At 39.3% G+C, this 56123-nt stretch carries 72 protein-coding genes, 1 rRNA gene, 1 pseudogene and 2 other annotated features (1 of these 76 running past the window's edge); of the genes and pseudogenes, 70 read left to right on the top strand and 4 right to left on the bottom strand.

What is annotated here, in order from left to right:
* The 64 genes from clpC to rpsI all read left to right on the top strand — a co-directional run.
* A protein-coding gene (clpC, locus tag BLV40_RS23765) for an ATP-dependent protease ATP-binding subunit ClpC (RefSeq protein WP_026593144.1) crosses the window boundary here: on the top strand, positions 1–415 show its end. Its footprint begins 2021 nt before the window's first position; the window shows 415 of its 2436 coding nt (coding positions 2022–2436); its start codon lies beyond the left edge, outside the window; its stop codon occupies positions 413–415.
* Between the two features lie 95 nt (positions 416–510).
* Positions 511–1887 (top strand): DNA repair protein RadA, encoded by a 1377-nt coding sequence (gene radA, locus BLV40_RS23760; protein ID WP_026593145.1) that lies wholly within the window; start codon positions 511–513, stop codon positions 1885–1887.
* A gap of 3 nt (positions 1888–1890) precedes the next feature.
* Complete coding sequence (disA, locus tag BLV40_RS23755; RefSeq protein WP_026593146.1) at positions 1891–2967, top strand: DNA integrity scanning diadenylate cyclase DisA; 1077 nt, start codon at positions 1891–1893, stop codon at positions 2965–2967.
* A gap of 160 nt (positions 2968–3127) precedes the next feature.
* Positions 3128–4246 carry a PIN/TRAM domain-containing protein gene (locus tag BLV40_RS23750; protein ID WP_090694445.1) on the top strand — a complete coding sequence of 373 codons (1119 nt, stop codon included), beginning with the start codon at positions 3128–3130 and terminating at the stop codon, positions 4244–4246.
* Positions 4247–4262: 16 nt separating this feature from the next.
* Positions 4263–4946 carry a 2-C-methyl-D-erythritol 4-phosphate cytidylyltransferase gene (gene ispD / locus BLV40_RS23745; protein WP_090694441.1) on the top strand — a complete coding sequence of 228 codons (684 nt, stop codon included), beginning with the start codon at positions 4263–4265 and terminating at the stop codon, positions 4944–4946.
* A gap of 106 nt (positions 4947–5052) precedes the next feature.
* Positions 5053–5529, top strand: coding sequence for a 2-C-methyl-D-erythritol 2,4-cyclodiphosphate synthase (gene ispF / locus BLV40_RS23740; protein ID WP_026593149.1), 477 nt, complete (start codon positions 5053–5055; stop codon positions 5527–5529).
* Between the two features lie 89 nt (positions 5530–5618).
* Complete coding sequence (gene gltX / locus BLV40_RS23735; RefSeq protein ID WP_026593150.1) at positions 5619–7076, top strand: glutamate--tRNA ligase; 1458 nt, start codon at positions 5619–5621, stop codon at positions 7074–7076.
* A gap of 48 nt (positions 7077–7124) precedes the next feature.
* Positions 7125–7361, top strand: a binding site (T-box leader).
* Between the two features lie 147 nt (positions 7362–7508).
* Positions 7509–8174: a serine O-acetyltransferase gene (gene cysE, locus BLV40_RS23730; RefSeq protein ID WP_026593151.1), complete on the top strand. Its 666-nt coding sequence runs from the start codon at positions 7509–7511 to the stop codon at positions 8172–8174.
* Complete coding sequence (gene cysS, locus BLV40_RS23725) at positions 8155–9552, top strand: cysteine--tRNA ligase (RefSeq protein WP_026593152.1); 1398 nt, start codon at positions 8155–8157, stop codon at positions 9550–9552. The genes cysE and cysS overlap by 20 nt, the downstream gene beginning before the upstream one ends.
* Before the next feature lie 2 nt (positions 9553–9554).
* Entirely contained in the window at positions 9555–9962 is a 408-nt protein-coding gene (locus tag BLV40_RS23720) for a Mini-ribonuclease 3 (RefSeq protein ID WP_026593153.1), read from the top strand.
* Entirely contained in the window at positions 9959–10702 is a 744-nt protein-coding gene (rlmB, locus tag BLV40_RS23715; RefSeq protein ID WP_026593154.1) for a 23S rRNA (guanosine(2251)-2'-O)-methyltransferase RlmB, read from the top strand. Before BLV40_RS23720 ends, rlmB begins: the two co-directional genes overlap by 4 nt.
* 2 nt (positions 10703–10704) lie before the next feature.
* On the top strand, positions 10705–11217 hold the full coding sequence (locus tag BLV40_RS23710; RefSeq protein ID WP_026593155.1) for an NYN domain-containing protein: 513 nt from the start codon (positions 10705–10707) through the stop codon (positions 11215–11217).
* 67 nt (positions 11218–11284) lie between these two features.
* Positions 11285–11944 (top strand): RNA polymerase factor sigma-70, encoded by a 660-nt coding sequence (locus tag BLV40_RS23705; RefSeq protein WP_003194323.1) that lies wholly within the window; start codon positions 11285–11287, stop codon positions 11942–11944.
* A 129-nt stretch (positions 11945–12073) separates the two neighbouring features.
* Positions 12074–12220, top strand: a complete 147-nt coding sequence (rpmG, locus tag BLV40_RS23700) for a 50S ribosomal protein L33 (RefSeq protein WP_002055487.1) — start codon at positions 12074–12076, stop codon at positions 12218–12220.
* A 32-nt stretch (positions 12221–12252) separates the two neighbouring features.
* Positions 12253–12432 carry a preprotein translocase subunit SecE gene (gene secE, locus BLV40_RS23695; protein WP_026593156.1) on the top strand — a complete coding sequence of 60 codons (180 nt, stop codon included), beginning with the start codon at positions 12253–12255 and terminating at the stop codon, positions 12430–12432.
* A 120-nt stretch (positions 12433–12552) separates the two neighbouring features.
* Positions 12553–13086 (top strand): transcription termination/antitermination protein NusG, encoded by a 534-nt coding sequence (gene nusG, locus BLV40_RS23690; protein WP_000415795.1) that lies wholly within the window; start codon positions 12553–12555, stop codon positions 13084–13086.
* Between the two features lie 167 nt (positions 13087–13253).
* A complete protein-coding gene (gene rplK / locus BLV40_RS23685; RefSeq protein WP_001085872.1) occupies positions 13254–13679 on the top strand; it encodes a 50S ribosomal protein L11 in 426 nt (141 codons plus the stop codon).
* A gap of 182 nt (positions 13680–13861) precedes the next feature.
* A complete protein-coding gene (rplA, locus tag BLV40_RS23680) occupies positions 13862–14554 on the top strand; it encodes a 50S ribosomal protein L1 (protein ID WP_026593157.1) in 693 nt (230 codons plus the stop codon).
* 49 nt (positions 14555–14603) lie between these two features.
* Positions 14604–14747 (top strand) — a sequence feature (ribosomal protein L10 leader region).
* Between the two features lie 39 nt (positions 14748–14786).
* The gene (gene rplJ, locus BLV40_RS23675) at positions 14787–15287 is read left to right on the top strand and encodes a 50S ribosomal protein L10 (RefSeq protein ID WP_026593158.1); all 501 of its coding nucleotides are present in this window, start codon (positions 14787–14789) and stop codon (positions 15285–15287) included.
* Between the two features lie 67 nt (positions 15288–15354).
* Entirely contained in the window at positions 15355–15714 is a 360-nt protein-coding gene (gene rplL, locus BLV40_RS23670) for a 50S ribosomal protein L7/L12 (RefSeq protein WP_006093113.1), read from the top strand.
* 75 nt (positions 15715–15789) lie between these two features.
* On the top strand, positions 15790–16389 hold the full coding sequence (locus BLV40_RS23665; RefSeq protein ID WP_090694438.1) for a class I SAM-dependent methyltransferase: 600 nt from the start codon (positions 15790–15792) through the stop codon (positions 16387–16389).
* A gap of 290 nt (positions 16390–16679) precedes the next feature.
* Entirely contained in the window at positions 16680–20213 is a 3534-nt protein-coding gene (gene rpoB / locus BLV40_RS23660; protein ID WP_026593160.1) for a DNA-directed RNA polymerase subunit beta, read from the top strand.
* 37 nt (positions 20214–20250) lie between these two features.
* Positions 20251–23862, top strand: coding sequence for a DNA-directed RNA polymerase subunit beta' (gene rpoC, locus BLV40_RS23655; protein ID WP_026593161.1), 3612 nt, complete (start codon positions 20251–20253; stop codon positions 23860–23862).
* 113 nt (positions 23863–23975) lie between these two features.
* Complete coding sequence (locus tag BLV40_RS23650) at positions 23976–24224, top strand: ribosomal L7Ae/L30e/S12e/Gadd45 family protein (RefSeq protein ID WP_026593162.1); 249 nt, start codon at positions 23976–23978, stop codon at positions 24222–24224.
* A gap of 115 nt (positions 24225–24339) precedes the next feature.
* Positions 24340–24762: a 30S ribosomal protein S12 gene (gene rpsL / locus BLV40_RS23645; RefSeq protein WP_001142341.1), complete on the top strand. Its 423-nt coding sequence runs from the start codon at positions 24340–24342 to the stop codon at positions 24760–24762.
* 29 nt (positions 24763–24791) lie between these two features.
* Positions 24792–25262, top strand: coding sequence for a 30S ribosomal protein S7 (rpsG, locus tag BLV40_RS23640; RefSeq protein WP_001137493.1), 471 nt, complete (start codon positions 24792–24794; stop codon positions 25260–25262).
* A 207-nt stretch (positions 25263–25469) separates the two neighbouring features.
* Positions 25470–27548 carry an elongation factor G gene (gene fusA, locus BLV40_RS23635; RefSeq protein ID WP_026593163.1) on the top strand — a complete coding sequence of 693 codons (2079 nt, stop codon included), beginning with the start codon at positions 25470–25472 and terminating at the stop codon, positions 27546–27548.
* A 117-nt stretch (positions 27549–27665) separates the two neighbouring features.
* Positions 27666–28856: an elongation factor Tu gene (tuf, locus tag BLV40_RS23630; RefSeq protein ID WP_026593164.1), complete on the top strand. Its 1191-nt coding sequence runs from the start codon at positions 27666–27668 to the stop codon at positions 28854–28856.
* A gap of 399 nt (positions 28857–29255) precedes the next feature.
* Positions 29256–29564: a 30S ribosomal protein S10 gene (gene rpsJ, locus BLV40_RS23620; protein ID WP_001040596.1), complete on the top strand. Its 309-nt coding sequence runs from the start codon at positions 29256–29258 to the stop codon at positions 29562–29564.
* Between the two features lie 34 nt (positions 29565–29598).
* On the top strand, positions 29599–30231 hold the full coding sequence (gene rplC, locus BLV40_RS23615) for a 50S ribosomal protein L3 (RefSeq protein WP_026593165.1): 633 nt from the start codon (positions 29599–29601) through the stop codon (positions 30229–30231).
* A 25-nt stretch (positions 30232–30256) separates the two neighbouring features.
* A complete protein-coding gene (gene rplD / locus BLV40_RS23610) occupies positions 30257–30880 on the top strand; it encodes a 50S ribosomal protein L4 (RefSeq protein WP_026593166.1) in 624 nt (207 codons plus the stop codon).
* Positions 30880–31170: a 50S ribosomal protein L23 gene (rplW, locus tag BLV40_RS23605; RefSeq protein WP_026593167.1), complete on the top strand. Its 291-nt coding sequence runs from the start codon at positions 30880–30882 to the stop codon at positions 31168–31170. Before rplD ends, rplW begins: the two co-directional genes overlap by 1 nt.
* Positions 31171–31198: 28 nt before the next feature.
* Positions 31199–32029 carry a 50S ribosomal protein L2 gene (gene rplB, locus BLV40_RS23600; RefSeq protein WP_026593168.1) on the top strand — a complete coding sequence of 277 codons (831 nt, stop codon included), beginning with the start codon at positions 31199–31201 and terminating at the stop codon, positions 32027–32029.
* 60 nt (positions 32030–32089) lie between these two features.
* The gene (gene rpsS / locus BLV40_RS23595; RefSeq protein ID WP_017150130.1) at positions 32090–32368 is read left to right on the top strand and encodes a 30S ribosomal protein S19; all 279 of its coding nucleotides are present in this window, start codon (positions 32090–32092) and stop codon (positions 32366–32368) included.
* 17 nt (positions 32369–32385) lie between these two features.
* The gene (gene rplV, locus BLV40_RS23590; RefSeq protein ID WP_011983250.1) at positions 32386–32727 is read left to right on the top strand and encodes a 50S ribosomal protein L22; all 342 of its coding nucleotides are present in this window, start codon (positions 32386–32388) and stop codon (positions 32725–32727) included.
* 3 nt (positions 32728–32730) lie between these two features.
* Positions 32731–33390, top strand: coding sequence for a 30S ribosomal protein S3 (gene rpsC / locus BLV40_RS23585; protein ID WP_017150132.1), 660 nt, complete (start codon positions 32731–32733; stop codon positions 33388–33390).
* Between the two features lies 1 nt (position 33391).
* Positions 33392–33826 (top strand): 50S ribosomal protein L16, encoded by a 435-nt coding sequence (gene rplP, locus BLV40_RS23580; protein WP_026593169.1) that lies wholly within the window; start codon positions 33392–33394, stop codon positions 33824–33826.
* Positions 33816–34016, top strand: a complete 201-nt coding sequence (gene rpmC / locus BLV40_RS23575) for a 50S ribosomal protein L29 (protein WP_000855718.1) — start codon at positions 33816–33818, stop codon at positions 34014–34016. The genes rplP and rpmC overlap by 11 nt, the downstream gene beginning before the upstream one ends.
* A 20-nt stretch (positions 34017–34036) precedes the next feature.
* Entirely contained in the window at positions 34037–34300 is a 264-nt protein-coding gene (gene rpsQ, locus BLV40_RS23570; RefSeq protein ID WP_011983253.1) for a 30S ribosomal protein S17, read from the top strand.
* Positions 34301–34343: 43 nt separating this feature from the next.
* The gene (gene rplN, locus BLV40_RS23565) at positions 34344–34712 is read left to right on the top strand and encodes a 50S ribosomal protein L14 (RefSeq protein ID WP_011983254.1); all 369 of its coding nucleotides are present in this window, start codon (positions 34344–34346) and stop codon (positions 34710–34712) included.
* 38 nt (positions 34713–34750) lie between these two features.
* Complete coding sequence (gene rplX, locus BLV40_RS23560) at positions 34751–35062, top strand: 50S ribosomal protein L24 (protein WP_026593170.1); 312 nt, start codon at positions 34751–34753, stop codon at positions 35060–35062.
* 26 nt (positions 35063–35088) lie between these two features.
* Positions 35089–35628: a 50S ribosomal protein L5 gene (rplE, locus tag BLV40_RS23555; protein ID WP_017150134.1), complete on the top strand. Its 540-nt coding sequence runs from the start codon at positions 35089–35091 to the stop codon at positions 35626–35628.
* A gap of 33 nt (positions 35629–35661) precedes the next feature.
* The gene (gene rpsN / locus BLV40_RS23550) at positions 35662–35847 is read left to right on the top strand and encodes a 30S ribosomal protein S14 (protein ID WP_001085700.1); all 186 of its coding nucleotides are present in this window, start codon (positions 35662–35664) and stop codon (positions 35845–35847) included.
* A 29-nt stretch (positions 35848–35876) separates the two neighbouring features.
* Entirely contained in the window at positions 35877–36275 is a 399-nt protein-coding gene (rpsH, locus tag BLV40_RS23545; protein ID WP_000245511.1) for a 30S ribosomal protein S8, read from the top strand.
* Positions 36276–36306: 31 nt separating this feature from the next.
* A complete protein-coding gene (rplF, locus tag BLV40_RS23540; protein WP_026593171.1) occupies positions 36307–36846 on the top strand; it encodes a 50S ribosomal protein L6 in 540 nt (179 codons plus the stop codon).
* A 31-nt stretch (positions 36847–36877) separates the two neighbouring features.
* Positions 36878–37240 (top strand): 50S ribosomal protein L18, encoded by a 363-nt coding sequence (rplR, locus tag BLV40_RS23535; RefSeq protein ID WP_017150136.1) that lies wholly within the window; start codon positions 36878–36880, stop codon positions 37238–37240.
* A gap of 21 nt (positions 37241–37261) precedes the next feature.
* Positions 37262–37762, top strand: a complete 501-nt coding sequence (rpsE, locus tag BLV40_RS23530; protein ID WP_017150137.1) for a 30S ribosomal protein S5 — start codon at positions 37262–37264, stop codon at positions 37760–37762.
* Positions 37763–37778: 16 nt separating this feature from the next.
* Positions 37779–37961, top strand: a complete 183-nt coding sequence (gene rpmD, locus BLV40_RS23525; RefSeq protein WP_001085234.1) for a 50S ribosomal protein L30 — start codon at positions 37779–37781, stop codon at positions 37959–37961.
* Between the two features lie 33 nt (positions 37962–37994).
* Positions 37995–38435, top strand: a complete 441-nt coding sequence (gene rplO / locus BLV40_RS23520; RefSeq protein WP_017150138.1) for a 50S ribosomal protein L15 — start codon at positions 37995–37997, stop codon at positions 38433–38435.
* Positions 38435–39736, top strand: a complete 1302-nt coding sequence (gene secY / locus BLV40_RS23515; RefSeq protein WP_026593172.1) for a preprotein translocase subunit SecY — start codon at positions 38435–38437, stop codon at positions 39734–39736. The genes rplO and secY overlap by 1 nt, the downstream gene beginning before the upstream one ends.
* Positions 39737–39788: 52 nt before the next feature.
* Entirely contained in the window at positions 39789–40439 is a 651-nt protein-coding gene (locus BLV40_RS23510) for an adenylate kinase (protein WP_026593173.1), read from the top strand.
* Entirely contained in the window at positions 40439–41185 is a 747-nt protein-coding gene (map, locus tag BLV40_RS23505) for a type I methionyl aminopeptidase (protein ID WP_026593174.1), read from the top strand. The genes BLV40_RS23510 and map overlap by 1 nt, the downstream gene beginning before the upstream one ends.
* Positions 41186–41253: 68 nt before the next feature.
* Complete coding sequence (gene infA, locus BLV40_RS23500; RefSeq protein WP_001029884.1) at positions 41254–41472, top strand: translation initiation factor IF-1; 219 nt, start codon at positions 41254–41256, stop codon at positions 41470–41472.
* A 35-nt stretch (positions 41473–41507) separates the two neighbouring features.
* Positions 41508–41621 (top strand): 50S ribosomal protein L36, encoded by a 114-nt coding sequence (gene rpmJ / locus BLV40_RS23495; protein ID WP_000868344.1) that lies wholly within the window; start codon positions 41508–41510, stop codon positions 41619–41621.
* Positions 41622–41642: 21 nt separating this feature from the next.
* The gene (rpsM, locus tag BLV40_RS23490; protein WP_000090789.1) at positions 41643–42008 is read left to right on the top strand and encodes a 30S ribosomal protein S13; all 366 of its coding nucleotides are present in this window, start codon (positions 41643–41645) and stop codon (positions 42006–42008) included.
* Between the two features lie 24 nt (positions 42009–42032).
* Complete coding sequence (gene rpsK / locus BLV40_RS23485; protein WP_000101801.1) at positions 42033–42422, top strand: 30S ribosomal protein S11; 390 nt, start codon at positions 42033–42035, stop codon at positions 42420–42422.
* Positions 42423–42602: 180 nt separating this feature from the next.
* Positions 42603–43547 (top strand): DNA-directed RNA polymerase subunit alpha, encoded by a 945-nt coding sequence (locus tag BLV40_RS23480; RefSeq protein ID WP_042981378.1) that lies wholly within the window; start codon positions 42603–42605, stop codon positions 43545–43547.
* 35 nt (positions 43548–43582) lie between these two features.
* A complete protein-coding gene (gene rplQ, locus BLV40_RS23475; protein ID WP_000331491.1) occupies positions 43583–43945 on the top strand; it encodes a 50S ribosomal protein L17 in 363 nt (120 codons plus the stop codon).
* A gap of 111 nt (positions 43946–44056) precedes the next feature.
* Entirely contained in the window at positions 44057–44899 is an 843-nt protein-coding gene (locus BLV40_RS23470; RefSeq protein WP_090694434.1) for an energy-coupling factor ABC transporter ATP-binding protein, read from the top strand.
* Entirely contained in the window at positions 44875–45756 is an 882-nt protein-coding gene (locus BLV40_RS23465; RefSeq protein ID WP_026593401.1) for an energy-coupling factor ABC transporter ATP-binding protein, read from the top strand. Before BLV40_RS23470 ends, BLV40_RS23465 begins: the two co-directional genes overlap by 25 nt.
* A complete protein-coding gene (locus tag BLV40_RS23460) occupies positions 45744–46538 on the top strand; it encodes an energy-coupling factor transporter transmembrane component T family protein (RefSeq protein WP_090694430.1) in 795 nt (264 codons plus the stop codon). The genes BLV40_RS23465 and BLV40_RS23460 overlap by 13 nt, the downstream gene beginning before the upstream one ends.
* 14 nt (positions 46539–46552) lie before the next feature.
* Entirely contained in the window at positions 46553–47296 is a 744-nt protein-coding gene (truA, locus tag BLV40_RS23455) for a tRNA pseudouridine(38-40) synthase TruA (RefSeq protein WP_090694449.1), read from the top strand.
* Positions 47297–47448: 152 nt separating this feature from the next.
* Positions 47449–47886: a 50S ribosomal protein L13 gene (rplM, locus tag BLV40_RS23450; protein ID WP_001260793.1), complete on the top strand. Its 438-nt coding sequence runs from the start codon at positions 47449–47451 to the stop codon at positions 47884–47886.
* 21 nt (positions 47887–47907) lie between these two features.
* Complete coding sequence (rpsI, locus tag BLV40_RS23445; protein ID WP_000079986.1) at positions 47908–48300, top strand: 30S ribosomal protein S9; 393 nt, start codon at positions 47908–47910, stop codon at positions 48298–48300.
* 110 nt (positions 48301–48410) lie between these two features.
* On the opposite strand, the pseudogene BLV40_RS29475 reads toward rpsI, so the two are convergent.
* Both BLV40_RS29475 and BLV40_RS23435 read right to left on the bottom strand, forming a co-directional pair.
* Positions 48411–48551 (bottom strand): annotated as a pseudogene (locus BLV40_RS29475) (site-specific integrase); the annotation flags it as partial.
* 27 nt (positions 48552–48578) lie between these two features.
* Positions 48579–49946, bottom strand: coding sequence for a hypothetical protein (locus BLV40_RS23435; RefSeq protein WP_211482137.1), 1368 nt, complete (start codon positions 49944–49946; stop codon positions 48579–48581).
* A gap of 555 nt (positions 49947–50501) precedes the next feature.
* Between BLV40_RS23435 and BLV40_RS23430 the strand changes: the two genes are divergently transcribed.
* The 3 genes from BLV40_RS23430 to BLV40_RS23420 all read left to right on the top strand — a co-directional run bounded on the left by BLV40_RS23430 (position 50502) and on the right by BLV40_RS23420 (position 52930).
* Positions 50502–50930: a DUF2521 family protein gene (locus tag BLV40_RS23430; RefSeq protein ID WP_090694426.1), complete on the top strand. Its 429-nt coding sequence runs from the start codon at positions 50502–50504 to the stop codon at positions 50928–50930.
* A gap of 69 nt (positions 50931–50999) precedes the next feature.
* Entirely contained in the window at positions 51000–51713 is a 714-nt protein-coding gene (gene cwlD / locus BLV40_RS23425; protein WP_090694422.1) for an N-acetylmuramoyl-L-alanine amidase CwlD, read from the top strand.
* A 149-nt stretch (positions 51714–51862) separates the two neighbouring features.
* A complete protein-coding gene (locus BLV40_RS23420) occupies positions 51863–52930 on the top strand; it encodes an Mrp/NBP35 family ATP-binding protein (RefSeq protein ID WP_090694419.1) in 1068 nt (355 codons plus the stop codon).
* A 69-nt stretch (positions 52931–52999) separates the two neighbouring features.
* Here the strand turns inward: BLV40_RS23420 and gerD are convergent, their stop codons facing one another.
* A complete protein-coding gene (gene gerD, locus BLV40_RS23415) occupies positions 53000–53617 on the bottom strand; it encodes a spore germination lipoprotein GerD (RefSeq protein ID WP_026593394.1) in 618 nt (205 codons plus the stop codon).
* 138 nt (positions 53618–53755) lie between these two features.
* On the opposite strand from gerD, the gene BLV40_RS23410 reads away from it, so the two are divergent.
* On the top strand, positions 53756–54370 hold the full coding sequence (locus BLV40_RS23410; protein WP_026593393.1) for a KinB-signaling pathway activation protein: 615 nt from the start codon (positions 53756–53758) through the stop codon (positions 54368–54370).
* 146 nt (positions 54371–54516) lie between these two features.
* On the opposite strand, the gene pdaB is transcribed toward BLV40_RS23410, so the two are convergent.
* The gene (gene pdaB / locus BLV40_RS23405; protein ID WP_026593392.1) at positions 54517–55281 is read right to left on the bottom strand and encodes a polysaccharide deacetylase family sporulation protein PdaB; all 765 of its coding nucleotides are present in this window, start codon (positions 55279–55281) and stop codon (positions 54517–54519) included.
* A 156-nt stretch (positions 55282–55437) separates the two neighbouring features.
* Here pdaB and BLV40_RS23400 point away from each other — a divergent pair, with 156 nt between their 5' ends.
* Both BLV40_RS23400 and BLV40_RS23395 read left to right on the top strand, forming a co-directional pair.
* Positions 55438–55656 (top strand): hypothetical protein, encoded by a 219-nt coding sequence (locus tag BLV40_RS23400; RefSeq protein ID WP_090694416.1) that lies wholly within the window; start codon positions 55438–55440, stop codon positions 55654–55656.
* A gap of 224 nt (positions 55657–55880) precedes the next feature.
* A 16S ribosomal RNA gene (locus tag BLV40_RS23395) occupies positions 55881–56123 on the top strand; the annotation flags it as partial.

Here is a 56123-nt window from a genome sequence, read left to right as displayed (position 1 = left end):
TAACGTACAAGATGAGAGCCGTGATTATTCGGATATGAAGGGTAAAGTAATGGATGAATTGAAAAAAGCATTTCGTCCAGAATTCTTAAACCGTATCGATGAAATCATTGTGTTCCATATGCTTGAGAAAAAACATATTCAGGAAATTGTAACGCTCATGGTGAATCAATTAGTGAGCCGTTTAAAAGAACAAGAAATTGAATTAGAGTTAACAAGCGCAGCGATTGAAGCGATTGCTGATCAAGGATTTGATCGTGAGTATGGTGCTCGGCCACTACGCCGAGCAATTCAAAAACATGTGGAAGATCGATTATCAGAAGAGCTTCTAAAAGGAGCAATTGAGAAAGGTCAAAAAGTTGTCTTCGATGCTGAAGGAGAATCATTTGTCATTCGTAGTGCAGAAAAGGTAAAATAAGTATAGACAAACGAAGAGGGCTAAATAATAGCCCTCTTTCTTGTACAAGAAGGATATATGTTTACATATGAAAGTGAAGTGAAGTAAAAAACAAGATGGCTAAAAAGAAAACGAAATTTATATGTCAAGAATGTGGTTATCAGTCACCGAAATATATGGGGAAGTGTCCTGGATGTGGGCAATGGAATACGCTTGTTGAAGAGATGGAACAAGTTGTATCCTCCCGTCGTATCAACTATGCAAATGCGATTCAAACGGAAGTAACGAAGCCAAGGCGTCTTACAGAGGTAGAAACAAAGTCAGAGGCACGCATTGAAACGAAATTTCAAGAATTTAATCGTGTGCTCGGTGGAGGAATTGTTGATGGTTCTCTCGTACTTATTGGAGGAGACCCTGGAATTGGGAAATCAACTCTATTACTACAAATATCATCGCAATTAGCAGATTCTGCGTATGATGTATTGTATATATCTGGTGAAGAATCAGCAAAACAAATTAAACTTCGTGCAGACCGTCTACATGTAAATGGAAATAACTTATTTGTTGTTTCAGAAACAGATTTACAGAGAATTGCAGCACATATCGACGAAATGAATCCTTCCTTTGTTGTCATTGATTCCATTCAAACTATTTATTTACCAGAAGTAACTTCAGCGCCAGGAAGTGTTTCACAAGTACGTGAATGTACAGCAGAACTGATGAAACTTGCAAAAACGAAAGGAATCCCGATTTTTATCGTAGGGCATGTGACCAAAGAAGGCGCGATTGCAGGACCACGTATGTTAGAACATATGGTGGATGCGGTTCTTTATTTTGAAGGAGACCGTCATCACACATATCGTATATTGCGGGCGGTTAAAAATCGTTTTGGTTCTACAAATGAGATGGGTATATTTGAAATGAAGGAATTAGGTCTTGCAGAAGTATTAAATCCTTCAGAAATTTTTCTAGAAGAAAGACCAGTTGGAGTTGCTGGTTCTACAGTTGTTGCTTCCATGGAAGGGACAAGGCCAGTTTTAGTAGAAATACAAGCATTAATTTCTCCTACTAGTTTTGGAAATCCAAGAAGAATGGCTACAGGGATTGATCATAATCGTGTATCGCTTATTATGGCGGTACTAGAAAAAAGAGCAGGTTTATTATTACAAAACCAAGATGCGTATTTAAAGGTTGCTGGAGGGTTGAGATTGGATGAACCAGCGATTGATTTGGCGGTCGCTTTAAGTATTGCATCGAGTTTTCGAGATAAGTCAACTGCACCAACCGATGCGGTAATAGGAGAAGTTGGATTAACTGGCGAAATAAGAAGGGTATCGAGAATTGAACAACGAGTACAAGAAGCGGCTAAACTAGGGTTTCAACGTGCCATTATCCCACGAAAAAATTTAGGGGGGTGGACAATTCCGGATGGGATTGAAGTAGTTGGTGTTTCTAATTTAGGAGAGGCGCTTCGTTTGACATTAGGAGGCTAGGCTATGGAAGAAAACAAGCAACGTGTCAAAAAAAGTATGATTAATATTTTACAGCTTGTTGCACCAGGGACACCTTTGCGAGAAGGTATTGATAATGTACTTCGCGCGCAAACAGGTGGTTTAATTGTCCTTGGATATAATGATCAGATTAAAAGCATTGTTGATGGAGGATTTCACATTAATTGTGCATTCTCTCCCGCTAGTTTATACGAATTAGCAAAAATGGATGGAGCTCTTATTTTAAATGAGACAGGAAGTAAAATTTTGATTGCAAATGCACAACTGGTTCCCGAGTCATCTATTGATTCTATTGAAACAGGGATGCGCCATCGTACAGCAGAGCGCGTAGCGAAGCAAACAGGAAGTCTTGTAGTTGCTATTTCACAAAGACGTAACGTAATTACGCTATATCAGGGAAGTTTACGTTATACATTAAAAGATATAGGTGTTATTTTAACAAAGGCAAATCAGGCTATTCAAACTTTAGAAAAATATAAGGCAGTATGGAATGATGGTATTACGAACTTGGGTATTCTAGAATTTGAGGAAGTTGTTACAATGTCTGAAGTAGTCCATGTCCTACATAGCGTTGAGATGGTACTCCGTATTAAGAATGAAATTCTAAGTTATATTCATGAATTAGGAACAGAAGGCAGACTTATTCGTTTGCAGCTTACGGAGCTATTGGCAGATTTAGAAGCAGAAGCAGCACTATTAATTAAAGACTATTATCAAGAAAAGACGCAGGATCACTATCAAATTTTAAAAAAATTACAGGAACTTGCAAACGCGCAGCTTTTAGAAGATAGTGATTTAGTGAAATTACTTGGTTACCCGGGGCAAATGAGTTTAGAGGAAAGTGTTACACCGAGAGGATATAGGATTACAAGTAAAATTTCTAGGGTACCACCTCTTATTATTGAAAACTTGATCAATCGATTTAAAACATTGCAAGGTGTTTGTCGTGCGAGTATTAATGAGTTAGATGATGTAGAAGGAATTGGAGAAGTTCGGGCGAAAAAAATACGAGAAGGTTTAAAACGAATACAAGAGCATTTGTATATGAGTAGACACAATTAAGAATATTACATTGATTCCATAATATAACGACACTAACACATTTTTGGTATATGATATGTTATATTGGTAAATAAAACAATTTATGAAAAGACACGTCCGCTTTTGCATTCGGCGTTTTGATTAGCAAAACAATGGTTAATAATGAGTAGGAGGTGGTTGGATGTTAAGACGGATCGTACAGCTCTTCTTTTTAGTAATTGGAGGGGCGCTCGGGATTTATTTAATCCCGAAAGTTATTAATGTATTGGACATTGGTGCAGTACCTTTGCTTGAAGGTTCATATGTTCGTGCAATTATTGGTGCAATTATTTTATTTTTAACAACATTTTGGCTCGTAGATTATATTGTTCAGCTTATTAAACATATTGAAGAAGCCCTTGTAAAGGCGCCTGTAACAGATGTTTTATTTGGTACGCTTGGATTAATTTCGGGTCTTATTGTTGCATATTTAATTTTGATACCAATTCGGGAATTTACAATCCCGGTCATTAGCACTGTATTACAAATCTTCTTTACACTTTTACTTGGTTACTTAGGATTCCAAGTAGGATTTAAAAAGAGAAATGAATTGTTAGGGTTATTTACATTACCACAGCGCGGTGGTAAGAAGAAAAATAACAATAGTGGGAATGAAGAGGCTGAAGCAGAAACAGGAGTCGAAGAATCTTCTTCTCATTGGAAAATTCTTGATACAAGTGTAATTATCGATGGACGTATTGCGGATATTTGTCAAACAAAGTTTCTAGAAGGAACAATTGTGATTCCTCAATTTGTATTAGAAGAGTTACAACATATTGCCGATTCTTCTGATGCATTAAAGCGTAATCGAGGACGTAGAGGATTAGATATCTTAAATCGTATTCAAAAAGAGATGCCAATTCCAGTAGAGATTTATGAAGGTGATTTCGAAGACATTCAAGAAGTGGATAGCAAACTTGTGAAGTTAGCGAAGATAACTGGTGGTACTGTTGTCACAAATGATTTTAATTTAAATAAAGTTTCTGAACTACAAGGAGTAACCGTTCTGAACATTAATGATTTAGCAAATGCAATCAAACCGGTTGTACTTCCAGGTGAAGAACTAAGCGTTTATGTTGTTAAAGATGGAAAAGAACAAAATCAAGGTGTTGCTTATTTAGATGATGGTACAATGATTGTAGTAGAAGATGGACGAGAATATGTTGGTTCACAACTTGATGTACTCGTTACGAGTGTACTACAAACATCTGCTGGTCGAATGATTTTTGCAAAGCGTAAGTTATTAGAAAAAGCATTATAAGTAGAGGATTATTAGCATGTATACATTAATTATTCCGGCTGCGGGCCAAGGAAAGCGAATGGGTGCTGGTAAAAATAAATTATTTTTGCTTATTAATGAAGTGCCTATTATTGTGCATACATTACGTGCCTTTGAAAAAGATGAGGCATGTAAAAATATTATTATGGCAATTAATAAAGAAGAACGCCCTTATTTTGAAGAGCTAATGCAGAAATATCCGATTCAGAAACGCGTACAGTTTATTCAAGGCGGGGCTGAAAGACAAGATAGTGTGTATAATGCACTTCAATATGTAGAAGAAGTCAAATATGTTCTTGTTCATGATGGAGCACGTCCGTTTGTAACAGAACAAATGATTCATGATGTATTGACTGAGGCAAAAGAGAAAGGTGCTTCCATTTGTGCAGTGCCTGTTAAGGATACAGTAAAGAGAGTAGAACAAGATAGCGTTGTTGAAACGGTTGACCGTTCTCAGCTTAGAGCAGTTCAAACACCACAAGGATTTGCTGTTCCACTTTTACTAGAAGCGCATCAAAGTGCAAAGCAAGGATGTTTTCTTGGTACCGACGATGCAAGTCTTGTAGAACGCATAGGAAAAGAAGTAGGCGTAGTAGAGGGGAGTTATTACAATATTAAAGTGACAACTCCAGAAGATTTATTAATTGCTGAAAGTTTCTTGCGTGTTCAGAAGGAACGATAGTGATGGTATAATATTAAGAAAAGCTCGGTAGCTACCGGGCTTTTCTTAATAGATTCATCGACATATGGTCATGAATTTCAGTAGTTTAGTTTGAGGAGGATGTAAAATGTTTCGAATTGGACAAGGCTTTGATGTACACGAATTTGCAGAAGGTAGACCGTTAATTATCGGTGGAATTACGATTCCTCATGAAAAAGGATTATTAGGTCACTCAGATGCAGATGTACTTTTACATACAATTGCTGATGCATGTTTAGGAGCAATTGCTGCAGGTGATATTGGGAAACATTTCCCAGATACAGATCCTGCTTTTAAAGATGCAGATTCAGCTGTGTTATTGCAAAAGGTTTGGGAGTTTGTGCGTGAGCAAGGGTATGAATTAGGTAATTTAGATTGTACAATTATCGCTCAGAAGCCAAAAATGGCACCATATATTGAAAGTATGCGGAAGCGTATTAGTGAATTGTTAGAAACTTCTATAGACAATGTTAATGTGAAGGCGACAACAACTGAAAAATTAGGATTCACAGGAAGAGAAGAAGGGATTGCTTCTCAAGCAGTTGTACTATTACAGAAAAAATAGTTGTTTTTAATTCGTAAGATGGATAATCATATTTTTTTGGTGTACAATTATAGAATGTGTTGACATTAGGAATGGAAGGTGTACCAATTATGGAAAAGCAAGTGAGAGTGCGCTATGCGCCAAGTCCAACAGGACACTTACATATCGGAAATGCGCGTACGGCATTATTTAATTATTTATTTGCTCGTCATCAAGATGGCAAGTTTATCATTCGTATTGAGGATACTGATGTAAAACGTAATGTTGCTGGCGGTGAAGAAAGCCAATTAAAATACTTGAAATGGCTCGGTATGGACTGGGATGAAGGTGTTGATGTTGGTGGTGAATATGGACCATATCGTCAAACAGAACGTTTAGATATTTATAAAAAGTTATATGAAGATTTACTAGAGCGTGGTTTGGCTTATAAATGCTATATGACAGAAGAAGAATTGGAAGCAGAGCGTGAAGGACAAATTGCTCGTGGTGAAACACCTCGTTATGCAGGTAATCACCGTGATTTAACAGAAGAACAAATTAAACAATTTGAAGCAGAAGGTCGTATTCCAAGTATTCGTTTCCGTGTACCAGCTGACCGCGACTACACATTTAAGGATATCGTAAAAGATGAAGTTGCTTTCCACTCAAATGACTTTGGTGATTTCGTTATCGTGAAAAAAGATGGAATTCCAACTTATAATTTTGCGGTAGCAGTAGACGATCATTTAATGGAGATTACACACGTACTTCGTGGTGATGACCATATTTCTAACACACCAAAGCAAATGATGATCTATGAAGCTTTCGGTTGGGATGTCCCTCAGTTCGGTCATATGACTTTAATTGTAAATGAAAGTCGTAAAAAGTTAAGTAAACGCGATGAATCTATTATTCAATTTATTGAGCAATATAAAGAGCTGGGATATCTTCCAGAAGCAATCTTTAACTTTATCGCATTGTTAGGTTGGTCACCGGTTGGTGAAGAGGAAATCTTCTCTAAAGATGAATTTATTGAAATGTTTGATGCAGCTCGTTTATCAAAATCACCTGCATTATTTGATTCTCAGAAACTAAAATGGATGAACAACCAGTACATGAAAAAGCAAGATTTAGATACTGTTGTTGCATTAAGTTTACCTCATTTAGTAAAAGCTGGTCGCGTAAGTGAAAACTTAAGTGAGCAAGAGCAAGCTTGGATTCGTGATGTAATTGCTTTATATCATGAGCAAATGAGTTTTGGTGCTGAAATTGTAGAGCTGTCTGAGATGTTCTTTAAAGATCATGTAGATTATGAGGAAGAAGGACAAGAAGTGTTGAAAGGCGAACAAGTACCTGAAGTACTTCGTGCTTTCGCTGCGGAATTAGAAGCTTTAGATGAAATGGAGCCAGCGGCGATTAAGAAGGCTATTAAAGCGGTCCAAAAAGAAACAGGACATAAAGGTAAAAACTTATTTATGCCAATTCGTGTTGCGACTACTGGTCAAACACATGGTCCAGAACTTCCAAATGCAATTGCACTTCTTGGGAAAGAAAAAGTTTTAAACCGTATTCTTAAAGTAATTGGTTAACATTTGACGAATTTAGAAATATAATAAGAATACATTAAAACCTAATATGGAAAAGCGACGAGAAGGAGAAGTAGACAATCAGGCTTTTTACAGAGAGAACCACCTTTTGGCTGGAAGTGGTTTATAAGCGGATTTTTGAAATGCCCCTTCGAGTCTTCTGCTGAACAACGAATAGTTTCGGGAAACGTAAGTAAGCAGGAGCGGTATAAACCGTTATCATGGATGAGTTTGAGGTTATATTTTAGCTTAAACAGAGTGGAACCGCGCTTATAAGGCGTCTCTGTCAATTTGACAGAGGCGTCTTTTTTATACCATGTAAATAGGTATGGTATAAGTTGTTGTAGAGATGGATAAAGACTAGATAACAAGTAAGGGAATTCGTGGTAAATCGGTTCACTCGGAAAAGTAGCCCATAAAGGGGAGGGGACATCGATGTTTAAGAGGCTTCGAGAAGATATTGAAGTCGTTTTTGAACAAGATCCAGCGGCACGAAGTTATTTCGAAGTCATTTTAACTTACTCTGGATTACATGCAGTTTGGGCACACCGAATTGCACATGCTTTTTATAAGCGGAATTTTTTCTTCCTTGCACGTTGGATTTCACAAGTTAGTCGTTTTTTTACTGGGATTGAGATTCATCCAGGAGCCACAATTGGTCGCCGCTTTTTCATTGATCACGGTATGGGAGTTGTCATTGGGGAGACATGTGAAATTGGAGACAATGTAACAATTTATCAAGGAGTTACATTAGGGGGTACAGGGAAAGAAAAAGGAAAAAGGCATCCAACAATTCAAGATAATGTACTGATTGCAACTGGTGCAAAAGTACTCGGATCTATTACAGTTGGAGAGAATTCTAAAATTGGTGCAGGGTCTGTTGTGTTGAAAGAAGTTCCTGCACATTCGACAGTTGTAGGTATACCTGGTCGTGTCGTAATTCAGAATGGAGTAAAGATAGGCCAGGAATTAAATCATTCAGATCTTCCGGATCCGATTTTCGATAAATTGAAAGTAATGGAAGCTGAACTCGAGAAATTAAAAAAGCAACTTGAAGTGAAAGTGGAAAGGAAGGATGAAAATGACTATTCACATTTATAATACGTTAACGCGTGAGAAAGAAGAGTTTGTTCCTTTAGAAGAAAATAAAGTGAAGATGTATGTATGCGGACCGACAGTATACAACTATATTCATATTGGAAATGCAAGACCACCTATGGTATTTGATACAGTGCGCCGCTACTTAGAGTACAAAGGGTATGATGTACAATATGTTTCTAACTTTACAGATGTAGATGATAAATTAATTAAAGCAGCAAATGAACTAGGAGAGGACGTTCCAACAATTGCAGATCGCTTTGTTGAAGCGTACTTTGAAGATGTAACTGCATTAGGTTGCAAACACGCTACGGTTCATCCTCGTGTAACAGAAAATATGGATATCATTATTGAATTTATTGAGGAACTTGTGAAAAAAGGATATGCATATGAATCTGAAGGCGATGTTTATTACAAAACGAAAGAATTTGAAGGTTACGGCAAATTGTCTCATCAACCAATTGCAGATTTACGTCATGGTGCACGTATTGAAGTTGGAGAAAAGAAACAAGATCCACTTGACTTTGCATTATGGAAAGCTGCGAAAGAAGGAGAAATCTTCTGGGAGAGCCCTTGGGGGAAAGGTCGTCCGGGATGGCACATTGAATGCTCTGCGATGGCAAGAAAATATTTAGGTGATACAATCGATATTCATGCTGGTGGTCAAGATTTAGCGTTCCCACACCATGAAAATGAGATTGCACAATCAGAAGCGTTGACGGGAAAAACATTTGCACGTTACTGGATGCATAATGGATATATTAATATTAACAATGAAAAAATGTCTAAATCATTAGGGAACTTCATTTTAGTTCATGACATTATTAAGCAATACGACCCGCAGTTAATTCGTTTCTTTATGCTATCTGTACATTATCGTCATCCAATCAACTTTAGTGAAGAGTTATTACACAGTACAAATAATGGATTAGAGCGAATTAAAACAGCATATGGTAACTTAAAGCACCGTATGGAAAGTAGCACAGATTTAACAGACCATAATGAAAAATGGTTAGTTGAAATAGAGAAATTCCAGTTAACGTTTGAAGAAGCAATGAACGATGATTTTAATACAGCAAATGCAATAACTGAATTGTATAATTTAGCAAATCATGCAAATCAATATCTATTGGAAGAACATACATCAAAAGCTGTAATTGAGGCGTATGTAAAACAGTTCGAAACGTTATTTGGTATTTTAGGATTAGAGTTAACAAAAGAAGAATTGCTTGATGAAGAGATTGAAGCATTAATTCAAAAACGTATTGAGGCTCGTCAAAACCGCGATTTTGCACTGTCTGATCAAATTCGTGATGATTTAAAAGAGCGTAATATTATTTTAGAAGATACCGCTCAAGGTACAAGATGGAAAAGAGGATAAACATGATTGATGCAAAGCAATTAAACAGCTTAGCGTTAGCATATATGGGTGATGCGGTATATGAACAATATATCCGCTATCACCTCCTTCAAAAAGGAACGGTTCGTCCTAACCAATTACATCGTTTAGGGACAAGCTTTGTTTCGGCGAAAGCACAAGCGAAAGTTGTTTATCATTTACTAGAAACAGCATTTTTGACAGATGAAGAAGAAGCGGTCTTAAGAAGAGGACGTAATGCAAATTCGGGTTCTGTTCCTAAAAATACAGATGTGCAAACATATCGCTATAGCACTGCTTTTGAGGCATTGCTTGGATACCATTACTTATTGAACAATAGCGAAAGATTAGAAGAACTTGTATATAAAGCAATTGATGTTTTAGAAGCGAAGGAAGGGGGCGCATCAATATGAGTAGTGAATATATTATCGGACGTAACCCTGTAATTGAAGCGTTACGATCAGGAAGAGATATTAATAAGATTTGGATTGCAGAAGGTGCAGCTAAAGGACAAGTGCAAATTGTATTAGCATTAGCGAAAGAAAATAAAATTATTTTGCAACATGCACCAAAGAAAAAGTTAGACCAACTTGTTGAAGGGAATCATCAGGGAGTAATTGCACAAGTAGCGGCATATCAATATGCAGAATTAGAGGATTTATTTGAAGCAGCTGCTAAGCGTAATGAAGATCCGTTCTTCTTAATCCTAGATGAAATTGAAGATCCGCATAATTTAGGTTCTATTATGCGTACGGCAGATGCAACAGGTGCTCACGGCATTATTATTCCGAAAAGAAGAGCTGTTGGGCTTACAGCATCAGTTGCGAAAGCTTCAACAGGAGCAATTGAATATATTCCTGTTGCTCGCGTGACAAACTTATCTCGAACAATTGATGATTTAAAAGAGCGCGGTCTTTGGATTGCGGGTACAGATGCAAGAGGGAAAACGGATTATCGTAATTTAGATGGTAATATGCCGATTGGATTGGTAATTGGTAGTGAAGGAAAAGGGATGAGCCGTATTATTGGTGAGAAATGTGATTTCTTAATCAACTTGCCGATGGTTGGTAAAGTTACATCCTTAAATGCTTCAGTAGCTGCTAGTCTGTTAATGTACGAGGTATATCGCAAACGTCACCAGATTGGTGAGTAAAAATGAACGAGATTTTAATCGTCGATGGATACAACATTATTGGGGCTTGGGGAGATTTAAAACAATTACGGGATGTAGATTTGCAAGCATCAAGAGACGCGCTTATCGATAAGATGGCAGACTATCAGGGGTATACAGGAACAAGAGTGATGATCGTATTTGATGCTTATACGGTTCAAGGTATTGAGAAGAAGATGAAGCAATCACGTGTTGAAGTCATTTTCACAAGAAAAAATCAAACCGCGGATGAAAAAATCGAACAGCTTGCGATTGAACTTCGCAATATTAATACACAAATTTATGTTGCGACTTCTGATTATACAGAGCAGTGGGTTATTTTTGGACAAGGTGCACTGCGGAAATCAGCGCGTGAGCTGGAGTTAGAAGTAAAGATGATGGAACAACAAGTGCGCCATCAAACGCAAAAGGTAAAAGAGAAACAACCAGCTATGCGAACGATATTTAGTAAGGATATTACAGAAAAGTTAGAAAAATTAAGGCGAGGAGAGCGTTGAAGCATTGACGCTCTTCAAACGCTTACTGTATAATATTTCTAAATAAATAGCGGTCGGAGGGATCAGAGTGGAAACAGGCTTCGTAAGTACCAACAACGTTACGTTTCGCGATTTAGAGGATGAGGCAATAGTTGAGTTAGTTCGAAAAGGTAATATTGATGCTCTTGAGTATTTAATTCACAAGTACAAGAACTTTGTTCGTGCAAAATCAAGATCTTATTTTTTAGTAGGTGCCGATCGGGAAGATATTGTTCAAGAAGGTATGATCGGTTTATTTAAAGCTATTCGTGATTACAAAGAGGACAAGCTATCTTCTTTTAAAGCATTTGCTGAATTATGTATTACTCGTCAAATTATTACTGCTATTAAGACAGCAACGAGACAAAAGCATATTCCTTTAAATTCGTATGTTTCTTTGGATAAACCGATTTACGATGAGGAATCTGATCGTACGCTATTAGATGTTATTTCAGAAGCAAAGGTGACTGATCCTGAAGAGATGATTATTAGTCAGGAAGAATATACCGACATAGAACTAAAAATATCTGAATTATTAAGCGATTTAGAAAGAAAAGTTCTTTCTTTATACCTAGATGGTCGTTCTTATCAGGAAATTTCAGAGCAGTTAAATAGGCATGTAAAGTCTATTGATAATGCTCTACAGCGCGTGAAAAGAAAGCTTGAACGATATATGGAGATGAGAGAAAATACAACTCTAAATTCGTAGTGTATGTTGCAGGAGTAAAATCATTCTCCTGCTTTCTTTTTGTGAGGTAGTAAGCGGCATGTCATTGACATTGTCTTTTATTGTATGATACATTTTTAGGGACATAATGTTACAAGGTTGGTGTAACAAATGAGGAAAAAAGTTGTACTCTCATGTGAAGAGTGTAAGAACCGAAACTACTCTACAATGAAAGATACGAGCTCAGTAGAGCGGCTTGAGATAAAGAAATTTTGTAAAACATGCAATATGCATACAGTTCATAAGGAAACAAAATAAATAATCGAAATAATAAACTGGAGGTCCCGTAAATGCGTTTGACGAACTTTTTCGGCGATGTAGGTCGCGAAATGAAAAAAGTAAGTTGGCCTAAGAAAGATGAATTACTCCGTTCAACAGCTACTGTTATTGCGACAGTTGTCTTTTTTGCAGTTTTCTTCGCAGTAGTTGACATGGGTATTTCTTCTTTAATTCGGTTAATTCTTGAATAAGAAGCACTTATCCATGATATAATGTTATTTATACGAACTGTGTAAAAGCCCGATGAACGGGTTTTTTCATTTGCGCAAAAAAATGTACGTCAGGGAGGGAAGGACGCTCGTCCTAAATGAATGGAAAAAAGTTGGTATGTTGTCCATACTTATTCTGGATATGAAAATAAAGTAAAAGCAAACCTAGAAAAACGTGTAGAATCAATGGGAATGCAGGATAAAATTTTCCGTGTTGTTGTTCCGGAAGAAGTAGAAGTAGAAATGAAAAACGGAAAAGAAAAATTAACAAAACGAAAAGTATTCCCGGGTTATGTATTAGTTGAACTAATTATGACTGATGATTCTTGGTATGTTGTTCGTAATACGCCAGGTGTAACAGGTTTTGTTGGATCTTCTGGATCAGGTTCAAAACCATCTCCTTTGTTAGAAGAGGAAGTTGTTACCATTATGAAGCATATGGGAATGGACAATGAAGTGGTTGATTTCGACTTTGAACTTCATGAAACAGTACGGGTTAATGAAGGACCATTCGCGAATTATACAGGTGCAATCGAAGAGATTGATATGGAAAAACAAAAAGTAAGAGTGCTTGTAGATATGTTTGGTCGTGAAACACCGGTCGAGCTCGATTTCCATCAAATTGAAAAATTATAAAATGAAACTTGAAATGAACTGTAAAAAGTGATAATATCTTTTAAGTCAGTACGTCTTCGGTAACGGAGACGTTTTTTGAAAAGATTTTATCGTTACAGATAAAATAGAAGTGGGAGGGCAAATCACTGCCCAATTGACCACATCACGGACTTAAGGAGGTGTGTCTCGTGGCTAAAAAGGTAATTAAAATGGTAAAACTTCAAATTCCTGCAGGTAAAGCTAACCCAGCTCCACCAGTTGGTCCAGCATTAGGACAAGCGGGTGTTAACATCATGGGCTTCTGTAAAGAGTTCAACGCTCGTACAGCAGATCAAGCTGGTCTTATCATTCCTGTTGAAATTACGGTATTCGAAGACCGTTCATTCACTTTCATTACTAAAACTCCTCCTGCTGCTGTTCTTCTTAAGAAAGTAGCTGGTATTGAGTCTGGTTCTGGTGAACCAAACCGTAATAAAGTGGCAACTGTTAAGCGTGATAAAGTACGCGAAATCGCTGAAACTAAAATGCCTGACTTAAACGCTGCTAGCGTAGAAGCTGCAATGCGTATGGTTGAAGGTACTGCACGCAGTATGGGTATCGTTATCGAAGACTAATTCGATTTGTTTTTTTGTAAAAAAGGTTGCGGGTCTGGAATTCCAATTCGCAACCTTTATTATCGTAAATGAGTATCGTTTTTAAATAAATGGATGGGCGCACATCCTCAGGGGATTCCCGAAACGAAGGCGTAAACGTGGGAGGTTATTCCGCTAAAACCACATTCAAGGAGGAAATAAACATGGCTAAAAGAGGTAAAAAGTACGTAGAAGCTGCAAAGCTTGTTGATCGTGCAACTGCTTACTCTGCAACAGAAGCAGTAGAATTAGTAAAGAAAACAAACACAGCTAAATTTGATGCAACTGTAGAAGCTGCATTCCGTTTAGGTGTTGACCCTAAGAAAGCTGACCAACAAATCCGTGGCGCAGTTGTTCTTCCACACGGTACTGGTAAAGTACAACGTGTATTAGTATTCGCTAAAGGCGAAAAAGCAAAAGAAGCTGAAGCTGCTGGCGCTGACTTCGTAGGCGATACTGATTACATCGGTAAAATCCAACAAGGTTGGTTCGATTTCGATGTAGTAGTAGCAACTCCTGACATGATGGGTGAAGTTGGTAAACTTGGTCGCGTATTAGGACCTAAAGGTTTAATGCCAAACCCTAAAACTGGAACAGTTACTTTCGATGTAACTAAAGCTGTTAACGAAATCAAAGCTGGTAAAGTTGAATACCGCGTTGATAAAGCTGGTAACATCCACGTTCCAATCGGTAAAGTATCTTTCGAAGATGCTAAATTAGTAGAAAACTTCAAAACAATTGCTGATACGCTAGTAAAAGCTAAACCAGCTGCTGCAAAAGGTACTTACATGAAGAATGCAACTGTTGCTTCTACAATGGGACCTGGCGTACGTGTAGACGTTTCTACAATCGCGTAAAAATTGGAAGTTGACTTCATAAAGAAGTTTTAATATAATCATTTATGTTGTGAATTTAAATAGTGTACCGTAGACAGTAGGTGCCAATTTGGCTTAATTTCCTACCTAGGTGTTAATATACGAAACGGAATTTTTTTCTGTGACTATATGCCTCCATGTCTACAACTGGGCATGGAGGTTTTTAGTGCACTTTCGGTACATCTTCTATATAATCTACAGGAGGTGTAATAACATGAGCAAAGCAATCGAAACTAAACAACAAGTTGTAACTGAAATCGCTGATAAACTTCGCGAAAGTAAATCTACAATCGTTGTTGACTACCGTGGTTTAACAGTAGCTGAAGCAACTGAATTACGTAAAAACTTACGTGAAGCTGGCGTTGAGTTCAAAGTTTACAAAAACTCTTTAACTCGTCGTGCTGCAGAATCTGTTGAAATGGCTGAGTTAAACGAATTCTTAACAGGACCAAACGCAATCGCGTTCAGTAACGAGGATGTAGTTGCTCCTGCAAAAGTATTAAACGACTTCGCTAAAGATCATGAAGCTTTAGAAATTAAAGCGGGCGTAATCGAAGGTAAACTTGTATCACTTGATGAGGTTAAAGCTATCGCTACTCTTCCATCACGTGAAGGCTTACTTTCTATGCTTCTTAGCGTTCTTCAAGCTCCAATCCGTAACCTTGCACTTGCTACTAAAGCAGTTGCAGATCAAAAGGAAGAGCAAGGCGCTTAATTTTTTAAAAGATAATTACGTGTTATCGATAAAACAATACAAACCTATTTAAGGGAGGATATTTACAATGACTAAAGAACAAATCATTGAAGCAGTTAAATCTATGACTGTATTAGAACTTAACGACTTAGTAAAAGCTATCGAGGAAGAATTCGGCGTAACTGCTGCTGCTCCTGTAGCTGTTGTTGGTGGCGCTGGTGAAGCTGCTGCTGAGAAAACTGAATTTGACGTAGTACTTGAAAGTGCTGGAGCTCAAAAAATCAAAGTTATCAAAGTTGTTCGTGAAATCACTGGTCTTGGCTTAAAAGAAGCTAAAGAATTAGTTGACAACACTCCAAAAGCAATCAAAGAAGGCGCTTCTAAAGAAGAAGCTGAAGAAATGAAAGCTAAACTTGAAGAAGTTGGCGCTGCTGTAGAAGTTAAGTAATTAACTTTTGAAGCTTAAAAAAAGCTCGCTCTTATGCGGGCTTTTTTTTTAACTGTAAAGAAAAGAGGTGGCCATATGGCAGACCATTATTTTTCTAACGACCCTTCGAGCAAAAGTGATCGTAAACGATGGGAATATACATTGCGAGGATCTCGATTTGTTTTTTTATCTGACCATGGGGTGTTTTCGAAAAACGAGGTAGACTTTGGTTCTCGTCTTTTAATTGAAGCGTTTCAAATGCCAGATGTTCAAGGTGATGTGTTGGATGTTGGGTGTGGATACGGTCCAATCGGTTTATCATTAGCGAAAGAGTGGCAAGGTCGTAACGTTCATATGGTGGATGTGAATGAAAGGGCGCTTGGGCTTGCGGAAGAAAACGCCGCTAATAACAAAATTGAAAATGTTCATATTTTCCAAAGTAGCGTCTATGAAAATGTGAACGGACAGTATGCTGCTATTCTATCTAATCCTCCGATTCGTGCTGGTAAGCATATCGTGCATGAAATTTTAGAAAAAGCTGTGGATCATCTAGTGCCAGGTGGGGAGCTTTGGATTGTTATTCAAAAGAAACAAGGAGCACCATCTGCGCTAAAAAAACTAGAAGAATCATTTTCTGAAGTTGAGGTTGTAGAAAAGAAAAAAGGATATTATATCATAAAATCAAAAAAACGTTGACGGTTATTTTTGGCTATGTTAACATTATACAATGCCAATATATGATTTTCTGCGTTGAGAAAAATGTATATTTTTGTTTCTCTTGGAAAAGATAGTAAAATCAGCAGATTATGAAACAGAATGATGGTTTTCTTATAGAAGCCATTTTTCTTTTTTGAGCAGGTAGAAAGACTCAACGTATCTATCTTTGAGAGAAAAAGCTACGCTAATGGCGTTAGCTGTATTTATTTGTGATTTTGCACAAATTTTTTTGTGCATTTATAATACTCATGATTTGAGGGGTGAAGCAGTTGACAGGTCAACTAGTTCAATACGGACGCCACCGCCAACGAAGAAGTTATGCCCGTATTAGTGAAGTATTAGAGTTACCAAATCTTATCGAAATTCAAACCTCTTCTTATCAGTGGTTTCTTGATGAGGGTTTGCGAGAAATGTTCCAAGACATTTCTCCGATTGAAGACTTTACGGGAAATCTATCGCTTGAATTTATCGACTACAGCTTAGGTGAACCTAAATACTCTGTAGAAGAGTGTAAAGAGCGTGATGTGACGTATGCAGCACCACTTCGTGTGAAAGTTCGTCTAATCAATAAGGAAACTGGTGAAGTAAAAGAACAGGATGTGTTCATGGGAGATTTCCCACTCATGACAGAGACAGGAACATTCGTAATTAACGGTGCAGAACGTGTTATCGTTTCCCAGTTAGTTCGCTCTCCAAGCGTATACTATAGTGGCAAAGTGGATAAAAACGGAAAACGTGGTTTTACTGCTACTGTAATTCCAAACCGCGGAGCTTGGTTAGAGTATGAAACAGATGCTAAGGATGTTGTATATGTACGTATTGACCGTACGCGTAAACTTCCTGTAACTGTTTTGTTACGCGCATTAGGGTTTGGCTCTGATCAAGAAATCACCGAGCTTTTAGGTGATAACGAATACTTAAGCAATACGCTAGAAAAAGACAACACAGATAGCACAGAAAAAGCATTGCTTGAAATTTATGAGCGTCTACGTCCAGGTGAACCACCGACAGTAGAAAATGCGAAAAGCTTGCTTGTTTCTCGCTTCTTTGATCCAAAGCGCTACGATTTAGCAAATGTAGGCCGCTACAAGATCAACAAAAAGTTACACATTAAAAATAGATTGTTTAACCAACGTTTAGCTGAAACATTAGTGGATCCAGAAACTGGTGAAATTTTAGCGGCTGAAGGAACAATCTTAGATCGTCGTACATTAGATCGCATTTTACCTTACTTAGAGAAAAACATTGGATTCAAAACAGCGAAACCAATGGGTGGAGTGGTAGAAGGCGATGTTGAGCTGCAATCTATTAAGATTTATGCTCCAGAGTCAGATGGTGAACGTTCTATCAACGTAATTGGGAATGCAAATATCACTCGTGACGTAAAACATATCACACCAGGTGATATCCTTGCTTCTATTAGCTACTTCTTTAACCTACTATACAAAGTAGGAGATACAGATGATATTGACCATTTAGGAAATCGTCGTCTGCGTTCTGTAGGGGAGTTATTACAAAACCAATTCCGTATCGGTCTTTCTCGTATGGAACGTGTTGTTCGTGAGAGAATGTCGATTCAAGATACAAATGCAATTACACCGCAGGCGTTAATTAACATTCGTCCAGTTATTGCATCTATTAAAGAGTTCTTCGGAAGTTCTCAGTTATCTCAGTTCATGGACCAAACAAACCCATTAGCAGAGTTAACGCACAAACGAAGACTATCAGCATTAGGACCTGGTGGTTTAACACGTGAGCGTGCAGGCTTTGAAGTACGTGACGTTCACTACTCTCACTATGGTCGTATGTGTCCAATTGAAACACCAGAGGGACCAAACATCGGTTTGATCAACTCATTATCTTCATTCGCGAAAGTAAATGAGTTTGGTTTCATTGAAACTCCATACCGTCGTGTTGATCCGGAAACTGGTCGTGTAACGGGTCATGTTGATTACTTAACAGCAGACGAAGAAGATAACTATGTTGTAGCCCAAGCGAATATGAAATTATCTGAAGAAGGGGAATTCCTTGATGAAGATATCGTAGCTCGTTTCCGTGGTGAAAACATTGTCACAAATAGAGAACGCATCGACTACATGGATGTATCTCCAAAACAAGTAGTGTCGGCAGCGACAGCTTGTATTCCGTTCTTAGAAAACGATGACTCCAACCGTGCACTTATGGGTGCGAACATGCAACGTCAGGCGGTTCCGTTAATGAATCCGGAATCTCCGATTGTAGGTACAGGTATGGAGTACGTATCAGCAAAAGACTCAGGTGCTGCAGTAATCTGTAAACACCCAGGTGTTGTTGAACGCGTAGAAGCACGTGAAGTTTGGGTACGCCGTTATGTAGAAGTTGACGGTCAAAAAGTAAAAGGCGACTTAGATCGCTACAAAATGTTGAAATTCATTCGTTCTAACCAAGGAACTTGCTATAACCAACGTCCAATCGTAAGTGTTGGCGATCAAGTTGTAAAAGGTGAAATCCTTGCGGATGGTCCTTCTATGGAAAAAGGTGAACTAGCACTTGGACGTAACGTGCTTGTTGGCTTCATGACATGGGACGGTTATAACTACGAGGATGCGATCATTATGAGTGAGCGCCTTGTAAAAGACGATGTGTACACTTCGATCCATATTGAAGAATATGAATCAGAAGCTCGTGATACGAAGCTTGGACCAGAAGAAATTACACGTGATATCCCGAACGTTGGGGAAGATGCGCTTCGCAACCTTGACGAACGTGGTATTATTCGCATCGGTGCTGAAGTAAAAGACGGAGATCTACTTGTTGGTAAAGTAACACCAAAAGGTGTAACAGAATTAACAGCAGAGGAACGTTTATTACATGCAATCTTCGGTGAGAAAGCACGTGAAGTACGTGATACATCACTTCGTGTACCACACGGTGGTGGCGGTATTATCTTAGACGTAAAAGTATTTAACCGTGAAGATGGCGATGAATTGCCACCAGGTGTAAACCAACTTGTACGTGCATATATCGTTCAAAAACGTAAGATTTCTGAAGGTGACAAGATGGCCGGCCGTCACGGTAACAAAGGTGTTATCTCCCGTATTTTACCGGAAGAAGATATGCCATATTTACCAGACGGTACACCAATCGATATCATGTTGAACCCATTAGGGGTACCATCTCGTATGAATATCGGTCAGGTATTAGAGCTTCATCTTGGTATGGCAGCAAGATACCTTGGTATCCACGTTGCAACACCAGTATTCGATGGTGCTCGTGAGGAAGATGTATGGGGTACAATCGAAGAAGCTGGTATGGCAAATGACGCGAAAACAATCCTGTATGACGGACGTACTGGTGAACCATTCGACAACCGCGTATCTGTTGGTGTCATGTATATGATCAAACTTGCGCACATGGTTGACGATAAACTTCATGCTCGTTCTACTGGACCATACTCACTTGTAACGCAGCAACCTCTTGGAGGTAAAGCTCAGTTCGGTGGACAGCGTTTCGGTGAGATGGAGGTTTGGGCACTTGAAGCTTACGGTGCTGCTTATACTCTTCAAGAAATCTTAACAGTGAAGTCTGATGATGTTGTCGGCCGCGTTAAGACATATGAAGCAATTGTTAAAGGTGAAAATGTTCCAGAACCAGGCGTTCCAGAATCATTCAAAGTATTGATTAAAGAACTGCAAAGTTTAGGTATGGACGTTAAAATGATGTCTAGCGACGATACAGAAATTGAAATGCGTGATACGGAAGATGATGATGATCATCAATCAGCAGACAAATTGAATATTGAAGTTGAGACAACTAAGGAATAATTGGGATAACCTGTAGACTAAAAGGGAGGTAGGCCCCTTGATAGATGTAAATAACTTTGAATATATGAAGATTGGACTTGCTTCACCTGACAAGATTCGTTCTTGGTCATACGGTGAAGTTAAGAAACCAGAAACAATTAACTATCGTACGTTAAAGCCAGAAAAAGACGGCTTGTTCTGTGAGCGTATTTTCGGACCACAAAAGGACTGGGAATGTCATTGCGGAAAATATAAGCGTGTACGTTATAAAGGTGTAGTTTGTGATCGATGTGGCGTTGAAGTAACGCGTGCGAAAGTACGTCGTGAACGTATGGGTCATATTGAATTGGCTGCTCCTGTATCTCATATTTGGTATTTCAAAGGTATCCCGAGCCGCATGGGACTTGTCTTAGACATGTCCCCTCGCGCGCTTGAAGAAGTAATTTATTTCGCTTCTTATGTTGTAACAGAAAGTGGAGATACACCACTTGATAAGAAGCAATTGCTTTCTGAAAAAGAATACCGTGCATATCGTGATCGATATGGCAGCACATTCCAAGCTGCTATGGGTGCAGAAGCGATTAAGAAGCTATTACAAGACATCGATTTGGATAAAGAAGTAGACTTCTTAAAAGAAGAATTAAAAACAGCACAAGGACAACGTCGTACTCGTGCTATTAAACGTCTAGAAGTATTAGAAGCATTCCGTAACTCTGGCAATGAACCTTCTTGGATGATCTTAGATGTTCTGCCGGTTATCCCACCAGAACTACGCCCAATGGTACAGTTAGATGGTGGACGTTTTGCAACTTCTGACTTAAATGACTTATACCGTCGTGTAATTAACCGTAACAACCGTTTAAAACGTCTATTGGACTTAGGTGCACCAAGCATCATCGTTCAAAACGAAAAACGTATGTTACAAGAAGCTGTAGACGCATTAATCGATAATGGTCGTCGTGGCCGTCCAGTTACTGGTCCGGGTAACCGTCCATTAAAATCACTATCTCACATGCTAAAAGGTAAACAAGGACGTTTCCGTCAAAACTTATTAGGTAAACGCGTTGATTACTCTGGTCGTTCCGTTATCGTTGTAGGACCGAACTTAAAAATGTATCAATGTGGATTACCGAAAGAGATGGCACTTGAATTGTTCAAACCTTTCGTTATGAAAGATTTAGTGGAAAAAGGATTAGCACACAACATTAAGAGTGCTAAACGTAAAATCGAGCGTGTACAACCTGAAGTTTGGGACGTTTTAGAATCTGTGATCAAAGAGCATCCAGTACTTCTAAACCGCGCACCAACACTTCACCGTCTTGGTATCCAGGCGTTTGAACCTACACTAGTAGAAGGTCGCGCAATCCGTCTTCACCCACTTGTATGTACTGCATACAACGCGGACTTTGACGGTGACCAAATGGCGGTTCACGTTCCGTTATCATCAGAAGCACAAGCGGAAGCTCGTCTTCTTATGTTAGCGGCACAAAACATCTTGAATCCAAAAGACGGAAAACCAGTTGTTACTCCATCTCAGGATATGGTATTAGGTAACTACTACTTAACACTTGAGCGTGAGGGTGCAATCGGTGAAGGTATGGTCTTCAAAGATGCAAACGAAGCAATACTTGCATACCAAAATGGATATGTACATCTGCACACACGTGTTGCGGTTGCTGCAAGTTCAGTAAATAACGTAACATTTACTGAAGAGCAAAAAGGTAAGCTTCTATTAACAACAGTTGGTAAATTAATATTTAACGAAATCTTACCAGAGTCGTTCCCTTATATTAATGAACCAACAAACTCAAACCTTGAAAAAGAAACTCCAGCGGAGTATTTCGTTGAAAAAGGTGCGAACATTAAAGAGATTATTGCTAGTCGCGAAGAAGTGGCGCCATTTAGTAAGAAAATCCTTGGTAATATTATTGCGGAAGTGTTCAAACGTTTCCACATTACGGAAACATCTCGTATGCTTGACCGTATGAAAAACTTAGGATTTAAATACTCTACAAAAGCTGGTATTACAGTTGGGGTATCAGACATTCTTGTATTAGGCGAAAAAGATGAAATTCTCCACGAAGCACAAGCAAAAGTAGATAAAGTAATTAAACAATTCCGTCGCGGTTTAATCACGGAAGAAGAACGTTACGATCGCGTTATCTCTATTTGGAGTAATGCGAAAGATGTTATCCAAGGAAAGCTGATGAAATCCTTGAATAAACGCAACCCAATCTTCATGATGAGTGATTCCGGTGCCCGTGGTAACGCATCGAACTTTACTCAGCTTGCTGGTATGCGTGGTCTGATGGCCAATCCATCTGGTCGTATCATTGAGCTTCCGATCAAATCAAGTTTCCGTGAAGGTTTAACAGTACTTGAGTACTTCATCTCTACGCATGGTGCGCGTAAAGGTCTTGCCGATACAGCACTTAAAACTGCCGATTCTGGTTACTTAACACGTCGTCTTGTAGACGTTGCACAAGATGTAATCGTTCGTGAAGATGATTGTGGAACAGATCGTGGTTTATTAATCGGTGCGATTAAAGAGGGTAATGAAGTTATTGAGTCACTATATGATCGTCTTGTTGGACGTTTTGCAAGAAAAACTGTAAAACATCCTGAAACAGGTGAAGTATTAGTTGGTGAAAACCAATTAATTACTGAAGATATCGCTCATATCGTTGAAAATTCGGGTGTTGAAACTGTAAACATTCGTTCAGCGTTTACGTGTAATACTCGCCACGGTGTATGTAAGAAGTGTTACGGTCGTAACTTAGCAACTGGTACAGACGTAGAAGTAGGAGAGGCGGTAGGTATTATCGCAGCTCAATCTATCGGTGAGCCAGGTACACAGTTAACGATGCGTACGTTCCATACAGGTGGGGTTGCCGGAGATGATATCACACAAGGTTTACCTCGTATCCAAGAGATCTTCGAAGCTCGTAATCCGAAAGGTCAGGCAGTTATCAGTGAAATCGACGGTGTTATCGCGGCGATTAACGATGTTAAAGATCGTCAAGAGGTAGTTGTACAGGGTGAGGTTGAAGCTCGCACATATGCAATTCCTTATGGTGCTCGTCTAAAAGTAGTCCTAGGACAACAAATTGGTCACGGAAAAGAGTTAACAGAAGGTTCTATTGATCCGAAAGAATTACTAAAAGTAACGGACATTACAGCAGTTCAAGAATACTTGTTACGTGAAGTTCAAAAAGTATACCGTATGCAAGGGGTAGAAATTGGTGACAAGCACGTAGAGGTAATGGTTCGCCAAATGCTTCGTAAAGTCCGTGTCATCGATGCGGGTGAAACAGATGTATTACCAGGAACATTACTGGATATCCACCAGTTTACTGATGCGAATGCAAAAGTGTTGTTAGAAGGTAAACAGCCAGCTACAGCACGACCAGTACTTCTTGGTATTACAAAAGCATCACTTGAAACAGATTCATTCTTATCTGCAGCGTCGTTCCAAGAAACAACTCGCGTTCTAACAGATGCAGCAATTAAAGGCAAACGCGATGAACTTCTAGGATTGAAAGAGAATGTTATTATCGGTAAACTTGTTCCAGCTGGAACTGGTATGAATCGTTATCGTAAAGTGGATCTTGTTAAAACAACACAAGAAGACATGAATGTAGAAAACGATGAAGTTTACGTGGAACAGTAAAATTTTCCGTCGTAAATTTTGTATAAAAACAGATAATCCTAGTTGACATTGTATGAGTCAAAATGTTACTATAAGCAAGGTTGCTCCTGAACGATGCTTTGGAGGATATGTATATGTCTTATCAAAAAGTATCAAATGCGGAAAATGTAATCGTTGGTCATAAACGAACATTGGAAGCAATTAAAAATGGTACAGTTAAAGAAGTTGTTATTGCAGAAGATGCTGACATGCGTTTAACCCATGTTATCGCTCGTACTGCACTGCAACATAACGTGCCCATAACCAAAGTTGAATCGGTTCGTAAGCTTGGTAAAGCTTCGGGGATTCAAGTGGGAGCTTCAGCAATAGGAATAATAAGTTAAAACTGTTTTTGTGAGGAGAGAGCATTTGCTCTCCCTTGCAAAAACTTTGTTTTCAACTAATAATGAACCACCTGGATATGTGGTCATACAAACATGCGAAGGGAGGATAAATCAAATGCCTACTATTAACCAATTAGTGAGAAATGGTCGTACTGATAAAGTATGGAAATCTAAATCACCTGCGTTAAACAAAGGTTTCAACTCTTTAAAGAAAAAATCAACTGATATCTCTGCACCTCAAAAACGTGGTGTATGTACTCGTGTTGGTACAATGACTCCAAAGAAACCGAACTCAGCGTTACGTAAATACGCTCGTGTACGTTTAACAAACGGTATCGAGGTTACTGCTTACATCCCAGGTATCGGTCATAACCTACAAGAGCATAGCGTAGTATTAATTCGCGGTGGTCGTGTAAAGGATTTACCGGGGGTACGTTACCACATCGTTCGTGGTGCGCTTGACACAGCTGGTGTTGACAAACGTATGCAAGGACGTTCTAAATATGGTACTAAGAGACCAAAACCTGCTAAAAAATAATAAATTTACAATGAAAGGAGGAACTCAATATGCCTCGTAAAGGACCTGTTGCGAAACGTGATGTGTTACCAGATCCAATGTACAATTCTAAACTAGTAACACGCCTAATCAACAAAATGATGGTTGACGGTAAAAAAGGTAAATCTCAAACAATTCTTTATAATGCGTTCGATATCGTTAGTGAACGTACTGGTAAAGAGCCAATGGAAGTATTCGAGCAAGCTCTTAAGAACATTATGCCTGTTCTTGAAGTACGCGCTCGTCGTGTTGGTGGTGCTAACTACCAAGTTCCAGTTGAGGTTCGTCCAGAACGCCGTACAACTTTAGGTCTTCGTTGGTTAGTAAACTACGCTCGTCTTCGTGGTGAAAAAACTATGGAAGAGCGTCTTGCTAACGAAATCTTAGATGCAGCTAACAACGCTGGTGCATCTGTTAAGAAACGTGAAGACACTCATAAAATGGCAGAAGCTAACAAAGCATTTGCTCATTACCGTTGGTAGGATTCAACGTAAAATAAATGTAAGCATAGACCGCTTTATTTGTCGCTTATGGAAGTGTGGAGAGGGAGAATGCCTCTCCCTTTCAATGGCGCTCGTTTTACATAATGAGAGCACTGGACATACTGACATGTGTAACAAAATAAAGTGGCTTTTTTTGCTACTTAAAATAAAAAATCCAATCCATATATGGAAGGAGCAAGACACCAAATGGGAAGAGAGTTCTCTTTAGAAAACACTCGTAATATTGGTATCATGGCTCACATCGATGCTGGTAAAACAACAGCAACTGAACGTATCCTGTACTACACAGGTCGTATTCATAAAATCGGTGAAACTCACGAAGGTGCATCTCAGATGGACTGGATGGAGCAAGAGCAAGAGCGTGGTATCACAATTACTTCTGCTGCAACTACAGCTCAATGGAAAGGTCACCGTGTAAACATCATTGACACTCCAGGACACGTAGACTTCACAGTAGAAGTAGAACGTTCTTTACGCGTACTTGATGGCGCAGTAGCAGTACTTGATGCACAATCTGGTGTAGAACCACAAACAGAAACTGTTTGGCGTCAGGCTACTACTTACGGCGTACCTCGTATCGTATTCGTTAACAAAATGGATAAAATCGGTGCTGATTTCTTATACTCTGTAGGAACAATCCATGATCGTTTACAAGCAAACGCACATCCAATTCAGTTACCAATCGGTGCTGAAGACGAGTTCAATGGTATCATTGACCTTGTTGAAGAGTGTGCTTACATGTACGGTAACGATTTAGGAACAGACATTCAACGTGTTGAAATTCCTGAAGAGCACAAAGAATTAGCTGAAGAATACCGCGGAAGACTTATTGAAGCGGTAGCTGAGCTTGATGAAGAAATGATGATGAAGTACCTAGAAGGTGAAGAAATCACTGTAGAAGAGCTTAAAGCTGGTATCCGTAAGGCTACAACTTCTGTAGAATTCTTCCCAGTAATCTGTGGTTCTGCATTCAAAAACAAAGGTGTTCAAATTCTGTTAGACGCAGTTATTGACTACTTACCATCTCCATTAGATGTACCTGCTATTAAAGGTATTCTTCCGGATACAGATGAAGAAGTAGAACGTAAGTCTAGCGATGAAGAACCATTCGCAGCTCTAGCATTCAAAATCATGACTGACCCTTATGTTGGTAAGTTAACGTTCTTCCGTGTGTACTCTGGTGTGTTAAACTCTGGATCATACGTGAAAAACTCAACTAAAGGTAAGCGTGAGCGTGTAGGTCGTATCCTACAAATGCACGCTAACAGCCGTGAAGAGATCTCAACAGTTTACGCTGGTGACATCGCTGCTGCTGTAGGTTTAAAAGATACTACTACTGGTGATACTCTTTGTGACGAGAAGAGCCTTGTTATCCTTGAGTCTATGGAATTCCCAGAGCCAGTTATCTCTGTAGCTATCGAACCAAAATCTAAAGCTGACCAAGATAAAATGGGTACAGCATTAGCTAAGCTTTCTGAAGAAGATCCAACATTCCGTGCTCACACTGACCAAGAAACTGGCCAAACAATCATCGCTGGTATGGGTGAACTTCACCTTGATATCATCGTTGACCGTATGCGCCGTGAATTCAAAGTTGAAGCAAACGTTGGTGCTCCTCAGGTAGCATACCGTGAAACTTTCCGCGCTGCTGCGAAAGTTGAAGGTAAGTTCGCTCGTCAATCTGGTGGTCGTGGACAATTCGGTCACGTTTGGATTGAGTTTGAACCTAACGAAGAAGGTAAAGGATTCGAATTCGAAAACAAGATCGTCGGTGGTGTTGTTCCACGTGAATACATCCCAGCTGTAGGAGCAGGTCTTGAAGATGCACTTAAAAATGGTGTACTTGCTGGATATCCACTAGTAGACATTAAAGCTGCATTAGTTGACGGATCTTACCATGATGTTGACTCCTCTGAGATGGCGTTCAAAATCGCTGCATCTATGGCACTTAAAGCTGCGGTTTCTAAATGTAGCCCAGTAATTCTTGAGCCAATGATGAAAGTTGAAGTTGTAATTCCTGAAGAGTACATGGGAGACATCATGGGTGACGTAACATCTCGTCGTGGACGTGTAGAAGGTATGGAAGCTCGCGGTAACGCACAAGTTGTTCGCGCTATGGTTCCACTTTCTGAAATGTTCGGTTATGCAACGTCATTACGTTCTAACACTCAAGGACGTGGAACATTCTCAATGGTATTTGACCATTATGAAGAAGTGCCAAAGTCTGTTTCAGAAGAAATTATCAAAAAAAATAAAGGTGAATAATTGATTTTTATCGATTGTTCAAGTATAACTACTTATGTAAGCTTAGAAAGTGGGACGTAAGTTTCACTTTCTAGTCTAAATATAAAATAACCTATATAAACTAAGGAGGAATTTAGAATGGCTAAAGCTAAATTCGAACGTTCTAAACCCCATGTTAACATCGGTACAATCGGCCACGTTGACCATGGTAAAACTACATTAACTGCTGCGATCACTACAGTTCTTGCAAAAGCTGGTGGTGCTGAAGCACGCGGATACGATCAAATCGATGCTGCTCCAGAAGAAAGAGAGCGCGGTATCACAATCTCAACTGCACACGTTGAGTACGAAACTGAAACTCGTCACTATGCACACGTTGACTGCCCAGGTCACGCTGACTATGTTAAAAACATGATCACTGGTGCTGCTCAAATGGACGGCGGTATCTTAGTAGTATCTGCTGCTGATGGTCCAATGCCACAAACTCGTGAGCACATCCTTCTTTCTCGTCAAGTAGGTGTACCTTACATCGTTGTATTCTTAAACAAATGCGACATGGTAGACGACGAAGAATTATTAGAATTAGTAGAAATGGAAGTTCGCGATCTATTATCTGAATACGACTTCCCAGGCGATGATATCCCTGTAGTTAAAGGTTCTGCTCTTAAAGCTCTTGAAGGAGAAGCTGAGTGGGAAGCTAAAATCGTTGAGTTAATGGCTGAAGTTGATGCTTACATCCCAACTCCAGAACGTGACACTGACAAACCATTCTTAATGCCTATCGAGGACGTATTCTCTATCACAGGTCGTGGTACAGTTGCTACTGGTCGTGTAGAGCGTGGAGTAGTTAAAGTTGGTGACGTGGTAGAAATCATCGGTCTTGCTGAAGAGAACGCTTCTACAACTGTAACTGGTGTTGAAATGTTCCGTAAGCTTCTTGACCAAGCTCAAGCTGGTGACAACATCGGTGCTCTACTTCGTGGGGTTGCTCGTGAAGAAATCCAACGTGGACAAGTTCTTGCTAAAACTGGCTCTGTAAAAGCTCACGCTAAATTCAAAGCTGAAGTTTACGTTTTATCTAAAGAAGAAGGTGGACGTCACACTCCATTCTTCGCTAACTACCGTCCACAATTCTACTTCCGTACAACTGACGTAACTGGAATCATCCAATTACCAGAAGGTACTGAAATGGTAATGCCTGGCGACAACATCGAAATGACTGTTGAACTTATCGCTCCAATCGCAGTTGAAGAGGGAACTAAGTTCTCTATCCGTGAAGGCGGACGTACTGTAGGTGCTGGTGTAGTTGCTACAATCATCGCTGAGTAATCTTTAAATAGATTCGAAAAAACCCGAGGGATTCTCCCTTGGGTTTTTTTATATTATTTATAATAGAAGAAAGAGTGTTTTCTAGTTTTTGACGAGTTTCTTCTATAGTATATAAATTAGAAAATAAAGAATCCAAAAACTGTAAAAGTATTTACCGCAGATGAAAACTTGAAATTCTTTAAAGTGCCATGTATAATAGCAAAAGTAGAGAAAAGCAGATGCAAACAAAAATATGCTTGCATCTAGACGAATAACATTGTATAATAGACAATGTTGGTCTTTGACTGCGATGAAGTGGAAGGTTGCTGACACACCCGGCCGCTTTGCCATGGCATGGTGTGAGGAAATTTCCATGGAGAAGGTCTATTTTAGAAATAGGCGAACGAAGGAGGGAAAATAATGGCAAAAGAAAAAATTCGTATCCGTTTAAAAGCTTACGATCACCGTATTCTTGATCAGTCAGCTGAGAAAATTGTAGAAACAGCTAAGCGTTCTGGGGCAACAGTTTCTGGTCCGATCCCATTACCAACTGAAAAAACTGTTTACACAATTCTTCGTGCTGTTCATAAGTACAAAGATTCTCGTGAGCAATTCGAAATGCGCACGCACAAACGTCTAATTGACATCGTGAGCCCTACTCCACAAACAGTAGACTCATTAATGCGTTTAGACTTACCATCTGGTGTAGATATCGAAATCAAACTATAATTTATATAACTTAAAAATGTAGGAGGTGTAACTCATGACCAAAGGAATCTTAGGAAGAAAGATCGGTATGACTCAAGTATTTGCTGAAAACGGTGAGCTAATTCCTGTAACAGTAATCGCTGCGACTCCAAACGTTGTTCTTCAAAAGAAAACAACTGAAACTGATGGCTATAACGCAATTCAGTTAGGATTCGACGACAAACGTGAAAAATTAGCTAACAAACCTGAACAAGGTCACGTTGCTAAAGCATCTACTGCTCCTAAGCGCTTCATTCGCGAAATCCGCGATGCAGACGTGGACGGATTAGAGGTTGGTCAAGAGGTAAAAGTTGAAGTTTTCACTACAGGTGAAATCGTAGACGTAACAGGAATTTCTAAAGGTAAAGGTTTCCAAGGTGCTATTAAACGCCACGGACAATCTCGCGGACCAATGTCTCACGGTTCTCGTTATCACCGTCGTCCAGGTTCAATGGGCCCAGTTGCTCCGAACCGTGTATTCAAAGGCAAAAAACTTGCTGGACGTATGGGCGGAGACCAAGTTACGGTTCAAAACTTAGAAATCGTTCAAGTTGACGTTGAACGCAACTTATTATTAGTTAAAGGTAACGTTCCAGGTGCTAAGAAATCTCTTGTAGTTGTTCAAGGCGCTGTGAAGGCTAGTAAATAATTCACAATAGGAAGGAGGAATTCCAATGCCAAAAGTTACTGTATATAACCAAACTGGTTCACAGGTTGGTGAAATCGAATTAGCAGAAGCTATTTTCGGTATCGAACCAAATGAAGCTGTACTTTTCGAAGCTGTAATGATGCAACGTGCATCTTTACGTCAAGGTACACACAAAGTAAAAACTCGCTCTGAAGTACGTGGTGGTGGTCGTAAACCATGGCGTCAAAAAGGAACTGGACGTGCTCGTCAAGGTTCTATCCGCTCTCCTCAATGGCGCGGTGGTGGTACGGTATTCGGACCTACACCAAGAAGCTATGCTTACAAACTTCCTAAGAAAGTTCGTCGCTTAGCAATCAAATCTGCATTAGCTACTAAAGTAGTTGAGAACAACATTGTAGTTCTTGAAGACCTAGTGTTAAATGCACCGAAAACAAAAGACATGGTAGCAGTACTTAAAGGATTAGCTGTAGAGAAGAAAGCTCTTATCGTAACTGCTGATGCAAACGAAGCTGTAGAGTTATCTGCTCGCAACATTCCTGGAGTAACAGTAATCACTGCTGATGGCGTAAACGTTTTAGACGTGCTTCATCATGATAAGCTAATCATGACAAAAGCGGCAGTGGAAAAAGTAGAGGAGGTGCTTGCATAATGAGAGATCCTCGTGATATCATTAAGCGCCCAGTTATCACTGAACGTTCTATGGAAATGATGGCTGAAAAAAAATACACGTTCGATGTGGACGTTAAATCTAATAAAACAGAAGTTAAAGATGCTGTAGAAGCGATCTTTGGTGTTAAAGTAGAAAAAGTGAACATCATGAACTACAAGCCGAAAGCAAAACGCGTTGGTCGTCACGCTGGTTTTACTAGCCGTCGTCGTAAAGCAATCGTTAAGCTAACTGCTGACAGCAAAGAAATCGAAATCTTCCAAGGTGTTTAATTCTTACTAAAGAAGGAGGGAAATTGAGATGGCAATTAAAAAGTATAATCCAACTACTAACGGTCGTCGTAACATGACTACGAATGATTTCGCTGAAATCACGACTGACAGACCGGAAAAGTCTTTACTTGCTCCTTTAAGCAAAAAGGCTGGTCGTAATAACCAAGGTAAAATTACTGTACGTCACCAAGGTGGCGGACATAAGCGTCAATACCGTATCATCGACTTTAAGCGTAACAAAGATGGAATTCCAGGACGCGTTGCTACGATCGAATACGATCCAAACCGCTCTGCGAATATCGCATTAATTAACTACGTTGACGGTGAAAAACGTTACATTCTTGCTCCTAAAAACTTAGAAGTAGGTATGGAAATTATGTCTGGCGCTGATGCTGACATTAAAATCGGTAACGCATTACCATTAATCAACATTCCAGTAGGTACTGTTGTTCATAACATCGAGCTTAAACCAGGCCGTGGTGGACAATTAGTTCGTTCTGCTGGTACATCTGCACAAGTACTTGGTAAAGAAGGTAAATACGTTCTTGTACGTTTAACTTCTGGTGAAGTACGCCTAGTATTATCTGCTTGTCGTGCTACTGTAGGTCAAGTAGGTAACGAATCACATGAACTTATCAAAATCGGTAAAGCAGGTCGCTCTCGCTGGTTAGGTAAGCGCCCAACTGTTCGTGGTTCTGTAATGAACCCAGTTGATCACCCACACGGTGGTGGTGAAGGTCGCTCTCCAATCGGACGTAAGTCTCCAATGTCTCCATGGGGTAAACCAACTCTTGGATTCAAGACTCGTAAGAAAAATAAAGCGTCTGATAAATTCATCGTTCGTCGTCGTAAAAAATAATGGGGTTGTAGTACGGTTCACTTTTGGAACCGTACGGCAATCACGAAGGGAGGCACCACAATGGCTCGTAGCTTAAAAAAAGGACCATTTGTTGATGATCACTTAATGAATAAAGTTGCAAAGTTAAACGAAACTGAGCAAAAGCAAGTTGTTAAAACTTGGTCTCGTCGTTCAACAATCTTCCCTCAGTTCATTGGTCACACAATCGCTGTATATGACGGTCGCAAACACGTACCTGTATACATCACTGAGGACATGGTTGGCCACAAGTTAGGTGAATTCGCACCAACTCGTACGTACAAAGGTCATGATGCTGACGATAAGAAAACTAGAAGATAATGAGAGGAGGCACTTCAATGCAAGCTAAAGCAGTAGCGAGAACAGTTCGTATTGCTCCTCGTAAAGTTCGTTTAGTAGTAGACTTAATCCGAGGCAAGCAAGTGGGTGAAGCGATCGCTATCCTTAACCACACACCAAAAACTGCTTCTCCAGTTGTAGAGAAAGTTTTAAAATCTGCAATCGCAAACGCAGAGCATAACTACGAAATGGATGTAAACAACTTAGTTGTTGAAAAAGTTTTCGTTGACGAAGGTCCAACGTTAAAACGTTTCCGTCCACGTGCAATGGGTCGTGCAAGCCAAATTAACAAACGCACAAGCCACATCACAGTTGTGGTATCAGAAAAGAAGGAGGGATAATCGATGGGTCAAAAGGTTAATCCAGTCGGTCTTCGTGTCGGTGTTATTCGTGATTGGGAATCTCGCTGGTTCGCTGAGAAAGATTACGCTACACTTCTTCATGAAGACATCAAAATTCGTGAATACATCGCAGCTCGCTTAAAAGATTCTTCTGTTTCTAAAGTAGAAATCGAGCGTGCAGCAAATCGTGTAAATGTTACAATTCACACTGCAAAACCTGGTATGGTAATTGGTAAAGGTGGTACTGAAGTTGAAGCACTTCGTAAAGCTCTTAACCAATTAACAGGCAAGCGTGTACACATCAACATCTTAGAAGTTAAGAGAGCTGATCTTGACGCTAAATTAGTAGCGGAAAATATCGCTCGTCAATTAGAAAACCGTGTATCTTTCCGTCGTGCACAAAAGCAAGTTATTCAACGTGCTATGCGCGCAGGTGCTAAAGGTATTAAAACACAGGTTTCTGGTCGTCTTGGCGGAGCAGATATCGCTCGTGCAGAATCTTACAGTGAAGGAACTGTTCCACTTCATACACTTCGCGCTGATATTGACTATGCAACAGCTGAAGCTGATACAACATACGGTAAATTAGGCGTAAAAGTATGGATCTACCGTGGAGAAGTCCTTCCTACAAAAAAGAAAGCTTCTGAGGAAGGAGGAAAATAATATGTTAATGCCAAAACGCGTAAAATATCGTAGAGAGCATCGTGGTAAAATGCGTGGTCGTGCTAAAGGTGGTACGGAAATCGCATTTGGTGAGTTCGGTCTTCAAGCACAAGATGCTTCATGGATCACTAACCGTCAAATCGAAGCTGCTCGTCGTGCAATGACTCGTTACATGAAACGTGGCGGTAAAGTTTGGATTAAAATTTTCCCTTCTAAACCTTACACTGCAAAACCTCTTGAAGTACGTATGGGTTCCGGTAAAGGGGCACCAGAAGGCTGGGTAGCAGTAGTAAAACCTGGGAAAATTATGTTTGAAATCGCGGGTGTATCTGAAGAGGTAGCACGCGAAGCATTACGTCTTGCAGCTCACAAATTACCAGTGAAATGTAAATTCGTAAAACGTGAAGAAAATGGTGGTGAATCTAATGAAAACTAATGATATTCGTGAATTAACCACTGCCGAAATCGAAACAAAAGTTAAAGCGTTAAAGGAAGAGTTGTTTAACCTTCGCTTCCAACTTGCTACAGGACAATTAGAGAATCCAACACGCATCCGTGAAGTGCGTAAAGCGATCGCTCGTATGAAAACTGTAGTTCGTGAAAGAGAGATCGGAATTAATCGATAAATTGAGGGGAGGTTTGCAAAGTGAGCGAACGTAACCAACGCAAAGTTTATACTGGTCGTGTTGTATCTGACAAAATGGACAAAACGATTACAGTTTTAGTTGAAACTTACAAAACTCATTCCTTGTACGGAAAGCGCGTTAAGTATTCTAAGAAGTACAAAGCCCATGATGAGCAAAACCAAGCAAAAGTTGGCGATATCGTTAAAATCATGGAAACTCGCCCGCTTTCTGCTACTAAGCGTTTCCGTTTAGTTGAAATCGTTGAAGAAGCGGTTATTATCTAAATAGACGAATCGGAATTTTAAGTCCGAAGGGAGGTTTCATAACATGATCCAACAAGAATCTCGTTTGAAAGTTGCTGACAACTCTGGTGCACGTGAACTTTTAACAATTAAGGTATTAGGCGGCTCTGGTCGTAAATATGCTAACATCGGTGATATTATCGTTGCTACGGTAAAACAAGCAACACCAGGTGGCGTTGTTAAAAAAGGTGACGTTGTTAAAGCAGTAGTAGTACGTACGAAGAGCGGTGCTCGTCGTCCAGATGGTTCTTACATCCGTTTTGATGAAAACGCAGCTGTTATCATTAAAGATGACAAGAGCCCACGCGGTACTCGTATCTTCGGACCAGTAGCTCGTGAACTACGTGATAGCAACTTCATGAAGATCGTTTCTTTAGCTCCAGAAGTTCTATAATTTGAGGTATTGCCTTGCTAAGGAGGTGCAGAATTAAGATGCATGTAAAAAAAGGTGATAAAGTACAGGTAATCACTGGTAAAGACAAAGGAAAACAAGGTGTTATCCTTGTTGCTTTCCCAAAGCAAAACCGTGTTATTGTTGAGGGTGTTAACATCGTTAAGAAGCACTCTAAGCCATCTCAATTAAATCCACAAGGTGGAATCATCACGAAAGAAGCACCTATTCACGTGTCTAATGTTATGCCATTAGATCCGAAAACAGGTGAACCTACTCGTGTAGGTTACAAAGTGGAAGATGGTAAAAAAGTTCGTATTGCAAAAAAATCTGGTGAATTATTAGATAAATAATTTTCTTAAGAAAGGAGGTCACTTCATTGAATCGCCTTAAAGAGAAGTTCCAAAAGGAAATTACTCCTGCTCTAATGAGCAAGTTTAACTATAAATCTGTAATGCAAGTACCGAAGATCGAAAAGATCGTTATCAACACTGGTGTTGGTGATGCGGTAGCAAACTCTAAAGCATTAGACAATGCTGTAGAAGAATTAACTCAAATCGCAGGTCAAAAGCCTGTAATCACTCGTGCTAAGAAATCTATCGCTGGTTTCCGTCTACGTGAAGGTATGCCAATCGGAGCGAAAGTTACTTTACGCGGTGAGCAAATGTATGAGTTCTTCGACAAATTAGTATCTGTTTCTTTACCACGTGTACGTGATTTCCGTGGTGTATCTAAGAAATCTTTCGATGGTCGTGGTAACTATACATTAGGTGTTAAAGAGCAACTTATTTTCCCTGAGATCGATTATGATAAAGTAAGCAAAGTCCGCGGTATGGACATCGTAATCGTTACTACAGCGAACACTGACGAAGAAGCTCGTGAACTTTTAACACAATTCGGTATGCCATTCCAAAAATAATGGAAGCCAACGCTAAGTAGAGGAGGCGAAAACGTGGCTAAAAAATCTATGATTGCGAAACAAAAGCGTACTCCTAAGTTTAAAGTACAAGAGTATACACGTTGCGAGCGCTGCGGTCGTCCGCATTCTGTATACCGCAAATTTAAACTTTGCCGTATTTGTTTCCGTGAACTTGCATATAAAGGTCAAATTCCTGGTGTTAAAAAAGCTAGTTGGTAAAACCCACAAATGGGAAGGAGGTAAAACACATGGTGATGACAGATCCAATTGCAGATATGCTTACTCGCATCCGTAATGCGAACATGGTACGTCATGAGAAATTAGAGGTTCCTGCTTCTAAAATCAAAAAAGAGATCGCTGAACTTTTAAAACGTGAAGGTTTCATTCGTGATGTAGAATACATCGAGGATAACAAACAAGGTATCCTTCGTATTTTCCTGAAATATGGTGCAAACAATGAACGTGTAATCACTGGATTAAAACGTATCAGTAAGCCTGGCTTACGCGTTTACGCTAAAGCTGACGAAGTACCACGTGTACTTAACGGATTAGGTATCGCTCTTGTTTCTACATCTAAGGGAGTAATGACGGACAAAGACGCTCGTCAGTTACAAACAGGTGGAGAAGTAGTAGCATACGTTTGGTAATTAATATTGAAACGAACGGAGGTGTGACAACATGTCTCGTATTGGTAAAAAGATTCTTGAAATCCCTGCAGGTGTTACTATCACAGTAACAGAAAACAATACTGTAACAGTAAAAGGACCTAAAGGTGAATTAACTCGTACATTCAATGCTGATATGTCTATCAAAATTGAAGAAAACATCCTAACAGTAGAGCGTCCATCTGAACAGAAGGAACACCGTGCATTACATGGTACAACTCGTGCTTTACTAGGAAACATGGTTGAAGGTGTAACTACAGGTTTCACTCGTGGACTTGAATTAATCGGGGTTGGTTACCGTGCTCAAAAACAAGGTAACAAACTTGTATTAAGCGTAGGTTACTCTCATCCAGTTGAAATGACTCCTGAAGCGGGTCTTGAAGTTGAAGTTCCTGCTCCAACTAAGATCGTGATTAAAGGTATCGACAAGCAACGTGTTGGCGAATTCGCTGCTAACGTTCGTGCTGTACGTGCTCCAGAACCTTACAAAGGTAAAGGAATTCGTTACGAAGGCGAAGTTGTTCGTCGTAAAGAAGGTAAAACTGCTAAGTAAGCCCGTTAGGTGAAAGAAAGGAGTGACAAGAATGATCACTAAAGCTGATAAAAATGCGACTCGTAAGAAAAGACATGCACGTGTACGTGCTAAACTTACTGGTACTGCAGAACGTCCACGTTTAAACGTATTCCGTTCTAATCAACACATTTACGCTCAAGTTATTGATGATGTGAATGGTGTAACATTAGTAAGTGCATCTACTCTTGATAAAGACCTTGCTCTTAACGGTACAGGCAACACTGAAGCTGCTACGAAAGTTGGCGAATTAGTTGCTAAGCGTGCTGTAGAGAAGGGTGTTAAAGAAGTAGTATTTGATCGCGGTGGTTATTTATACCATGGCCGTGTTAAAGCTCTAGCTGAAGCTGCTCGTGAGGCTGGATTACAATTTTAATGGTCAAAGGAGGGAAAATTGATGCGTCGCATTGACCCAAGTAAATTAGAACTTGAAGAACGTGTAGTTACGATAAACCGTGTTGCGAAAGTTGTTAAGGGTGGTCGTCGTTTCCGCTTTGCTGCACTAGTTGTAGTTGGTGATAAAAACGGTCATGTTGGATTCGGTACTGGTAAAGCTCAAGAGGTACCTGATGCTATTCGCAAAGCTATCGAAGATGCTAAGAAAAACTTAATCGAAGTACCATTAGTTGGTACATCAATTCCACACGAAATCATCGGACATTTCGGAGCTGGTGAAGTATTCCTAAAACCTGCTGCTGAAGGTACTGGAGTAATCGCTGGTGGACCTGTTCGTGCGGTTCTTGAATTAGCTGGTGTACAAGATATTCTTTCGAAATCTCTTGGTTCTAACACACCAATTAACATGATTCGCGCTACTGTGAACGGATTAAGCGAACTTAAGCGTGCTGAAGATGTTGCAAAATTACGCGGTAAATCTGTAGAAGAGCTACTAGGTTAAGAAGGAGGGAAAACAAATGGCGAAAAAGTTAGAAATTACCCTCACTCGTAGTGTAATTGGTCGTCCGCAAGATCAACGTGCGACTGTAGAAGCTTTAGGTCTTAAAAAGTTGAATTCAACTGTAGTTAAGGAAGAAACTCCTGCTATTCTTGGTATGATCAACAAAGTTTCTCACCTTGTAACTGTAAAAGAAGCTTAAGGATAACTCATTAATATAAGGAGGTGCCTGGGAATGAAACTTCATGAATTAAAACCTGCAGAAGGTTCTCGTAAAGTACGTAACCGTGTCGGTCGCGGTATCGGTTCTGGTAACGGTAAAACTGCTGGTAAAGGTCATAAAGGACAAAACGCACGTTCTGGTGGCGGTGTTCGTCTTGGCTTTGAAGGTGGTCAAACTCCATTATTCCGTCGTTTACCAAAACGCGGCTTCACAAACATTAACCGCAAAGAGTTTGCTATCGTAAACTTAGCGACGTTAAATCGTTTTGAAGATGGTACAGAAGTAACACCTGAATTATTGCTGGAAACTGGCGTTATCAGCAAATTAAACGACGGTGTTAAAGTTCTTGCAAGCGGAGCAGTTGAGAAAAAACTAACTGTTAAAGCGCACAAGTTCTCTTCAAGTGCTAAAGAAGCAATTGAAGCAGCTGGCGGAACAGTTGAGGTGATCTAATGTTTCGTACAATCTCCAACTTTATGCGCGTTGCTGAGATAAGACGTAAAATATTATTCACTTTAGCGATGTTAATCGTATTCAGGATTGGCACGTTTATCCCAGTGCCATTTACAAATGGAGACGTACTGAAAGCACAAGATCAGTTAAATGCATTAGGAATCCTTAATACATTTGGCGGTGGCGCTTTGAAAAACTTCTCCATCTTTGCGATGGGAATCATGCCGTATATTACAGCATCCATCATCGTGCAATTATTGCAGATGGATGTTGTTCCTAAATTTTCGGAATGGTCGAAGCAAGGCGAAATGGGCCGTCGTAAATTAACACAATTCACGCGTTACTTTACAATTGTTCTTGCGTTTATTCAGGGGTTTGGTATGTCAATCGGTTTTAACGGTATGGTAGGTGGGCAGTTAATTTTGAATCCAGGTTGGAGCACTTATTTATACATTGCTACGGTACTGACTGCTGGTACTGCATTTTTAATGTGGTTAGGTGAACAGATTACAGCTAAAGGTGTAGGGAATGGTATTTCCATCCTCATCTTTGCTGGTATTGCCGCAGCTATCCCAAGTGTAATATCTCAAGTGTATCAACAACAGTTTCAAAATGTCGGAGATCAACTGTTCATGAGTATCGTTAAAGTTGTATTGATATTACTAGCTGTGCTAGCAGTTGTTGTTGGAGTTATCTTCATTCAACAGGCTGTTAGAAAGATTCCAATTCAATATGCGAAGCGTGTAACAGGAGGAAATGGTAGTTATACTGGAGCACAAAACACACATTTACCTCTTAAGGTAAATAGTGCGGGTGTTATTCCAGTAATTTTTGCTGTTTCATTCTTGATTACACCTCCAACTATTGCACAGTTCTTCCCGAAACATGATATATCGCAGTGGATTATCCAAAACTTTAACTATTCTCATCCAGTGGGAATGATTATATATGTTGCGCTCATTGTAGCCTTCACATATTTCTATGCATTTGTTCAGGTTAATCCAGAACAAATGTCAGAGAATCTAAACAAACAAGGTGGATATGTTCCTGGTATTCGTCCGGGTAAGAATACAGAGCAATATCTAACAAAAATCTTGTATCGTTTGACCTTTGTAGGATCTATTTTCCTAGCAGCGATTGCAATTCTACCAGTTATCTTTACGAAGCTGGGAAATCTTCCTCCATCTGCACAGATCGGTGGAACGAGTATGTTAATCGTTGTCGGCGTTGCTTTAGAAACAATGAAGCAGCTAGAAAGCCAACTGGTAAAACGCCATTACAAAGGGTTTATCAAGCAGTGAGTAAGTGGGAAGATGTGTCTTCCCTACATGCTCATTATGAGGGGGAACAAAGATGAACTTAATTTTAATGGGGCTTCCTGGTGCTGGTAAAGGTACACAAGCCGAACAGATTGTTGCCAAGTATAACATCCCTCACATCTCAACAGGAGATATGTTCCGTGCAGCTATGAAAGCTGAAACTGAACTTGGTTTACAAGCAAAATCTTTTATTGATAAAGGTGCGCTTGTACCAGATGAGGTTACAATTGGAATCGTTCGTGAACGTTTAAGCCAAGAAGACTGCGTGAAAGGCTTCTTATTAGACGGTTTTCCACGAACAGTTGCACAAGCATCTGCTCTTGAAGAGATTATGAAAGATCTTGGCAAAAAAATCGACTATGTTTTAAACATTAATGTGGATTCAGGATTGCTATTAAAACGTCTTACAGGCCGTCGCATTTGTAAAGAGTGCGGTGCGACTTACCACTTAGAATTCAATCCACCAGCAAAAGCTGATGTGTGCGATAAATGTGGTGGCGAATTATATCAACGCTCTGATGACAACGAAGAAACTGTAGCGAATCGTTTAGAGGTAAATATTAAGCAAACACAACCTTTGCTTGATTTCTATGAAGAGCTTGGTTACTTACAAAGCATTAATGGTGAGCAAGATATCAATAAAGTATTTGCTGATATCGATGTTCTCATCGGAGGCTTAGCGTAATGATCATTTGCAAAACTCCTCGCGAGATAGAAATCATGCGAGAAGCTGGCAGGATCGTTGCTTTAACTCATCAAGAGTTGAAAAAGCATATTACTCCAGGAATTACAACGAAAGAGCTCGATCAAATAGCGGAAAAGACGATTCGAAAATATGGTGCTACGCCATCTTTTAAAGGATACAATGGATTTCCGGGAAGCATCTGTGCTTCTGTAAATGAAGAGCTTGTACATGGGATTCCAGGAAGGCGCAAGCTCCAAGAGGGCGATATCATCAGTATCGATATTGGTGCGAAATACAATGGGTACCATGGAGATTCTGCATGGACGTATCCAGTAGGAAACATTTCTGAATCTGTTCAAAAGCTACTTGATGTCACAGAAAAATCGTTGTATCTTGGTCTAGAACAAATAAAACCAGGCGAGAGATTATCAAATGTCTCACATGCGATTCAAACGTATGTTGAAGATAATGGATTCTCGATCGTTAGGGAGTATGTTGGTCACGGAATCGGGCAAGACTTACATGAAGACCCTCAAATCCCGCACTATGGTCCACCAAATAAAGGTCCTAGATTAAAGCCGGGCATGGTCATCTGTGTTGAGCCGATGGTGAACCAAGGAAGACGATATGTAAAAACACTATCTGATGACTGGACAGTGGTAACGGTAGATGGTAAATGGTGTGCCCATTTTGAGCACACGATTGCTCTTACAGAAGCAGGATACGAAATCCTTACCACTTTATAAGTAGCTGGCTCTCCGGGATTTCAGAGCAGTGTAAAATGTTACTGATTTGAAGAAGGGAGAACTATTGAATGGCTAAAGATGATGTAATTGAAGTCGAAGGTACCGTTCTTGAAACGTTGCCAAATGCTATGTTCAAAGTAGAATTAGAGAATGGGCATGTCGTATTGGCTCACGTTTCTGGTAAAATCCGTATGAACTTCATTCGTATTTTACCAGGAGACAAAGTTACGGTAGAATTATCTCCGTACGATTTAAATCGTGGTCGTATTACGTACCGTTTTAAATAATATAGCACTCCGTAATCTTTAAGGAGGTTCGAGACATGAAAGTAAGACCGTCAGTTAAACCAATCTGCGAAAAATGTAAAGTTATTCGTAGACGTGGAAAAGTAATGGTTATTTGTGAAAACCCTAAACATAAACAAAAACAAGGTTAATCAGAAGGAGGTGCATTCGGAATGGCACGTATCGCAGGTGTAGATATTCCTCGTGACAAACGCGTTGTTATTTCTTTAACTTACGTATTCGGCATTGGTCGCACAACTGCTGAAAAAATTCTTGCTGAAGCTGGTGTTTCTGAAGAAACACGAGTTCGTGATTTAACGGAAGACGAACTAGGACGTATCCGTGATATCATCGATCGTATTAAAGTTGAGGGAGACCTTCGTCGTGAAGTATCACTTAACATTAAACGTCTAATGGAGATCGGTTCTTACCGTGGTCTTCGTCACCGTCGTGGTTTACCAGTTCGTGGTCAAAACTCTAAAAACAATGCTCGTACACGTAAAGGTCCACGTCGTACAGTAGCAAATAAAAAGAAATAATAAGTAAAGGAGGTTGAACTAACAATGGCACGTAAAACAAACACTCGTAAAAAACGTGTGAAAAAGAATATTGAAGCTGGTGTAGCTCATATTCGTTCTACTTTCAACAACACAATCGTAACACTTACAGATACTCACGGTAACGCGCTTTCTTGGTCTAGTGCTGGTGCACTTGGTTTCCGTGGATCTCGTAAATCTACTCCATTTGCTGCGCAAATGGCTGCTGAAACTGCTGCTAAAGTTGCAATGGAGCACGGTTTAAAAACTTTAGAGGTTACTGTAAAAGGTCCTGGTGCTGGTCGTGAAGCTGCAATTCGTGCTCTTCAAGCTGCAGGTCTAGAAGTAACAGCAATCAGAGATGTTACTCCAGTTCCTCATAATGGATGTCGTCCGCCAAAACGTCGTCGTGTTTAATTTTTCTGTATAGAATTTTCCCTTTTGTCTATAATGGATATGATGCATTATCGAGAAATTTCGTACAGAAACATCGCTTGTTGTGCACAATCGGGAACTGCCTAAGGGGGACTTTCGGTTAGACAGAGGTTTTTCCTTTGTTTAGCCGGGGTTTCGACGTTTTGAAGGAGGGTTTAGTTAATGATTGAAATTGAAAAACCGAAAATCGAAACGGTTGAACTTAACGAAGATGCTAAGTATGGTAAATTCGTGATTGAACCGCTTGAGCGTGGATATGGTACTACTTTGGGTAACTCCCTTCGTCGTATTCTTTTATCCTCACTCCCTGGTGCCGCTGTAACTGCTATCCAAATTGATGGCGTATTACACGAATTTTCAACAGTTGAGGGCGTAGTAGAAGACGTTACAACGATCATCTTAAACTTGAAAAAGTTAGCTCTTAAAATCTACTCTGAAGAAGAGAAGACGTTGGAAATCGATATACAGGGCGAAGGTATTGTCACAGCTGCTGATATTACTCACGATAGTGATGTTGAAATCTTAAATCCAGATTTATACATTGCGACGTTAGCAAAGGATGCGCATTTCCGCGTGCGTTTAACTGCAAAGCGTGGCCGTGGGTATACGCCAGCTGATGCAAATAAAAGCGAAGATCAACCAATAGGAGTTATTCCTATTGATTCTATTTATACTCCAGTATCACGTGTGACTTACCAAGTGGAAAAGACACGTGTCGGACAAGTGGCAAATTATGATAAGCTTACGCTTGATGTATGGACGGATGGAAGCATCGGGCCAAAAGAAGCTATCTCTTTAGGTGCCAAAATCTTAACTGAGCATTTAAACATCTTCGTTGGTTTAACTGATGAAGCGCAAAATGCTGAGATTATGGTCGAGAAGGAAGAAGATCAAAAAGAAAAAGTTCTAGAGATGACTATTGAAGAACTTGATCTTTCTGTTCGTTCTTATAATTGCTTAAAACGTGCAGGAATTAATACTGTACAAGAGCTTGCGAACAAAACAGAAGAAGATATGATGAAAGTTCGTAACTTAGGACGTAAATCCTTAGAAGAAGTTAAGCATAAGCTTGAGGAATTAGGTTTAGGCTTACGTAAGGACGACTGAGGATTTAAACTCATCAACAAAGGAGGGAACTACGAATGGCATACAGAAAATTAGGCCGTACAAGTGCGCAACGTAAAGCTATGTTACGTGACTTAGCTACTGATTTAATTATCAACGAGCGCATCCAAACGACAGAAACTCGTGCAAAAGAACTTCGTTCTGTAGTGGAAAAAATGATCACTTTAGGTAAACGCGGAGATCTTCATGCTCGCCGTCAAGCTGCATCTTTCATCCGCAATGAAGTTGCTAATGCTGAGACTGGTCAAGATGCACTTCAAAAATTATTCGCTGATGTAGCTCCACGCTATGCTGAGCGTCAAGGCGGATACACTCGTATTGCAAAAATTGGTCCACGTCGCGGAGACGCAGCACCAATGGTAATTATCGAGTTAGTATAATGATGATTAAAAGGGCAGGACAGTTCTTTTCAAGTAACTGGTCATGGCCCTTTTTTTTTAAATATAGAAAATGGGCTAACTTGGTAAAGTAATGAGAGAGGGTGCCTTGCATTGAAAAAAGAGAAACTTCGCACGCAAAATATATCATTTCAATATCCCGGGGCAACTTTTTATGCATTAAAAGACGTATCATTCTCTTTATATGAGGGAGAATGGGTTTCTGTAATTGGACAAAATGGTTCAGGAAAGTCTACACTTGCAAAATTATTAAATGGATTATTTTTGCCGGAATCAGGAACGATTGTTGTAAATGATACAATGATTTTATCCGAAGAAACGGTATGGGATATTCGAAAACAAATTGGTATGGTATTTCAAAATCCAGACAATCAATTTGTTGGAACAACAGTACAAGATGATGTTGTATTTGGTCTTGAGAATATCGGAATGCCTCGAGAGCAAATGGTAGAACGGATGAATCAAGCGTTAGAAATGGTCCGAATGGAAGAGTTTCTGAACGAAGAACCTCATTCATTATCCGGTGGGCAAAAGCAGCGTGTGGCGATTGCAGGTGTGCTAGCATTACAACCGTCCATTTTAATATTGGATGAAGCGACATCAATGTTAGATCCTCAAGGACGGCGTGAAGTAATTGAAACGGTTAGGAAGCTTGTTGATGAAAAAGGTATTACCGTGCTATCAATTACCCATGATTTGGAAGAGACTGCACAGTCAGACCGTATTATCATTTTGAATCAGGGAGAAATATTAGAGGAAGGTACACCAGAGCAAATCTTTAAATCCTCTCGTATGCTTAGAGAAATCGGGCTAGATGTACCATTCTCAGTAAAAATAGCAGAATTATTAAAAAGAAATAAAATTCCACTGCAAAATACGCATCTTACAATGGAAAGCTTGGTGAACGAACTTTGGAGATTACATTCCAAACAGTAGAGCATCGTTATCAATATAAAACTCCATTTGAAAGACGCGCGCTTTATGATGTAAACGTGTCGTTTCCAAGTGGGGGGTATTATGCCATTATCGGTCATACTGGTTCGGGCAAATCAACGATGATTCAACATTTAAATGGTTTATTGCAGCCGACAAGTGGCACAGTCCAAATTGGAGAGCATTTAATTTCCTCGCAAAAAAAAGAGAAGAAATTAAAACCACTACGAAAAAAAGTAGGGGTTGTCTTTCAATTTCCAGAGCATCAGTTATTTGAAGAAACAGTTGAGAAGGATATTTGTTTTGGGCCCTCAAATTTTGGTGTATCTGAAGAGAAGGCGAAGCAAAGAGCGAGAGATGCGATCGAGCTTGTTGGATTGAATCCAGAATTATTAACTCGTTCTCCGTTTGAGTTAAGTGGTGGACAAATGAGACGTGTTGCGATAGCAGGTGTACTTGCTATGGAACCGGAAGTTCTTGTATTAGATGAACCGACAGCAGGACTTGATCCAAAAGGACAGCAAGAGTTGATGGAAATGTTTTATAAGCTTCATAAAGAGCAAGGGCTCACAGTAATCCTTGTTACCCATAATATGGAGGATGCCGCTAAGTATGCAGAGCAAATTGTAGTTATGCATAAAGGAACGGTCTTTTTGCAAGGAACAGCAGAGGAAGTATTTTCACATGCTGATGAATTAGAACAAATCGGTGTGGATCTTCCAATGTCTTTAAAGTATAAACGTGCAATTGAAGAGAAATTTGGTATTACGATTCCAAAGGCTACCTTATCTTTAGAGGATCTTACTCATGAAGTTGTACAGGTGTTACGAAAAGGTGGTCATGAATCATGCAGCAGTTGATTATTGGGAGATATATTCCAGGCAGGTCGCTCATTCATCAACTTGATCCACGTACGAAGCTGTTGATTGTCTTTTTATATGTATTTGTTGTCTTTTTAGCAAATAATGCGATTTCATATGGATTTTTATTTTTATATGCACTCATTGCTTTATTTTTTGCAAAAGTGCCGATTCGTTATGTACTTTCGGGCTTAAAACCAATCTTATGGATTTTTCTTTTTACATTTTTTCTGCATATTTTTACAAATAAAGAAGGGGATGTACTGCTTCAGCTTGGTTGGTTTTCGGTACATGAAAAAGGATTGGAACAAGGGATATATATTTCCATACGCTTTTTCGTCATTATTTTAATGACGACCTTATTGACGTTAACGACAACACCGATTGAAATTACTGATGGTATGGAGACGTTATTAAAGCCATTAAAGCGTATAAAGGTTCCTGTTCATGAAATCGCATTGATGATGTCTATTTCTCTTCGTTTTATTCCAACATTAATGGATGAAACGAGTAAAATTATGAAAGCACAAGCATCCCGTGGTATTGATTTTTCTGGTGGGCCGATAAAGGATCGATTAAAGGCGGTTATTTCTTTGCTTGTACCGCTTTTTATTAGTGCTTTTAAGCGTGCTGAGGACTTAGCGATTGCAATGGAAGCGCGTGGGTATCAAAGTGGTGAGGGACGTTCTAAATTTAGGCAGCTACGTTGGAAAACAAGCGATACGTTAACGATAGTAAGTTTACTTTGTTTAGCATGTATTCTAGCATGGGTGCGATCGTAATGGAGAATAGAGAAATGGAAAGAATAAAATGTACAGTTGCATATGATGGCATCAATTTTTGCGGTTATCAAATTCAACCGCAGCATCGTACTGTTCAACAAGAAATAGAGAAAGCTCTGCAAAAATTGCATAAAGGAGAGCTTGTTCGTGTTCAAGCATCAGGGCGGACAGATTCTACTGTTCATGCAAGAGGACAAGTGATTCATTTTGATACATTATTATCCCTTGAAGAATGGCAATGGATCAATGCTTTAAATACGATGTTGCCAGATGATATTGTGGTCCTGCAGGTAGAGAAAAAAACAGAAGATTTTCACGCACGATATGGTGTGGAAAGAAAAGAATATCGTTACCGGGTATTATTATCTAAAACAGCTGATGTATTCCGTAGAAATTATGTATATCAGTATCCATATCCATTAGAGATAGAATTTATTCAGAAGGCAATTCCTTATTTTATTGGAACGCATGATTTTACTTCATTTTGTTCGGCAAAAACTGACAAAAAGGATAAAGTGCGAACAATTTATGAAATAGATTTAATTGAACAAGATGATGAATTAATTTTTCGTTTTGTAGGCAATGGATTTTTATATAATATGGTGCGAATTATTGTTGGTACGCTACTTAGCGTAGGACAAGGAAAGCTTGATCCTGACAGCATTCCAGAGATTTTAAAAAAACAAGATCGTCGTTTTGCTGGGAAGATGGTGCCAGGGCACGGGCTTTATTTATGGCAGGTAAACTATAACAACTAATCCTGGTGTAACATTTGCTTGACATTAGAATCTCAAAAGGATATCATAACATATGGTATTGTTTCTAAAACCACGATTAGCCCCGGAAGGAAATCGTGTTTAAGATAAACAATAGATTTTTTCTATGGAAAAGATAACGAGGAGGGAAACACATGCGTACGACTTTTATGGCAAAAGCTAACGAAGTTGAGCGTAAATGGTATGTGGTTGATGCTGAAGGTCAAACTTTAGGTCGCCTTGCTAGTGAAGTAGCATCCATTTTACGTGGTAAAAACAAACCAACATTTACACCACACGTTGACACGGGTGATCATGTAATTATTATTAACGCTGAGAAAATTCATTTAACAGGTAATAAATTAAACGATAAAATTTACTACCGTCACACTAACCACCCAGGTGGTCTTAAACAAAGAACAGCTCTAGAAATGCGTACAAACTACCCTGTACAAATGTTAGAGCTTGCAATTAAAGGCATGCTTCCAAAAGGACGTTTAGGACGTCAAGTGTCTAAAAAATTAAATGTGTATGCTGGAGCAGAGCATCCACACCAAGCACAAAAACCAGAAGTTTACGAACTTCGCGGATAATTAATTAAAGGAGGGCTTACTTTGGCACAGGTACAATACTATGGTACTGGACGTCGTAAGAGTTCAGTAGCGCGCGTACGCCTAGTTCCAGGCGAAGGACGCGTTATCATTAACGGTCGTGATTTTGAAAACTATATCCCATTTGCTGCATTACGTGAAGTAGTGAAACAACCTCTAGTTGCAACAGAAACTTTAGGTAACTACGATGTACTTGTAAACGTAAATGGTGGTGGATACACTGGTCAAGCTGGTGCTATTCGTCACGGTATTTCTCGCGCTTTATTAAAAGCTGATCCAGAATACCGTCTAACATTAAAACGTGCAGGTCTATTAACTCGTGACGCACGTATGAAAGAGCGTAAAAAATACGGTCTTAAAGGCGCACGTCGTGCACCTCAGTTCTCAAAACGTTAATTATCGACGTTTCAAAGGCTCTCAAGCTTTTTGCTTGGGGGTCTTTTTTTATGTGGAAAAAGGGGTTTTGATCATGAAAATATTTTTGGGTCACTCCTGATCACGACAAATCATAGTTCAATTATTTTTGGGATTTTTGTGGTCTCTTTTAGGGTATCTGTTACATGTGTATAGATGTTCAACGTCATTTGTATATCAGAGCGACCCAATCGCTCTTGTACCTCCTTTATACTTGCGCCAGCTTTTTAGAGAAAAATTTAACGGTAGACCTTTGCTTCCTACTCAAGGAACTTAACGACTCCCCACCATGTTCCCCAAAAGTCTTGACTAACCACATATTCTTGAACTGTCCAAAATTCCTGATCATTGGAAGGATCAACGCATGTTGCGCTGTAATCTCCCCATCGGTTCCGTCCCATGCCATCCGTTAAAAAGTAGGTAGCTTGTCCAGCTTGAAGCAAGGTAACTTGTTCTGTTGTGCCAGGTGCATCGCTTGCACGTCTTCCTGTGAAGAAGGCACTTGCAAATAGGTCTGTGGATGATCCGCTAAAACCGATTACCATATGGTTGGAGGAGTTGACGGCGAGAGAAGGATAATAATAGGAGTGTGTGCTGTGTTGAACTCGCCCTTGTTGAATTGGGGTGCTTATCTCCGGATCAATTTGATACCAGGAAACCTCTGCTCTGCTTCCGTCTTGGCTAGGTACAGTATGGGTTGTCCAAATTGTTTCATTACGATAAATAGCTTGCAAAAGGCGAGTATCTCCTGTGTCAATCAATTGAGGGGAGTCCTTTTGAAGAGCACCTGGTATGACAGAGCCGCTAAGTGAAGCGATATTAATTTGTTGAAGTTGTGTCCAAAAAGGTATCCCGTTAGAAAATGATATTTGGTTTAGCTGCAAACTGTCCAGACTGGCTAGTGAGATCAAGTACTGAACTGAAACATTTGGATCAAACACTTGAGTAGGCTGTGTTGTAAAAAATGCACCAGGCGGTTCATAGAACTCATACCAGGTCATGCTATCCATCGAGTACAGCTGACTCTTCTCGAACACCCAGATTTTAGTTGCCTGATAACTTCCCTCATTGTTGAACATGTTGGCAGTTACGTAGACATGAGTATTGTCCAGTCCTAAACTTGGATAGTCAGCCCAAGTATCTAACTGCATATTATTAAATATATCTGCATCAATTGCTCGGAATACCCAGTTAAATGGGTCTTCAGGATTCGACACGCCCACGAGCAGCCAGGAATTAGGAGAGCTTTCCCCCGCGAGCGAAATGATGAAGAATCGATTGGATAAATTGTCATAAAGGATTTTTGGGTCAAAAGCAAAAGTACCTTCTGTAATGACTCCAGTTGGGGTCCAAAAATCATCTAAAGTGGTAGTGGTAAGAACAGCACCATCCTCCTTTTGATTGATCGATATTCCTCCATTTACAACATTTACAACATGATTAAGACCAACTGCGCCCATTGTATCCGGCGGAAACCACCCGTTATAATCTACTCCTTTAAACTGTTTTATGATACTTGGAGCTGTGACATCGTCATTCTGTATAACCTTTTTTGGAAAAGGCGGTGTTTTCTGCCGTGGTAAAAAAGATTGTACACCTGGTGTGGGGAGGCATACTTTACTTCCCATAATAGAATTTGATTTAATATTTCCCAATTACAGAACATTCCTTTCATATTTTTTGCAATTTAAAATTGCTAATTTACTTTATTCATTCTGCAATCAAGCTGAAACGGCAAATATTCTAGAAACGTGTAAGAGATAAGAAAATATGTGTTTGTCCAATAAGTAGATGGACATTAATTAAGGAGTTAAGAGTAGTTAAAGGAGGGGGATATGGGGGAAAATCATTAGCATAGACCAGACTGCTTTTTGGCTGGGGTTTTTTATTATGTTTAATGGAGCTATATCAATCCATTTTGAGTTTTCAACATATAAGGCGCTGCTACGAAGAACAAAAGATAACTTGCACTTGTTTTTTCGCTTTGTTTTAATTCGGCATGGGGCAGAGGGAGGATCTGATCGCTTCTATGCATAGCTGGACGCGCTCTCTCACTTGAAAGGAAAGGTTTTATACCGGTTTTTTAATGTATTATATCTTGGAATATTTTAGTGCTACCTTCCTACGTATGCTTCATCTTTAGAAGTTTAGACTAATACGTATTAGGGAGGTTTATAAGTACTATGAATGTCATTGTTAGCTTACAAGAAAAACAAAAAGAAAAGCAGTTGAAATATGAACGGAAGGTGCTTCGTGAATTATCATTAAAAACGCTAAGGTCCAATATTCGTGATGCCTTCGATATGAAAGAGTTGCACAGGCAGTATGAGGATTATTGTATTGAACTTGGAATTGAATCGTATTTATTAGGAGCGAGATATAGTAAATTTGGCTATTATGGTGAATCTTTTTTTGATGTGAAATATAGAGCTTTAGAAGAAGAGCAGCAATTAACGGAAATGTTGTTTCAATTTTTAACAAGCATGACCATGCGGGAGATAGAATCGAACGCTGAGGATTCGCTGTATGAATCCTGTGAACAATTTATTAGTTCATGGTGGCGTGAAGGCTACGAAAAGGGTGAAAGAAGATATCGTTTAAAGCTGCATTAAGAAGAGAAGCATAAATTTTCCTCTTGTCCCATATAAGTAATTAGAGGGACTAGCTGGAGGAGGAAAGGTATGAAGAGAATTCGAATTATCTCTTTTATGCTTGCTGCAGTTGTACTGTTTTTCTTGGTGAAACAAGAATTTCAAATTACAAAATCATGGCGAGCTTGGAACTTACCCCTATCTGGGAAAGTAATTGTATTGGATGCCGGGCATGGTGGACCAGATGGAGGGGCGGTTGGTGGAAAAGATATTGTAGAAAAAGACATTACGCTTGAAATTACAAAAATGGTACAAGATTATTTACAAGAACAAGGTGCATTAGTTATTTTAACGCGAGAGGGAGATTATGATTTAGCTGACAAAGATACAAAGTCATATAGTAGGCGCAAAGCAGAGGATCTCAAAAAACGTGTAGAAATTATTAATAAGCCCGATGTTGACTTTTTTGCGAGCGTTCATTTAAATGCTTTGCCGAGTAGCGGGTCAAAAGGTGCACAAACGTTTTACTATCGCTCTTTAATTGAAAATGAACGAGCAGCGAAGTTTATACAGGCTGAATTACGAACGAGTCTAGAAAATACAAACCGTTCAGCTAAAACAATTGCTCATGTTTATTTGCTTAAGTATGCGAAAACACCGGGAGCTTTAATTGAGGCTGGATTTTTATCAAATGTGAATGAAAGATATATGTTGAATTCGGAGAAATATCAGCAAAAAGTGGCAGCTGCAATATACCGTGGAATACTACGTTATTTTACGGAAAAAGGAAATCCTCCTGAATAAGGAGGATTTTTTGAATCGCTCTTGTTAACGAAGTTTTCGGAAAATATGTTATACTGGAAATGTAAACGCATTTATTTTGAAAATGAAAATAAACAAACCCAATTTATGTAACATTACTTTATTTTTTCATACAGGGGGCTGGGCTGATTATGGTAACGAAAGAGCAGGTAGTGGAGGCGCTTGAAGGGATTGCGGATCCATTTCTACATAAAACGTTAAAAGAAACAAATGCAATTAAAGAGGTAACTGTAAAGCCTGAGAAAGAGCATGTCAGTGTTAAAATTGCAATTGTAAAAACAGGAACTGCTGAACAAATGCAATTGCAGGCTACTATTGTGAAGCTTGTGAAAGAGCTTGGAGCAGCAACGGTTGGCTTACGTTTTGCCGAATTTACAGAGGACGAATTGGCACAGTTTGCGCCGCCAGTGGAAGAGCAAGAAAGCCAATCTTTATTATCACCGCATTCTAAAACGACATTTTTAGCAGTTGCAAGTGGAAAAGGTGGAGTTGGTAAATCCACAGTTTCTGTAAACTTGGCCATTTCATTAGCTCGTTTAGGAAAGAAAGTTGGTATTATTGACGCTGATATATATGGCTTTAGTGTGCCTGATATGATGGGAATCGAAAAACGTCCAATCGTAAGAGGGGATAAAATTATTCCTGTGGAGCGTTTAGGGGTAAAAGTAATTTCGATGGGCTTCTTTGTAGAAGACAATGCTCCTGTTATTTGGAGAGGACCAATGCTTGGTAAAATGTTAAATCATTTTTTCACAGAGGTGGAATGGGGCGACTTAGACTATTTAGTGTTAGATTTGCCACCAGGTACAGGGGATGTAGCTTTAGATGTTCATTCAATGCTACCATCTTGTAAAGAAATTATTGTAACAACGCCTCATCCAACAGCGGCCTTTGTAGCAGCTCGTGCAGGTGCTATGGCGCTCCGTACGGAACATAGTATTCTTGGGGTTGTTGAAAATATGGCTTACTTCGAAAGTAAAGCAACCGGTGAGAAAGAGTATGTGTTTGGAAAAGGCGGAGGAGATAAATTAGCCGCAGAATTACAAACAGATGTATTAGGACGAATTCCACTTCAACAACCAGATTGGAATAAAGAAGATTTTGCACCATCTGTATACGAGGACACACATAAAACAGGTGTCATCTATCGGACGATAGCTGAGCAAGTTATTGATAGAACATCAGTTAAACAAAAATAAACCTCTACGAGTAGAGAATTTCCCCGCCCAATATAGAGGTGGGGAAATTATTATGTGTAGAGATTTGTTTTATTTTTGTTCTTTTGATCCGCCTTTTCCGCCTTCTCCACCACCTTCTTTTTTCTCGGCTCCTCCACCTTTTTCGGCTTTTTCAATGCCTTTACTAATGATGTCAATCATCTTAGCTTGGAAGAGTGGGCTTTCAGCAGTTTCTGTTAATACTTGTTGCAAATATTGACGATACTCTTTGCTTTTCATTGTTTGTAGCATCATTTTCTCTACTTCGGGGTTTTTCATAATTTCTATAACGCCTGCTTGGTATTCTGGGTCTTTTAATAGGGTCTTCATTAAGGCTGTTTGTTCTTTTTCAATGCCTTTAGCAAATTTTGATGAAAACTCAGGATCTTTAAATAGTTTTTCCCAAAGCTGCTGCCCTTTTTCGGATACCATTGCATCTTCAATCGTTTTTTTGACCACAGTTTCATCTAATATAAGTGCTTGTTTCATTTTCTCATCTGTTAATACATCTTGAATTGCTTTCTTCCCTTGATCGGTTTTTAAAATATCGACAATCATTTTTTTGGTTTGGTCGTAATCTAATTCAGATTTCGCTTCTTTTCCTTGTGCACATGCAACAAGTACAGTAAAAAGAAGGGAAGAAACTAAAACGAGCAGCATCCGTTTCATTAGCTGGAGCTCCTTTCAACACAGTTCTCTTTTTTAATATAAATATCTTAGAGGAATTTATACATGTTCATGGCTAGCTTTTTGAAATTGTCATTGATACAATTTAAGTAGAAATATATCAATAATGGGGGATGGGTTGTGAATAGCCGAAAATGGGTACGACTATTTTTAACGACGTTGCTGCTTGGAGGAATCAGTACAATCCTGATTGGTTTTATTCTAGGATGGGACAAGTACGCAAAATTTTTTCAAAATTTTGACGTTAAAGAAATTTTAATGATTTCTTTTTGGTTACTTGGTGTAGGTTTTATTTTTAGTGTAATTAGTCAAATGGGGTTTTTTGCGTATTTAACGGTTCATCGTTTTGGACTAGGAATGTTCCGATCATCTTCTCTTTGGAATGCAGTTCAGCTCATTTTTATTGCATTTGTACTGTTTGATTTTGTGTACTTAAGATCAGTACTCGTCGCAAATGGGGATGTTTCGTTAGGGAATAATATTCTGGTAGCTGGAATATTATTTATATTCGGAGCGATTGTAGCTTATATAAAGAGTAAAGAGACGAATAAAAAAGCGTTTATACCTGCTTTATTCTTTATGGTCGTCGTAACAATTCTTGAATGGGTACCGGCGCTTCGTATTAATGATACTGATTGGTTATATTTAATGGTTATCCCACTTTTACTGTGTAATGCATATCAGTTACTCATATTACATCGTTTAATAGGACAAAGAAGTAAGTCGGCTAGTTAAGAGGATAAGCGTGAAAAATGGTACAACATCTTTTGAGTGAGGTGTTGTACCATTTTTGATAGGGGGGATGTTTATTTCGTTATTTGTAAGCAATAAGAATCTGATTCGAAATTTAGGGAAACGAAAGAAAGTAGAAGATAGAGATTTTATTTTATGTCTTTACTTTTTGCATTTGTGTTAGAAATAAGTTGTGATACAGATACTTGCCCATAGCCATCACTTTTTAATTTCTGCAGGAGCAGCGGTAGAGATCTATTTGTTTGAAGTGCCGAATCCGAAGCATGTAATAAAATGATATCTCCACCTCGTAAATTGTTAGAAACCGTAGATACAATTTTATTTACACCAGGATTTTTCCAGTCGTTTGAATTATTACTCCAGTGTACAACAGTATATCCAAGAGAATCTGCTACTTTGAGAACTGTTTTATTAAATTCCCCGCTAGGAGGACGCAAGAGCTTGATTTGTTTTATTCCAAGTTTTGCAAAAACACCTTGTGAGCGTAAAAGATCTCTTCGTATCTCGTTCGCTTCCAAAGAAGTATAAGAGGTATAGTTATATCCCATACTTCCAATTTCGTGACCATCCTGTATAATTCGTTCAACAATATCGGGATGTCTTTCTGCCCATGCTGCAGAGAGGAAGAAAGTCGCATTTTTAATGTTTCTTTCTTTTAAAGTATCAAGAATAGGAATTGCCTTTTTATCTCCCCAACTAATATCGAATGTTAACGCAACCTGTTTTTTGGCGGTATCACCTTTGTAAATGACTTTTGGACCAGTAGCAGTTGAAAAAGCAGACTGATGAGAATATGTCTTTAAAAAGAGAAGCCATGCTGTAAATAAGGATAGTACAATAATTAAACTAATGTGCTTAAATTTACGTTTACTTGTTATAAAAAAGAAAAACATAATACTCCGCCCCTTTGTCCAATCCTTTTCAGTTACTTATATGCTTAAAAAGTTGAAAAGAGAACTGAAAGATTAACATTATAGGAAATGGATATAATGGACGATATAGTATGAGTTTCGATTTTAGTGGTTATGAGTAATTGTTGAGGTGATAGTTTGTTTGGGATTATGATTACAAAAGAAGAACAGAAAGAAATAGAATATTTATTGAAGAGGGAACTAGATGAGCTTTTATTTGATTTTGCAGACGAGAGAATACATGATGTCGTAAAAAAAACAATGGAAGAAAGATATAAAATTATTTTTTGTTTGTTTCGAAGAGTAGCAAATGCGGAAGAGTGCACACGTTATGTAAGAAAAAGAATTTTTTATTAAAAAGTGTTGACGATATGATTTAATATATGGTAAATTAATAACCGTCGCTGATGCGAGAAACGCAGAAAGCGAAAAAAAGAAATTGAAAAACTTAGTTGACATTGAAATATGAAAGTGTTAACATAAGGAAGTCGCAAATGAGCGGCAAACGAGTTCTTTGAAAACTGAACGAAACAAACAACGTGAAACGTCAATTTTTATTTTAGATGCTAGACAAACTAACTTTATTGGAGAGTTTGATCCTGGCTCAGGATGAACGCTGGCGGCGTGCCTAATACATGCAAGTCGAGCGAATGGATTAAGAGCTTGCTCTTATGAAGTTAGCGGCGGACGGGTGAGTAACACGTGGGTAACCTGCCCATAAGACTGGGATAACTCCGGGAAACCGGGGCTAATACCGGATAACATTTTGCGCTGCATGGCGCGAAATTGAAAGGCGGCTTCGGCTGTCACTTATGGATGGACCC

The sequence above is a fragment of the Bacillus sp. 166amftsu genome, assembly GCF_900107445.1.
GTDB lineage: Bacteria > Bacillota > Bacilli > Bacillales > Bacillaceae_G > Bacillus_A > Bacillus_A arachidis.
The sequence above is the reverse complement of the archived record's forward strand: the minus strand, read 5'-3'. Positions and strand labels throughout refer to the sequence as shown.

Excerpts from the sequence above, each read along its gene's own strand:
- radA (WP_026593145.1), top strand. The coding sequence starts at position 511 with ATGGCTAAAAAGAAAACGAAATTTATATGTCAAGAATGTGGTTATCAG.
- disA (WP_026593146.1), top strand. The coding sequence starts at position 1,891 with ATGGAAGAAAACAAGCAACGTGTCAAAAAAAGTATGATTAATATTTTA.
- BLV40_RS23750 (WP_090694445.1), top strand. The coding sequence starts at position 3,128 with ATGTTAAGACGGATCGTACAGCTCTTCTTTTTAGTAATTGGAGGGGCG.
- ispD (WP_090694441.1), top strand. The coding sequence starts at position 4,263 with ATGTATACATTAATTATTCCGGCTGCGGGCCAAGGAAAGCGAATGGGT.
- ispF (WP_026593149.1), top strand. The coding sequence starts at position 5,053 with ATGTTTCGAATTGGACAAGGCTTTGATGTACACGAATTTGCAGAAGGT.
- gltX (WP_026593150.1), top strand. The coding sequence starts at position 5,619 with ATGGAAAAGCAAGTGAGAGTGCGCTATGCGCCAAGTCCAACAGGACAC.
- cysE (WP_026593151.1), top strand. The coding sequence starts at position 7,509 with ATGTTTAAGAGGCTTCGAGAAGATATTGAAGTCGTTTTTGAACAAGAT.
- cysS (WP_026593152.1), top strand. The coding sequence starts at position 8,155 with ATGACTATTCACATTTATAATACGTTAACGCGTGAGAAAGAAGAGTTT.
- BLV40_RS23720 (WP_026593153.1), top strand. The coding sequence starts at position 9,555 with ATGATTGATGCAAAGCAATTAAACAGCTTAGCGTTAGCATATATGGGT.
- rlmB (WP_026593154.1), top strand. The coding sequence starts at position 9,959 with ATGAGTAGTGAATATATTATCGGACGTAACCCTGTAATTGAAGCGTTA.
- BLV40_RS23710 (WP_026593155.1), top strand. The coding sequence starts at position 10,705 with ATGAACGAGATTTTAATCGTCGATGGATACAACATTATTGGGGCTTGG.
- rpmG (WP_002055487.1), top strand. The coding sequence starts at position 12,074 with ATGAGGAAAAAAGTTGTACTCTCATGTGAAGAGTGTAAGAACCGAAAC.
- secE (WP_026593156.1), top strand. The coding sequence starts at position 12,253 with ATGCGTTTGACGAACTTTTTCGGCGATGTAGGTCGCGAAATGAAAAAA.
- nusG (WP_000415795.1), top strand. The coding sequence starts at position 12,553 with ATGGAAAAAAGTTGGTATGTTGTCCATACTTATTCTGGATATGAAAAT.
- rplA (WP_026593157.1), top strand. The coding sequence starts at position 13,862 with ATGGCTAAAAGAGGTAAAAAGTACGTAGAAGCTGCAAAGCTTGTTGAT.
- rplJ (WP_026593158.1), top strand. The coding sequence starts at position 14,787 with ATGAGCAAAGCAATCGAAACTAAACAACAAGTTGTAACTGAAATCGCT.
- rplL (WP_006093113.1), top strand. The coding sequence starts at position 15,355 with ATGACTAAAGAACAAATCATTGAAGCAGTTAAATCTATGACTGTATTA.
- BLV40_RS23665 (WP_090694438.1), top strand. The coding sequence starts at position 15,790 with ATGGCAGACCATTATTTTTCTAACGACCCTTCGAGCAAAAGTGATCGT.
- BLV40_RS23650 (WP_026593162.1), top strand. The coding sequence starts at position 23,976 with ATGTCTTATCAAAAAGTATCAAATGCGGAAAATGTAATCGTTGGTCAT.
- rpsL (WP_001142341.1), top strand. The coding sequence starts at position 24,340 with ATGCCTACTATTAACCAATTAGTGAGAAATGGTCGTACTGATAAAGTA.
- rpsG (WP_001137493.1), top strand. The coding sequence starts at position 24,792 with ATGCCTCGTAAAGGACCTGTTGCGAAACGTGATGTGTTACCAGATCCA.
- fusA (WP_026593163.1), top strand. The coding sequence starts at position 25,470 with ATGGGAAGAGAGTTCTCTTTAGAAAACACTCGTAATATTGGTATCATG.
- tuf (WP_026593164.1), top strand. The coding sequence starts at position 27,666 with ATGGCTAAAGCTAAATTCGAACGTTCTAAACCCCATGTTAACATCGGT.
- rpsJ (WP_001040596.1), top strand. The coding sequence starts at position 29,256 with ATGGCAAAAGAAAAAATTCGTATCCGTTTAAAAGCTTACGATCACCGT.
- rplC (WP_026593165.1), top strand. The coding sequence starts at position 29,599 with ATGACCAAAGGAATCTTAGGAAGAAAGATCGGTATGACTCAAGTATTT.
- rplD (WP_026593166.1), top strand. The coding sequence starts at position 30,257 with ATGCCAAAAGTTACTGTATATAACCAAACTGGTTCACAGGTTGGTGAA.
- rplW (WP_026593167.1), top strand. The coding sequence starts at position 30,880 with ATGAGAGATCCTCGTGATATCATTAAGCGCCCAGTTATCACTGAACGT.
- rplB (WP_026593168.1), top strand. The coding sequence starts at position 31,199 with ATGGCAATTAAAAAGTATAATCCAACTACTAACGGTCGTCGTAACATG.
- rpsS (WP_017150130.1), top strand. The coding sequence starts at position 32,090 with ATGGCTCGTAGCTTAAAAAAAGGACCATTTGTTGATGATCACTTAATG.
- rplV (WP_011983250.1), top strand. The coding sequence starts at position 32,386 with ATGCAAGCTAAAGCAGTAGCGAGAACAGTTCGTATTGCTCCTCGTAAA.
- rpsC (WP_017150132.1), top strand. The coding sequence starts at position 32,731 with ATGGGTCAAAAGGTTAATCCAGTCGGTCTTCGTGTCGGTGTTATTCGT.
- rplP (WP_026593169.1), top strand. The coding sequence starts at position 33,392 with ATGTTAATGCCAAAACGCGTAAAATATCGTAGAGAGCATCGTGGTAAA.
- rpmC (WP_000855718.1), top strand. The coding sequence starts at position 33,816 with ATGAAAACTAATGATATTCGTGAATTAACCACTGCCGAAATCGAAACA.
- rplN (WP_011983254.1), top strand. The coding sequence starts at position 34,344 with ATGATCCAACAAGAATCTCGTTTGAAAGTTGCTGACAACTCTGGTGCA.
- rplX (WP_026593170.1), top strand. The coding sequence starts at position 34,751 with ATGCATGTAAAAAAAGGTGATAAAGTACAGGTAATCACTGGTAAAGAC.
- rpsH (WP_000245511.1), top strand. The coding sequence starts at position 35,877 with ATGGTGATGACAGATCCAATTGCAGATATGCTTACTCGCATCCGTAAT.
- rplF (WP_026593171.1), top strand. The coding sequence starts at position 36,307 with ATGTCTCGTATTGGTAAAAAGATTCTTGAAATCCCTGCAGGTGTTACT.
- rplR (WP_017150136.1), top strand. The coding sequence starts at position 36,878 with ATGATCACTAAAGCTGATAAAAATGCGACTCGTAAGAAAAGACATGCA.
- rpsE (WP_017150137.1), top strand. The coding sequence starts at position 37,262 with ATGCGTCGCATTGACCCAAGTAAATTAGAACTTGAAGAACGTGTAGTT.
- rpmD (WP_001085234.1), top strand. The coding sequence starts at position 37,779 with ATGGCGAAAAAGTTAGAAATTACCCTCACTCGTAGTGTAATTGGTCGT.
- rplO (WP_017150138.1), top strand. The coding sequence starts at position 37,995 with ATGAAACTTCATGAATTAAAACCTGCAGAAGGTTCTCGTAAAGTACGT.
- secY (WP_026593172.1), top strand. The coding sequence starts at position 38,435 with ATGTTTCGTACAATCTCCAACTTTATGCGCGTTGCTGAGATAAGACGT.
- BLV40_RS23510 (WP_026593173.1), top strand. The coding sequence starts at position 39,789 with ATGAACTTAATTTTAATGGGGCTTCCTGGTGCTGGTAAAGGTACACAA.
- map (WP_026593174.1), top strand. The coding sequence starts at position 40,439 with ATGATCATTTGCAAAACTCCTCGCGAGATAGAAATCATGCGAGAAGCT.
- infA (WP_001029884.1), top strand. The coding sequence starts at position 41,254 with ATGGCTAAAGATGATGTAATTGAAGTCGAAGGTACCGTTCTTGAAACG.
- rpmJ (WP_000868344.1), top strand. The coding sequence starts at position 41,508 with ATGAAAGTAAGACCGTCAGTTAAACCAATCTGCGAAAAATGTAAAGTT.
- rpsM (WP_000090789.1), top strand. The coding sequence starts at position 41,643 with ATGGCACGTATCGCAGGTGTAGATATTCCTCGTGACAAACGCGTTGTT.
- rpsK (WP_000101801.1), top strand. The coding sequence starts at position 42,033 with ATGGCACGTAAAACAAACACTCGTAAAAAACGTGTGAAAAAGAATATT.
- BLV40_RS23480 (WP_042981378.1), top strand. The coding sequence starts at position 42,603 with ATGATTGAAATTGAAAAACCGAAAATCGAAACGGTTGAACTTAACGAA.
- rplQ (WP_000331491.1), top strand. The coding sequence starts at position 43,583 with ATGGCATACAGAAAATTAGGCCGTACAAGTGCGCAACGTAAAGCTATG.
- BLV40_RS23460 (WP_090694430.1), top strand. The coding sequence starts at position 45,744 with ATGCAGCAGTTGATTATTGGGAGATATATTCCAGGCAGGTCGCTCATT.
- truA (WP_090694449.1), top strand. The coding sequence starts at position 46,553 with ATGGAAAGAATAAAATGTACAGTTGCATATGATGGCATCAATTTTTGC.
- rplM (WP_001260793.1), top strand. The coding sequence starts at position 47,449 with ATGCGTACGACTTTTATGGCAAAAGCTAACGAAGTTGAGCGTAAATGG.
- BLV40_RS23435 (WP_211482137.1), bottom strand. The coding sequence starts at position 49,946 with ATGGGAAGTAAAGTATGCCTCCCCACACCAGGTGTACAATCTTTTTTA.
- BLV40_RS23430 (WP_090694426.1), top strand. The coding sequence starts at position 50,502 with ATGAATGTCATTGTTAGCTTACAAGAAAAACAAAAAGAAAAGCAGTTG.
- cwlD (WP_090694422.1), top strand. The coding sequence starts at position 51,000 with ATGAAGAGAATTCGAATTATCTCTTTTATGCTTGCTGCAGTTGTACTG.
- BLV40_RS23420 (WP_090694419.1), top strand. The coding sequence starts at position 51,863 with ATGGTAACGAAAGAGCAGGTAGTGGAGGCGCTTGAAGGGATTGCGGAT.
- gerD (WP_026593394.1), bottom strand. The coding sequence starts at position 53,617 with ATGAAACGGATGCTGCTCGTTTTAGTTTCTTCCCTTCTTTTTACTGTA.
- pdaB (WP_026593392.1), bottom strand. The coding sequence starts at position 55,281 with ATGTTTTTCTTTTTTATAACAAGTAAACGTAAATTTAAGCACATTAGT.